The 54,340-nt window shown below is 68.5% G+C and carries 47 protein-coding genes; 24 read left to right on the top strand and 23 right to left on the bottom strand.

Annotation, left to right across the window (positions count from 1 at the left end; genetic code table 11):
• Window positions 1–132 precede the first annotated feature (132 nt).
• From ACIHAO_RS36825 to ACIHAO_RS36840, 4 genes are all read right to left on the bottom strand, one after another.
• Window positions 133–1,341, bottom strand: coding sequence for an acyl-CoA dehydrogenase family protein (locus ACIHAO_RS36825; RefSeq protein WP_396565902.1), 1,209 nt, complete (start codon window positions 1,339–1,341; stop codon window positions 133–135).
• 18 nt (window positions 1,342–1,359) lie between these two features.
• A complete protein-coding gene (locus tag ACIHAO_RS36830) occupies window positions 1,360–2,655 on the bottom strand; it encodes an acyl-CoA dehydrogenase family protein (RefSeq protein WP_396565991.1) in 1,296 nt (431 codons plus the stop codon).
• A 110-nt stretch (window positions 2,656–2,765) separates the two neighbouring features.
• Window positions 2,766–3,989: a low temperature requirement protein A gene (locus tag ACIHAO_RS36835; RefSeq protein WP_396565905.1), complete on the bottom strand. Its 1,224-nt coding sequence runs from the start codon at window positions 3,987–3,989 to the stop codon at window positions 2,766–2,768.
• A 52-nt stretch (window positions 3,990–4,041) separates the two neighbouring features.
• On the bottom strand, window positions 4,042–5,226 hold the full coding sequence (locus ACIHAO_RS36840; protein WP_396565907.1) for a TetR/AcrR family transcriptional regulator: 1,185 nt from the start codon (window positions 5,224–5,226) through the stop codon (window positions 4,042–4,044).
• Between the two features lie 145 nt (window positions 5,227–5,371).
• Between ACIHAO_RS36840 and ACIHAO_RS36845 the strand changes: the two genes are divergently transcribed.
• Entirely contained in the window at window positions 5,372–6,583 is a 1,212-nt protein-coding gene (locus ACIHAO_RS36845) for an acetyl-CoA C-acetyltransferase (RefSeq protein ID WP_125673897.1), read from the top strand.
• A gap of 10 nt (window positions 6,584–6,593) precedes the next feature.
• Entirely contained in the window at window positions 6,594–8,765 is a 2,172-nt protein-coding gene (locus tag ACIHAO_RS36850; RefSeq protein WP_396565909.1) for a 3-hydroxyacyl-CoA dehydrogenase NAD-binding domain-containing protein, read from the top strand.
• Window positions 8,766–8,832: 67 nt separating this feature from the next.
• Here ACIHAO_RS36850 and ACIHAO_RS36855 read toward each other — a convergent pair whose 3' ends face one another.
• The 3 genes from ACIHAO_RS36855 to ACIHAO_RS36865 all read right to left on the bottom strand — a co-directional run bounded on the left by ACIHAO_RS36855 (window position 8,833) and on the right by ACIHAO_RS36865 (window position 12,789).
• On the bottom strand, window positions 8,833–10,935 hold the full coding sequence (locus ACIHAO_RS36855) for an MMPL family transporter (RefSeq protein ID WP_396565911.1): 2,103 nt from the start codon (window positions 10,933–10,935) through the stop codon (window positions 8,833–8,835).
• A gap of 109 nt (window positions 10,936–11,044) precedes the next feature.
• Window positions 11,045–11,713, bottom strand: a complete 669-nt coding sequence (locus ACIHAO_RS36860) for a response regulator (RefSeq protein ID WP_396565913.1) — start codon at window positions 11,711–11,713, stop codon at window positions 11,045–11,047.
• Entirely contained in the window at window positions 11,710–12,789 is a 1,080-nt protein-coding gene (locus tag ACIHAO_RS36865; protein ID WP_396565915.1) for a sensor histidine kinase, read from the bottom strand. The genes ACIHAO_RS36860 and ACIHAO_RS36865 overlap by 4 nt, the downstream gene beginning before the upstream one ends.
• Window positions 12,790–12,873: 84 nt before the next feature.
• Between ACIHAO_RS36865 and ACIHAO_RS36870 the strand changes: the two genes are divergently transcribed.
• From ACIHAO_RS36870 to ACIHAO_RS36890, 5 genes are all read left to right on the top strand, one after another.
• Window positions 12,874–13,431: a helix-turn-helix domain-containing protein gene (locus ACIHAO_RS36870; protein WP_396565917.1), complete on the top strand. Its 558-nt coding sequence runs from the start codon at window positions 12,874–12,876 to the stop codon at window positions 13,429–13,431.
• Entirely contained in the window at window positions 13,418–14,311 is an 894-nt protein-coding gene (locus ACIHAO_RS36875; RefSeq protein WP_396565919.1) for an SRPBCC domain-containing protein, read from the top strand. The genes ACIHAO_RS36870 and ACIHAO_RS36875 overlap by 14 nt, the downstream gene beginning before the upstream one ends.
• 9 nt (window positions 14,312–14,320) lie before the next feature.
• Window positions 14,321–15,073, top strand: a complete 753-nt coding sequence (locus ACIHAO_RS36880; protein ID WP_396565921.1) for an SDR family NAD(P)-dependent oxidoreductase — start codon at window positions 14,321–14,323, stop codon at window positions 15,071–15,073.
• Between the two features lie 69 nt (window positions 15,074–15,142).
• Window positions 15,143–15,634, top strand: coding sequence for a DUF3761 domain-containing protein (locus ACIHAO_RS36885; protein WP_396565923.1), 492 nt, complete (start codon window positions 15,143–15,145; stop codon window positions 15,632–15,634).
• Between the two features lie 57 nt (window positions 15,635–15,691).
• Complete coding sequence (locus tag ACIHAO_RS36890) at window positions 15,692–17,119, top strand: MFS transporter (RefSeq protein ID WP_396565925.1); 1,428 nt, start codon at window positions 15,692–15,694, stop codon at window positions 17,117–17,119.
• A 46-nt stretch (window positions 17,120–17,165) separates the two neighbouring features.
• Here ACIHAO_RS36890 and ACIHAO_RS36895 read toward each other — a convergent pair whose 3' ends face one another.
• Entirely contained in the window at window positions 17,166–18,719 is a 1,554-nt protein-coding gene (locus ACIHAO_RS36895; protein ID WP_396565927.1) for an acetolactate synthase large subunit, read from the bottom strand.
• Between the two features lie 12 nt (window positions 18,720–18,731).
• On the bottom strand, window positions 18,732–20,114 hold the full coding sequence (locus ACIHAO_RS36900; RefSeq protein WP_396565929.1) for an FAD-binding oxidoreductase: 1,383 nt from the start codon (window positions 20,112–20,114) through the stop codon (window positions 18,732–18,734).
• A 189-nt stretch (window positions 20,115–20,303) separates the two neighbouring features.
• On the opposite strand from ACIHAO_RS36900, the gene ACIHAO_RS36905 reads away from it, so the two are divergent.
• Window positions 20,304–21,095 (top strand): Calx-beta domain-containing protein, encoded by a 792-nt coding sequence (locus tag ACIHAO_RS36905; RefSeq protein ID WP_396565931.1) that lies wholly within the window; start codon window positions 20,304–20,306, stop codon window positions 21,093–21,095.
• Here the strand turns inward: ACIHAO_RS36905 and ACIHAO_RS36910 are convergent.
• Complete coding sequence (locus ACIHAO_RS36910) at window positions 21,079–24,042, bottom strand: BTAD domain-containing putative transcriptional regulator (protein ID WP_396565993.1); 2,964 nt, start codon at window positions 24,040–24,042, stop codon at window positions 21,079–21,081. The two genes, ACIHAO_RS36905 and ACIHAO_RS36910, sit on opposite strands and share 17 nt — an antisense overlap.
• Before the next feature lie 172 nt (window positions 24,043–24,214).
• Here ACIHAO_RS36910 and ACIHAO_RS36915 point away from each other — a divergent pair, with 172 nt between their 5' ends.
• Window positions 24,215–25,198, top strand: coding sequence for a hypothetical protein (locus ACIHAO_RS36915; protein ID WP_396565933.1), 984 nt, complete (start codon window positions 24,215–24,217; stop codon window positions 25,196–25,198).
• 62 nt (window positions 25,199–25,260) lie between these two features.
• Here ACIHAO_RS36915 and ACIHAO_RS36920 read toward each other — a convergent pair whose 3' ends face one another.
• Together ACIHAO_RS36920 and ACIHAO_RS36925 are read right to left on the bottom strand one after the other, a co-directional pair.
• Window positions 25,261–25,758: a DUF3830 family protein gene (locus ACIHAO_RS36920; protein ID WP_396565935.1), complete on the bottom strand. Its 498-nt coding sequence runs from the start codon at window positions 25,756–25,758 to the stop codon at window positions 25,261–25,263.
• The gene (locus tag ACIHAO_RS36925; protein ID WP_396565937.1) at window positions 25,758–27,008 is read right to left on the bottom strand and encodes an aspartate aminotransferase family protein; all 1,251 of its coding nucleotides are present in this window, start codon (window positions 27,006–27,008) and stop codon (window positions 25,758–25,760) included. Before ACIHAO_RS36925 ends, ACIHAO_RS36920 begins: the two co-directional genes overlap by 1 nt.
• Window positions 27,009–27,096: 88 nt before the next feature.
• Here ACIHAO_RS36925 and ACIHAO_RS36930 point away from each other — a divergent pair, with 88 nt between their 5' ends.
• From ACIHAO_RS36930 to ACIHAO_RS36940, 3 genes are all read left to right on the top strand, one after another.
• Window positions 27,097–28,560, top strand: coding sequence for an NAD-dependent succinate-semialdehyde dehydrogenase (locus ACIHAO_RS36930; RefSeq protein ID WP_396565939.1), 1,464 nt, complete (start codon window positions 27,097–27,099; stop codon window positions 28,558–28,560).
• Window positions 28,557–29,618, top strand: coding sequence for a tartrate dehydrogenase (locus ACIHAO_RS36935; RefSeq protein ID WP_396565941.1), 1,062 nt, complete (start codon window positions 28,557–28,559; stop codon window positions 29,616–29,618). Before ACIHAO_RS36930 ends, ACIHAO_RS36935 begins: the two co-directional genes overlap by 4 nt.
• 646 nt (window positions 29,619–30,264) lie before the next feature.
• Window positions 30,265–30,741, top strand: a complete 477-nt coding sequence (locus ACIHAO_RS36940; protein WP_396565943.1) for a DUF4262 domain-containing protein — start codon at window positions 30,265–30,267, stop codon at window positions 30,739–30,741.
• Between the two features lie 4 nt (window positions 30,742–30,745).
• On the opposite strand, the gene ACIHAO_RS36945 is transcribed toward ACIHAO_RS36940, so the two are convergent.
• The 3 genes from ACIHAO_RS36945 to ACIHAO_RS36955 are packed head-to-tail and all read right to left on the bottom strand — an operon-like array spanning window position 30,746 to window position 32,997.
• Complete coding sequence (locus ACIHAO_RS36945) at window positions 30,746–31,438, bottom strand: GntR family transcriptional regulator (protein ID WP_396565945.1); 693 nt, start codon at window positions 31,436–31,438, stop codon at window positions 30,746–30,748.
• Window positions 31,439–31,441: 3 nt separating this feature from the next.
• Window positions 31,442–32,212 carry a maleate cis-trans isomerase gene (locus ACIHAO_RS36950; RefSeq protein ID WP_396565947.1) on the bottom strand — a complete coding sequence of 257 codons (771 nt, stop codon included), beginning with the start codon at window positions 32,210–32,212 and terminating at the stop codon, window positions 31,442–31,444.
• A 44-nt stretch (window positions 32,213–32,256) separates the two neighbouring features.
• Window positions 32,257–32,997 carry an Asp/Glu/hydantoin racemase gene (locus ACIHAO_RS36955; RefSeq protein ID WP_396565949.1) on the bottom strand — a complete coding sequence of 247 codons (741 nt, stop codon included), beginning with the start codon at window positions 32,995–32,997 and terminating at the stop codon, window positions 32,257–32,259.
• A gap of 98 nt (window positions 32,998–33,095) precedes the next feature.
• Between ACIHAO_RS36955 and ACIHAO_RS36960 the strand changes: the two genes are divergently transcribed.
• Window positions 33,096–34,085: a D-2-hydroxyacid dehydrogenase gene (locus tag ACIHAO_RS36960; RefSeq protein WP_396565951.1), complete on the top strand. Its 990-nt coding sequence runs from the start codon at window positions 33,096–33,098 to the stop codon at window positions 34,083–34,085.
• 7 nt (window positions 34,086–34,092) lie between these two features.
• Complete coding sequence (locus tag ACIHAO_RS36965) at window positions 34,093–35,469, top strand: amidase (protein WP_396565953.1); 1,377 nt, start codon at window positions 34,093–34,095, stop codon at window positions 35,467–35,469.
• A 45-nt stretch (window positions 35,470–35,514) separates the two neighbouring features.
• On the opposite strand, the gene ACIHAO_RS36970 is transcribed toward ACIHAO_RS36965, so the two are convergent.
• Both ACIHAO_RS36970 and ACIHAO_RS36975 read right to left on the bottom strand, forming a co-directional pair.
• On the bottom strand, window positions 35,515–36,735 hold the full coding sequence (locus ACIHAO_RS36970) for an MFS transporter (protein ID WP_396565955.1): 1,221 nt from the start codon (window positions 36,733–36,735) through the stop codon (window positions 35,515–35,517).
• The gene (locus ACIHAO_RS36975; RefSeq protein ID WP_396565957.1) at window positions 36,732–37,250 is read right to left on the bottom strand and encodes an ArsR/SmtB family transcription factor; all 519 of its coding nucleotides are present in this window, start codon (window positions 37,248–37,250) and stop codon (window positions 36,732–36,734) included. The genes ACIHAO_RS36970 and ACIHAO_RS36975 overlap by 4 nt, the downstream gene beginning before the upstream one ends.
• Window positions 37,251–37,357: 107 nt before the next feature.
• On the opposite strand from ACIHAO_RS36975, the gene ACIHAO_RS36980 reads away from it, so the two are divergent.
• The gene (locus ACIHAO_RS36980; RefSeq protein WP_396565959.1) at window positions 37,358–38,332 is read left to right on the top strand and encodes an aldo/keto reductase; all 975 of its coding nucleotides are present in this window, start codon (window positions 37,358–37,360) and stop codon (window positions 38,330–38,332) included.
• On the opposite strand, the gene pqqB is transcribed toward ACIHAO_RS36980, so the two are convergent.
• The 5 genes from pqqB to pqqA form a co-directional block, all read right to left on the bottom strand.
• Window positions 38,329–39,192 carry a pyrroloquinoline quinone biosynthesis protein PqqB gene (gene pqqB, locus ACIHAO_RS36985; protein ID WP_396565961.1) on the bottom strand — a complete coding sequence of 288 codons (864 nt, stop codon included), beginning with the start codon at window positions 39,190–39,192 and terminating at the stop codon, window positions 38,329–38,331. The two genes, ACIHAO_RS36980 and pqqB, sit on opposite strands and share 4 nt — an antisense overlap.
• A complete protein-coding gene (pqqE, locus tag ACIHAO_RS36990) occupies window positions 39,189–40,271 on the bottom strand; it encodes a pyrroloquinoline quinone biosynthesis protein PqqE (protein ID WP_396565963.1) in 1,083 nt (360 codons plus the stop codon). The genes pqqB and pqqE overlap by 4 nt, the downstream gene beginning before the upstream one ends.
• On the bottom strand, window positions 40,262–40,534 hold the full coding sequence (pqqD, locus tag ACIHAO_RS36995; protein ID WP_396565965.1) for a pyrroloquinoline quinone biosynthesis peptide chaperone PqqD: 273 nt from the start codon (window positions 40,532–40,534) through the stop codon (window positions 40,262–40,264). Before pqqD ends, pqqE begins: the two co-directional genes overlap by 10 nt.
• Before the next feature lie 2 nt (window positions 40,535–40,536).
• Window positions 40,537–41,217 (bottom strand): pyrroloquinoline-quinone synthase PqqC, encoded by a 681-nt coding sequence (gene pqqC / locus ACIHAO_RS37000; protein WP_396565967.1) that lies wholly within the window; start codon window positions 41,215–41,217, stop codon window positions 40,537–40,539.
• An 85-nt stretch (window positions 41,218–41,302) separates the two neighbouring features.
• Window positions 41,303–41,398 (bottom strand): pyrroloquinoline quinone precursor peptide PqqA, encoded by a 96-nt coding sequence (gene pqqA / locus ACIHAO_RS37005; RefSeq protein ID WP_396565969.1) that lies wholly within the window; start codon window positions 41,396–41,398, stop codon window positions 41,303–41,305.
• Window positions 41,399–41,713: 315 nt separating this feature from the next.
• Here pqqA and ACIHAO_RS37010 point away from each other — a divergent pair, with 315 nt between their 5' ends.
• Complete coding sequence (locus ACIHAO_RS37010; protein WP_396565971.1) at window positions 41,714–42,700, top strand: PQQ-dependent sugar dehydrogenase; 987 nt, start codon at window positions 41,714–41,716, stop codon at window positions 42,698–42,700.
• Between the two features lie 67 nt (window positions 42,701–42,767).
• On the opposite strand, the gene ACIHAO_RS37015 is transcribed toward ACIHAO_RS37010, so the two are convergent.
• The gene (locus tag ACIHAO_RS37015; RefSeq protein WP_396565973.1) at window positions 42,768–44,144 is read right to left on the bottom strand and encodes a wax ester/triacylglycerol synthase family O-acyltransferase; all 1,377 of its coding nucleotides are present in this window, start codon (window positions 44,142–44,144) and stop codon (window positions 42,768–42,770) included.
• Between the two features lie 95 nt (window positions 44,145–44,239).
• Between ACIHAO_RS37015 and ACIHAO_RS37020 the strand changes: the two genes are divergently transcribed.
• From ACIHAO_RS37020 to ACIHAO_RS37055, 8 genes are all read left to right on the top strand, one after another.
• Complete coding sequence (locus ACIHAO_RS37020) at window positions 44,240–45,253, top strand: glutathione S-transferase family protein (protein WP_396565975.1); 1,014 nt, start codon at window positions 44,240–44,242, stop codon at window positions 45,251–45,253.
• Window positions 45,237–46,394 (top strand): NAD(P)/FAD-dependent oxidoreductase, encoded by a 1,158-nt coding sequence (locus tag ACIHAO_RS37025; protein ID WP_396565977.1) that lies wholly within the window; start codon window positions 45,237–45,239, stop codon window positions 46,392–46,394. The genes ACIHAO_RS37020 and ACIHAO_RS37025 overlap by 17 nt, the downstream gene beginning before the upstream one ends.
• On the top strand, window positions 46,387–47,007 hold the full coding sequence (locus tag ACIHAO_RS37030; RefSeq protein ID WP_396565979.1) for a pyridoxamine 5'-phosphate oxidase family protein: 621 nt from the start codon (window positions 46,387–46,389) through the stop codon (window positions 47,005–47,007). Before ACIHAO_RS37025 ends, ACIHAO_RS37030 begins: the two co-directional genes overlap by 8 nt.
• Before the next feature lie 316 nt (window positions 47,008–47,323).
• The gene (locus ACIHAO_RS37035) at window positions 47,324–48,955 is read left to right on the top strand and encodes a thiamine pyrophosphate-binding protein (protein WP_396565981.1); all 1,632 of its coding nucleotides are present in this window, start codon (window positions 47,324–47,326) and stop codon (window positions 48,953–48,955) included.
• Window positions 48,952–51,012, top strand: a complete 2,061-nt coding sequence (locus ACIHAO_RS37040) for a hydantoinase/oxoprolinase family protein (protein WP_396565983.1) — start codon at window positions 48,952–48,954, stop codon at window positions 51,010–51,012. Before ACIHAO_RS37035 ends, ACIHAO_RS37040 begins: the two co-directional genes overlap by 4 nt.
• Complete coding sequence (locus tag ACIHAO_RS37045) at window positions 51,009–52,718, top strand: hydantoinase B/oxoprolinase family protein (protein ID WP_396565985.1); 1,710 nt, start codon at window positions 51,009–51,011, stop codon at window positions 52,716–52,718. The genes ACIHAO_RS37040 and ACIHAO_RS37045 overlap by 4 nt, the downstream gene beginning before the upstream one ends.
• Window positions 52,719–52,720: 2 nt before the next feature.
• Entirely contained in the window at window positions 52,721–53,506 is a 786-nt protein-coding gene (locus tag ACIHAO_RS37050; RefSeq protein WP_396565987.1) for an SDR family NAD(P)-dependent oxidoreductase, read from the top strand.
• 4 nt (window positions 53,507–53,510) lie between these two features.
• Entirely contained in the window at window positions 53,511–54,206 is a 696-nt protein-coding gene (locus ACIHAO_RS37055; RefSeq protein WP_396565989.1) for a GntR family transcriptional regulator, read from the top strand.
• Window positions 54,207–54,340 lie beyond the last annotated feature (134 nt).

Here is a 54,340-nt window from a genome sequence, read left to right on the forward strand (position 1 = left end):
GGCGCCCCGGGGGGGGGGCCGGGGCTCGGGGGGTGTGTGGGGCTGTGGGGGTGGGGGGGTGTTTTTTTTGTTTTTTTGTTAAACCAAAAAAACACACCCCCCCACCCCGCGCGACCCGGTCCAGGACGGAGGCTATTTGAGCTCGGAGCTCGTCTTGCCCAGGATCCGGCGCGCCACGATCAGCTGCTGGATCTGTTGCGTGCCTTCGAAAATGTCGAGGATCTTCGCGTCCCGGCTCCACTTCTCCAGCAGCGATTCCTCGGTGTAACCCACCGTTCCGGCGAGCTCGACGCATTTCAGCGTGATCTCGACGACCGACCGGCCCGCCTTCGCCTTGGCCATGGAGGCCTGCAGCGAGTTCGGCTTGCGGTTGTCGGCCATCCACGCCGACTCCATCGTCAGCAGGTACGCCGATTCGTAGTCCGCCTCCAGCTGAAGGAACGCCGCGGCCGCGGCGTGCTGGCTGTGGACGGGCTTGTCGTAATCGATGACCACGCCCGCGTCGGTGAGGATCTTCCGGGTCTCCTCCAGCGCCGCGCGGGCGACGCCGATGGCCATGGCCGCGACGAGCGGGCGGGTGTTGTCGAAGGTCTGCATGACCCCGGCGAAACCCTTGGCGGTGTCGATCTCCGGCGTGCCGAGGAGATTCTCCTTGGGCACGCGGACGTTCTCGAAACGCAGCACGGCGGTGTCGGAAGCGCGGATGCCGAGTTTGTGCTCGACGCGCACCACCTCGAAGCCCGGCGTGCCCTTTTCGACGACGAACGACTTGATCGCCGCGCGGCCCTTCGTCTTGTCCAGAGTGGCCCAGACGACGACGGCGTCGGCGCGTTCGCCGGCGGTCACGAAGATCTTCTCGCCGTTGATCACGTACTCGTCGCCGTCGAGCCGCGCGGTCGCGGTGATCGCGGCGGAGTCCGAGCCGCAGTCCGGTTCGGTGATCGCCATCGCGGCCCACAGCCCGGAGAACTTCTTGAGCTGTTCGTCGGTGGCGACCGAGCCGATGGCGGCGTTGCCGAGCCCCTGACGCGGCATCGACAGCAGCAGACCGACGTCACCCCAGCACATCTCGATCGTGCCGAGCACGATGTTGAGGTTGGAACCGTTGCGGTTGCCCGGTTTCTCGTTCTTCTCGGACCGGCGGACGCCCGCCGCGCCCGCGCCGCCCTCGCCGGAGGAGTTCAGCCCGTCCAGCAGCGCGGCGAACATGTCGAGTTCGGTGGGATAGGTGTGCTCGGCGCGGTCGTACTTGCGCGAGATCGGCCGGAACACCTCGGCCGCGGCCTGGTACGCCTGGTTGATCAGGGTGCCGGCCTTCTTCGGAACCTCAAGGTTGATCATGATTGCCTTTCAAGAGTCCTAGAGAAGGACGGCGCCTTCCATCACGCCGATCGCACGGAGATCGCGGTACCAGCGTTCGACCGGGTGTTCCTTGACGAAGCCGTGCCCGCCGAGCAGCTGCACCCCGGCGCTGCCGATCTGCATTCCCTTGTCGACGGCCAGCTTCCGGGCCAGCGCGACCTCGCGGGCGTACGGCTTGCCCTGTTCGGCGCGGGATGCGGCGCGGAGCGTGACCAGCCGCAGTCCTTCCAGCTCGATGGCGATGTCGGCCACCGAGAACGCGACGGCCTGCCGGTGGCTCACCGGTTCCCCGAACGCCTTGCGCTCGTTGACGTAGGGCACCACGTAGTCGAGGACGGCCTTCGCGGTACCGGCGGCCAGCGCGGCCCAGCCGAGCCGCGAGAGCCGGACGACCTCGGTGAAGACCTCGGCCTTGCCGCCGCCGAGCAGTGCTCCGGCGGGCAACGCGACCTTCTCCAGGTGCAGCTTCCCGGTCGCCGCGCCCCGCAGGCCCATCGCCGGTTCGGACTCGATGGTGACGCCCGGGTTGGACGACTCCACGAGGAACAGCGCGGGACCCCGGCCTTCGAGGTCGGCCGAGACGATGAACAGTTCGGCGTCCGCCGCCCTCGGCACCAGCGACTTCACGCCGTCGAGCTGGTAGCCCTTCGGCGTGCGGCGGGCCTTGGTGGCCGGTTTGAACGGGTCGAACAGCGCGGTGCGCTCCTGCAGCGCGAGCGCCGCGGCCGGGACGTTCTCGCCGACGAACGCGGGCACGTAGTCCGCCTGCTGCTGCTCGTCGCCGTAGGACACCAGCGCGGTGCTGACCGCGGACGGCGCGAGCACCGCGACCGCGAGGCCGAGGTCGCCGTGCGCGAGGGCCTCGGCGACCAGCGCGTTCGTGACGACCGACCGTTCGGTGCCGACGCCGCCCAGCTCCTCGGGGATGCCGACGAGCGTGATGCCGAGTTCGGCGGCACGGCTCAACAGGCCCTCGGGCGCCTGAAGCTTCGCGTCGGCGTCGGCCGCGGCGGGCCGCAGCTGCTCGGCCGCGAACTCCGTCACGGTTTCGGTGATGAGCTGCTGGTCCTCACTCGGGGTGAGGTCGAACAGCCCGGTGTCCTCGGCGGGCGCGAGCCGCGCCGGCTTGCCGAGCTTCGTGGCGGATTTGAAGGTCCGTCCCGCCGCGCCCGCGACCCGGAAGCCGTTGCGCGTCCCGGCACTGACCAGGTTCTGCACGGGCTTCCGAAGTCCGGCCCGTTCAATGACCTTGCTCCCGGCCAGCCGGGTGAGCGCGGACAGGCCAAGGCCCATCGCGTCTCGTTTCCTAGGCGCACCCACGGTGAGTCTCCCTGCCTCGCTTACCTACTCGTGAGTAGGTTAACTCCCTTCGGGCGGATGCGCTACCACGGGGGAGGCGAACGTCACGCTCGTGAGTGATTCGGGTCGCGGTCACCGTCCAAAACACTCACGACTTTGCGTCGCTCGAAGGACACGAGCCCTAACGCCGCCAGCGCCACGATGCCGACCAGCGCCACCGCCGGCACCAGTTCCAGCAACGGAGTCGCCGCCAGCAGGACCACCGCCAGCACCAGCCGCCGCATGTTCCAGGCGCCCAGGTTCCGGCGCCGCAGCCCGCTCAACGCGATCAGGTAGAGCGCGAGCCCGCCGGTGAGCGCCCAGATCGGCGTTCCGTGCAGGCCGTCGGAGAGGCTGTGGTGTTCGGTGTCGGCCACGTACAGCAGTGACTTCTTCAGCCCCAGCGCCACGAGCACGATCCCGGCGATGAGCGGGAGGTGCAGGAACGTGTACGTATCCGTCCCGATCCGCACCCGCTCCACACCCTCGGCGCGCTTCAGGTTGCGTTCGGAGACGTGGGCGACGACAGCGAAGTACATCCACCACATCGCCGAAGCCAGCGTGAGCCCGAAGACCGCGGCCAGCGTGATCGGCCAGGACATCGGATACGAGCTGATCCCGATGCCGATCGCCACGATCGACTCGCCGAGCGCGATGATCACGATCAGCCCGAACCGCTCGGCGAAATGGCCGGGCTGATGCAGCCGCCAGTCCGACGAGCGGGTCCGGAAGACGTTGACGTAGTCGGCCAGCATCGCGACCGCCCAGATCCCGAGCTGCACCCAGCCGGAGAAGAACGCCGCGACGGTCAGCAGCGCGACGCTCGGCAGCAGGCCGACGAACATCTTCAGGACGGTCTTGCGCAGCTCCGCGTCGTTCCGCCCGGCGCCGAGGAAGGCGATCAGGTGCAGCAGCCGCACGACGAAGTAGCAGCCGACGAACATCAGCGGCGCGTACAGGCCGCCTGGCAGGTCGGTGAACGCCTCCGGAATGGTCAGCGAAACCAGGAACATCGTCCCCATCGCGGCGAACATCGCCAGCTGGGCGATGCCCCGGTCGACGTGCAGGGTGTTGGCCAGCCAGGCGTAGGCGCACCAGCACCACCACAGCACGGCGATCATCGCCACCCCTTGCCCGATGCCGAGCGGGGTGAGGTGATCGGCCATCAGCTGCGTGGTCTGGGTGATGGCGTAGACGAAGACCAGATCGAAGAAGAGTTCCAGCGTGGTGACCTTGTGGTCTTCTTCCCGGGTCACCAGGTACAGGCCGCGTTTCTTGGGCACGCGCACATCGTGCCCGTCACTCCTTTGCGGCACACGCGAGTTTGCCCAAAGCTCGCTTTCAGACGCCGAGAACGGCGTGCATCAGCGTGGTCAGCTCGGCTTCGATGTTCGGGCGGCCGTTGACGCGGCGGGTGCGCGCGAGGTCGTTCGCGATGGTCAGCGCCGCGTGCACGGTGATCTTCACTTCGCGCAGGCTCAGTTCCGGGCGGACTTCCGACACCAGCGCGATCCAGCGCGCGACGTAGTCCCGCTGGACGCGTATCAGGTCCGCCTTGTCGCGTTCCGGCAGCTCCATGGGGCTGCCGGAGAACGACACCAGCAGCTCGGGCGTGTGCAGGAGGGTGTGCACATAGGACGCCGCGAGCCTGCGCAGCGCGTCGCGTTCGTCGTCGGTCCGCAACGCGCGTTCCGCGGCGAGCGCCAGCCGGTCGGCCGCGCGATGCCCGATCGCCACCATCAGCGCGGCCTTGCTGGGGAAATGCCGGTACACGCTGGGGCCGGCGATCCCGGCCGCCGCGCCGATCTCCTCCATGCTGACCGCACGGAAGCCGCGCTGCCCGAACAGCCCGGTCGCGGCCGCGAGGATCTGCTCGCGGCGGGACGGCTCGCCGAGCGCCATCGACGGCGTCTCTTCCGGCCGGTTCTCGGGCTCGGGCAGTGTGACATGCAGCACCGACTCCGCCAGCTGCACCAGGATCTGCGCGAAGCGTTTCTTCGCCACGGACGTGTGATGTACGGAGACGCTGCCGAACACGCTCAGCCCCGCCCAGCACAGCAGCTCGGCGTCGTCGGCGGTCAGTTCGGGACGCAGCGCGAGCAGCGCCTTCGACCACGCTTCGAGCACCGCGCCCGAGCGGCGGCGGATCTCCCGCCGTTCCTCCCGGGGCAGATGCCTGCCCTCCCAGCGCCACAGCGCGGCGACTTCGCGACGCTCCACGGCTTGCGCGGCGAGGGTGCCCAACAGGGCGTTGACCTGCGCGGGAACGGGAAGGTCGACGTCGGCGAGCGTCTCGGTGGTGGCCGTCTCCATGTCGTCGATGCCGGACAGCACGACGTAGGACAGCACCGCCTGCTTGTCCGCGAAATGCCGGTACAGCGCGGGCCCGGTGATGCCGGCCGCGGCGGCGATGTCGTTGATGCCGACGCCGTGGAACCCGCGGGCGCGAAACAGCTCCGCGGCGAGGCCTGCCAGCTGGGCCTTGCGGTCGCGCGGTCGGGCTGAACGCTCGGTCGGGTGATCCATAGGTGAACTCACCATAGCGTCGGTTGCGTGCATCGCAACCCATTGACACCATGGGGTTATCGCGGTTTATGTTAATCGGCATTAGCATGGCTACTGGCCGGTACGTTTCATCCTGATACAGCGCCGTACGCGGAGGAGTTTTTCTGTGAGTAGCGAGGCCTACATCTACGAGGCGATCCGTACGCCTCGCGGCAAGAACAAGGGTGGTGCCCTCCACGGCACCAAGCCGGTCGATCTCGTGGTCGGCCTCATCGAAGAACTGAAGGTCCGGCACCCGAACCTCGACCCCGCGGTGATCGACGACATCGTCCTCGGCGTCGTGTCCCCGGTCGGCGAACAGGGCGCCGTGATCGCGCGCACCGCGGCCCTGAACGCGGGCCTTCCCGAGACGGTCGCCGGCGTCCAGCTGAACCGCTTCTGCGCCTCCGGCCTCGAAGCCACCAACACCGCCGCGCAGAAGGTGCGCTCCGGCTGGGACCAGCTGATCATCGCCGGCGGTGTCGAGTCGATGTCGCGCGTGCCGATGGGCTCCGACGGCGGCGCGCTGTTCATGGACCCGGCCACCGCGTACGACAACTACATCGTCCCGCAGGGCACCGGCGCCGACCTGATCGCGACCATTGAGGGCTTCTCCCGCGAGGACGTCGACGCGTGGGCCGTCCGCTCGCAGGAAAGGGCCGAAGCGGCCTGGTCCGGCGGTTACTTCGCGAAGTCCGTCGTCCCGGTGAAGGACATCAACGGCGTCACGATCCTCGACCACGACGAGCACCGTCGCCCCGGCAGCACCGTCGAGGGCCTCGGCAAGCTCAAGCCCGCCTTCGCCGGCATCGGCGAGCTGGGCGGCTTCGACGCCGTCGCGCTCCAGAAGTACCACTCGGTCGAGAAGATCAACCACGTCCACACCGGTGGCAACTCTTCCGGCATCGTCGACGGCGCCGCGGTGGTGCTGGTCGGCAACGAGCAGATCGGCAAGGACTTCGGCCTGACCCCGCGCGCCCGCATCGTGGCCACCGCGACCGTCGGCTCCGAGCCCACGATCATGCTCACCGGCCCGACCCCGGCCACCGAGAAGGTCCTCAAGATCGCCGGCCTCACCCCGGACGACATCGACCTGTGGGAGCTGAACGAGGCCTTCGCCTCGGTCGTCCTCAAGTGGATCAAGGACCTGCACCTCGACGAGGAGAAGGTCAACGTCAACGGCGGCGCCATCGCGATGGGGCACCCGCTGGGCGCCACCGGCGCGATGCTGGTCGGCACCGTCGTCGACGAGCTGGAGCGTCGTCAGGCGCGCCGCGCCCTGGTCACCCTGTGCATCGGCGGCGGCATGGGCGTCGCGACCATCATCGAGCGGGTCTGAGGAAGAGACAATGACTGAAGCGAAGACCATCCGCTGGGAGCAGGACGCCGACGGCATCGTCGTGCTGACCCTTGACGACCCGAAGCAGTCCGCCAACACGATGAACGCCGACTTCCGCGAGTCGCTCGGCGTCGTCGTGGACCGCCTGGAGGCGGAGAAGGACAGCATCACCGGTGTCGTCCTCACCTCGGCCAAGAAGACCTTCTTCGCCGGTGGCGACCTCAACGACCTGATCCAGGCCAAGCCGGAGAACGCGGCCGAGATCACCGAGAGCAGCGGCCTGATGAAGGGCCAGATGCGACGGCTGGAGCAGCTGGGCAAGCCGGTCGTGGCCGCCATCAACGGCGCCGCGCTCGGCGGCGGTCTCGAACTCGCCCTCGCGACGCACCACCGCATCGCGGCCGACGTCAAGGGAAGCCAGATCGGTCTCCCCGAGGTCACCCTCGGCCTGCTCCCCGGCGGCGGCGGCGTGGTCCGCACCGTGCGCCTGCTCGGCATCCAGAGCGCGCTGCTGAACGTGCTGCTGCAGGGCCAGCGGCACCGTCCGGCCAAGGCGAAGGAACTCGGCCTCGTGCACGAGCTCGTCGGCACGGTCGACGAACTGGTCCCGGCCGCGAAGGCGTGGATCAAGGCGAACCCCGAAGGCGGCGTGCAGCCGTGGGACGTCAAGGGCTACAAGATCCCGGGCGGCACCCCGTCGAACCCGAGCTTCGCGGCGAACCTGCCCGCGTTCCCGGCGAACCTGCGCAAGCAGATCAAGGGCGCGAACATGCCGGCCCCGCGGGCGATCCTGGCCGCGGCCATCGAGGGTTCGCAGGTCGACTTCGACACCGCGATCACCGTCGAGACCCGCTACTTCGTCAGCCTCGCGACCGGCCAGGTCTCGAAGAACATGACGAAGGCGTTCTTCTTCGACCTGCAGAGCATCAACTCCGGCGGCTCGCGTCCGGACGGTTTCGAGAAGTACACCGCCAAGAAGGTCGGCGTCGTCGGCGCGGGCATGATGGGCGCCGCGATCGCGTATGTCTCGGCGAAGGCCGGCATCGACGTCGTGCTCAAGGACGTCACCCTCGAAGGCGCCGAAAAGGGCAAGGGCTACGCGGTCAAGCTGGAGGAGAAGGCTCTTTCCCGCGGCAAGACCACGCAGGAGAAGTCCGACGCGCTGCTCGCCAAGATCAAGCCGACCGACAAGGCGGAGGACTTCGCCGGCGTCGACTTCGTGATCGAGGCCGTCTTCGAGAGCGTCGAGCTGAAGCACAAGGTCTTCCAGGAGATCGAGGGCTTCGTCAACCCGGACGCCGTACTCGGCTCCAACACCTCGACCCTGCCGATCACCGCGCTCGCCGAGGGTGTCCAGCGGACCGAGGACTTCATCGGGATCCACTTCTTCTCGCCGGTGGACAAGATGCCGCTGGTCGAGATCATCTGCGGTGAGAAGACTTCGCCCGCCACGCTGGCGAAGGTCTTCGACTACACGCTGCAGATCAAGAAGACCCCGATCGTCGTCAACGACAGCCGCGGCTTCTTCACCTCGCGCGTCATCGGCACGTTCCTCAACGAGGCCGTCGCCGCGCTGGGCGAGGGTGTCGAGCCGGCGTCGATCGAGCAGGCCGGCGCGCAGGCCGGGTACCCGGCCCCGCCGCTGCAGCTGATGGACGAGCTGACCCTGACGCTGCCGCGCAAGATCCGCAAGGAGACCCGCGAAGCGATCGAGGCCGCCGGCGGCACCTGGAACGCGCACGCGTCCGAAGGTGTCATCGACCGGATGGTGGAGGAATTCGACCGCAAGGGCCGTTCCACCGGTTCGGGTTTCTACGACTACGACGAAGCCGGCAAGCGGACCGGTCTCTGGCCGGGCCTGCGCGACGCGTTCAAGTCGGGCAGCGCCGAGGTTCCGTTCGAGGACCTCAAGGAGCGCATGCTGTTCGCCGAGGCGCTCGAGACCGTGAAGTGCTTCGACGAGGGCGTGCTCACCACCGTCGCCGACGCCAACATCGGCTCGATCTTCGGCATCGGCTTCCCGGCGTGGACCGGTGGTGTCATCCAGTACATCAACCAGTACGAGGGTGGCCTGCAGGGCTTCGTCGACCGCGCCCGTGCGCTGGCGGAGCGCTACGGCGACCACTTCACCCCGCCGGAGTCGCTGGTCGCGAAGGCCGCGAAGGGCGAGATCTACGAATAAGTGCGTGACATGAAAGGCCCCTTCATTGCGAATTTCGCAATGAAGGGGCCTTTCATGTCGTCCGGGTTCAGCGAGCCGACGGTTCCAGCGCCACGTGCGGCAACCGCCGGTCCAGCCATCGCGGCAGCCACCAAGCGCGTTTCCCGAGCAGCCGCATCACCGCGGGCACCACGAGACAGCGGATCACGAACGCGTCCACCAGCACGGCCACCGCCAGCCCGAGACCGAACTGCGCCAGCATCCGGTCGGGGTTGAGCAGGAACGCCCCGAACACCAGGATCATGATCACCGCCGCCGCCGTGATCACCCCGCCGGTGGAGGCGAGCCCCTGACGGACGGCGTGGCGAGCGTCGCCGGTGCGCCGCCATTCCTCGTGCATCCGGGACACCAGGAACACTTCGTAGTCCATGGAAAGCCCGAACACGATCGCGAAGATCAGCACCGGCACGAACGCCTCGATCGGTCCCGGCTGCGCCCCGAACAGGCCATCGCCGAACACCGCCGTCATCACGCCGAGCGCGGCACCGATGCTCAGCAGATTCAGCAGGGCCGCCTTGAGCGGGATGAGGATCGAGCGGAACACGACCATCAGCAGCAGCGCCGACAAACCGACGACCACCAGCACGAACAGGGGTAACCGGTCGCCGACGGCGTCCGCGAAGTCCACCGCCGCCGCGACACTCCCGCCGACCAGGTACTTGCCCGGCAGTCCCGGCAACACCTCCGTCCGCAACCGTTCCACCAGGTCGGCGGTCGCCTCGTCCTGCGGCGAAGACGTCGGGAAGGCGAGGACCGTCGTGACGCCCTGGCCCGTGGGCGGCGTCACCTCGGCGATTCCCGGCGTGGCTTCGAGTTTCCGTTGCAGCGCGACGCCATCACCGTTTTCGGTGACCACGACCAGCGGCTCACTGAACCCGGGGCCGAAGCCCTCCGACATCAGGTCGTAAGCCTGCCTGGTGGTCGACGTCTCCGGCTCCGTCCCGGCGTCGGCGAAACCGAGGCGCATCCCGAGCGCGGGCAAGGAAAGCCCGACGAGAACGAGCAGGCCGATCGCGAGCGGCACCATCGGCCGTCGTTGCACCGCGTCCCCGAGCCGGCCCCAGGCTTTGCCGTGTTCCCGTTTCGCGGCGTGCTTGCGAATGCCCTTTTCCAGACGGCGGCCGAAAAGGGAGAGCAGCGCGGGCAGCAGGGTGATCGACGCGAGCATCGTCACGAGCACGGTCAGCGCCACCGCGAGGGCGACTCCGCGCAGCGAACCGAGACCCAGCGCGAGCAGGCCGAGCAGCGCGATGATCACCGTGCCGCCGGCGAACAGCACCGATCGGCCCGCGGTGTCGAGCGCCCGTCGCGCCGCCTGTTCCCGGTCGAGACCGTCCAGGATTTCGCTGCGGTACCGGGAAAAGATGAGCAGCGCGTAATCCACGCCCACGCCGAACCCGACCAGCATCATCAGCGGCGCCGTGTAGCTCGCGATGTCGACGAACCTGCTGACGAGCACGATCACGCCGAGTGTGCTGCCGACGGCGAAAACCGCCGCGATCACCGGGAGCCCGGCGGCGAGGATCGAGCGGAACAGGAAGACGAGGACCACCAGCGCGGCCAGCAACCCGACGCCCTCCGACGGACCGCCGCTTTCACTGGTCCGTTTGATCGGCTCGCCGCCGAGTTCGACCTGGAGCCCGGCCGCCTCCGCCTTCTTCGCGGTGTCGACGACGCGCACGATGTCGTCGTACGGCAGATCATTCGATTCGAGGTCGAAAGCGATCGCCGCGTAACCGATCGTGCCCTCGCGGGAGACGGCCGACGGAGTGTCGAAGGGACTCGTCGCCGACTTCACATGCGGCTGGCCACGGACCTCGGCGAGCATCCCGTCGATCGGTCCGCGTGCGGTCGCGAGTCCGTTCTCGCTCTTGAAGACGATTTCCGCCGTCGCACCGGTCTGCGCGGGAGCCTGTGCCTTGAACAGATCCATGATCTGCTGGGATTCGGTGCCCGGCAAGGAATGGTCGTCGTGGTAGGCGCTGCCCGCCAGCTGTGAGCCCAGCGTGACACCGATGAGGGTGAGCAACCAGAGCGAAACGGCCAGCCAGCGGTGGCGCTGAGACCAGCCCGCCAGCTTCGAGAGCGCGCCCCCAGGCGGCTGCCGCCGGGAAAGAGTGATGGTGTCCATGGCGGAAAGCATCGGCTTTCCCGGCCCGGATGGCGTCGGGCTCCGGCGGGCACTCGGGCCGCAACTTCTGGGTACCCCTAAGGCTCCTCCCGTACTACCGGGGTTGTGGTCACGGGGTCAACCAGCGAGGGGTGACCATGCCCGATTCGTAGGCGAGCACGACGAGTTGCGCGCGATCACGGACGTCCACCTTGGTCATGATCCGGCTGACGTGCGTCTTCGCCGTCGCCGGGCTGAGCACGAGTTCCTTCGCGATCTCGTCGTTGGACAGGCCGGCCGCGACCAGGCTCATCACTTCGCGTTCCCTCTCGGTGAGCCGGTTCAGGGTGGGCGAGGGGCCGGGCCTGGCGACCCGGCCGGCGAATTCGGAGATCAGGCGGCGGGTGATCGACGGCGCGAGCAGCGCGTCGCCCCCGGCGACCACGCGGACACCGCGGATCAGTTCCTCCGGTTCGGTGTCCTTGACCAGGAACCCGCTGGCACCGGCGCGCAGTGCGCCGTAGACGTCTTCGTCGAGGTCGAAGGTGGTGAGGATGACGACCCTGGTCCCGGTCAGCATCGGATCTTCGAGCAGATGCCGGGTCGCGGCCAGCCCGTCCATCACCGGCATCCGGATGTCCATCAGGACGACGTCGGGTTTGTGTTCGCGCGCCGCTTCGAGGGACTCACGCCCGTCGGCCGCTTCGGCGACCACGGTGATGTCGGGTTCACCGTCCAAAATGGATTTGAATCCGGCGCGGACCAGCCGCTGGTCGTCGACGAGCAGGACCCGGATCATTTCCCCACCCGCAACGGAAGCCGGGCACGCACCCGGAACCCGCCGCCGTCTTCGCGCGCGGCCGCGGTGAGCTCACCGCCGAGTGCCTCGGCCCGTTCGGTCATCCCGCGGATCCCGTTGCCGGGTTTCGCCGCGCCTCCCCGGCCGTCGTCGTCGATCTGCACGGACACATCATGGGGCGTGTAGCCGATCCGCACCACGACGGTGTTCGCGGCGGCGTGGCGCGCGACGTTGGTCAGCGCCTCCTGGACGACGCGGAAGGCGGCGTGTTCGACGTCGGGCGGCAGCTCCGTCGCCGTGCCGTCGATCTCGGTCCGGACGGTCAGCCCGTGCGCGCCCGCGGCCTCCGCCAATTCGGCGACCCTGGCCAGGCTCGGTGTATCCGCCTGCCGCAGCATGCCCAGGGTGGCGCGGAGTTCGCGCAACGCCTCCTTGCTGGTCTGTTTGATCGTGGCCAGCGCCTCCTCGGATTTAGCCGGATCCTTGCCGTGCAGTGCCGCACCCGCCTGGACGTTGATGAGCGCGAGATTGTGGCCGAGGACGTCGTGCAGTTCGCGGGCGATCCGGAGCCGCTCGTCGGCTGCCCTTCGCCGTGCCTCGGCTTCCTTGGTGCGCTCGGCTTCGCGGCGGTAGTACGTCACCGCTCCGACCGCGACCAGCGCGATGAACCAGCCCGCCATCAGCAGGAACGCGAAGTCGTCCACCTGTCGTGCGGCGCCCGCCTGTGCCTCGCCGATCGCGACGCCGCCCATCGAGGCCGCCGCGACGACCGCCGCGCTGCGGATCCGTCCCGTCGACGCGTTGTTGTACAGCGCGAAGGCGAAGGCGAGCAGTACGAACCCGTCGGGATCGGTGCTCGGGTAGTAGATCGCGCAGCAGACCGCGGTGAAGATCGCGACGGGGAGCGGATACCGGCGGCGCAGGAACAACGCGGCACAGGCGAGCACCGCGCAGACCCAGCCGGCGACGGCGTTGCGCGGCGGCTCGTCGCTGCCGCCGAGTGACACCACGGCGGAACTCGCGAGCACCGCCAGGGTGACCGCGAGTTCCGCCGCGTACCGCCGCAGGATCGCCACACGACGAGAGTAGCGCGATCCGGCGCGTTTGACAAAAATGATTTTTACGTTCAAACTCGTTTTTGTGATCAAGGATGTGCGGCCGTGAAGGATGTGGAGTACCTCGAGCGGCTCGAGCAGGCGGAGGCGTTGCTGAAGCCGCAGCGGGTGGACGTCCTGCGGCAGCTGGCGGAGCCGCGGTCCTGCACCGAGGTGGCGGCGGTGCTGGACCAGACCCCGCAGCGCGTCTACTACCACGTGAAACGACTGGTGGAAGCCGGTCTGGTGAAGCAGGTGTCGGAGCGGAAGGTGCGCGCCGTCAGTGAAGGCGTGTACCAGGCGAGCGCGCGTTCGTACTGGCTGTCGCCCGGGCTGGTCGGCCGGATCGGCCCGCGGGCGGTGCGGGACGAGCTGAGTCTCGGCTACCTGGTGGACCTCATGGAGGAGGTCCAGTCGGACGTCGCCGCGCTCGACAGGACGGTGCGGGAACTGCCGTCGATCGGCGTCTCCGGCGAGATCCGGGTGGAGCCGGAGCGCCGCCAGGAGTTCCTCGACGAACTGAAGACGACTTTGCAGGAGCTGTTCACCCGCTACGGCGGAGCGGAAGGTGACGCCTTCAAGCTCGCCGTGGCCTGTTACCCGAAGGGAAATGTCCGTGACTGAGCCGACGAGGTTCCAGGTGCGTGTGCGCGCGCCGATCGACGAGGTCTGGCACGCGCTGGTCGACCCTGGGGCGCTGCGCACCTGGCTTTCCGAGTACGCGGAAGTCGATTTGCCGTCCAGATACGAATTCTGGGGTCGCTACACGCCGGAAGGCGATCGTCCGCGTCAGCGGCTCCTGCTGGCCGACGGCAAGGTCCTGCGGTTCGCCTGGATCCTCGGTGAAACGGAGACGGTCGTCGAGATCGCGCTGACCGAAGACGGGGGCGAGACCTCCCTGTCGTTCAGTCAGACCGGTTTGCCGGACTATGCCGCGATGCTGGCCGACCCCGGATCGTCGCTCGGCATGATGTACACGTTCTGGGCGTTGTCCGTCGCGAACCTCGTCGACCACGTCGAAGGGCGGCCGCTCACCGCCCGCTGTGACCTCACGTCCCCGCTGATGAACGAAGAAGTGCGGATCGACGCGCCGCGAGGCGAGGTCTATTCCTCGATCGCCGACCCCGCCGTGTTCACGCGCTGGTTCGGTGCCCACATCGAGGCGGAGACCCACGTCGGCGGCCGATGGGCGATGGGTTCGCTGGAGAACGACCCGGAGCCGGCGAAGATCGTCGATCTGGTGCCCGATTCCAAGATGTCGCTCGCGTACGAGGACGGCATCGTCGCCTCCTGGGAACTCGAAGAATCCGGCGGCGGCACGAAGCTGACCTTCGTCCAAAGTGGATTCTCCGAGGGGAAACCGCCGTACGGCATGTGGATGGGCTGGCTCAGCGGTTTGGCGGAACTGCGCAGGTTCCACGAGGTCGACCCGTGGCTCCCGATTTGGGTCGACGTCCACCTGGAGGGAACACCCGAAGGACTCATCGCACTGGACGGTAAGTAGGAGGATCCGATGTTGCTCGAAGGCAGGAACGCGATCGTCTACGGGGCGGCCGGCGGAATCGGGAGCGCGGTGGCCCGCGGCTTCGCCAGGGAGGGCGCGACCGTCCATCTCACCGGCCGCACACTGAAGAAACTCGACGCACTGGCCGACGAAATCCGCGCGGTGGGTGGGAAAGCTGAGACGGCGGAGTTCGACGCACTCGATGAAACGGCCATCGACGAGCACGCCGCATCGGTGGCTTCGTCGGCGGGCAGTGTCGACATCTCGATGAATGTGATCACACACAACGACGTCCAGGGCACTCCACTGGTCGAGATGTCGTTGGCGGACCTCGAAAGCCCGGTCCGGACGGCGGTACGGACGAACTTCCTGACCGCGCGGGCGGCCGCCCGGCACATGATCGGGCAGGGGTCCGGGGTGATCCTGATGTTCGGCGGCGACGGTGATCCGTTGCCGGGGTACCACCTCGGCGGGCTGCAGATCGCGTTCAGCGCGATGGAGGCGTTGCGGCGAGGGCTGGCGTGCGAACTCGGACCGAGCGGCATCCGTGTCGTCACCCTGCGCACCGGCGGGATCCCGGAGACCATACCGGCGGGCGCCGGACTCGACGACGCCATCCGCGACATGGAAGAAGCCACGATGCTCAGGCGGACGGCATCACTCGAAGACGTCGCCCGGGTGGCGGCCTTCGCCGCGTCGGATCACGCGCGCAGCATGACGGCGACGGCGCTGAACATCAGTTGCGGCGCCATGGTCGACTGACGTTCTCTCTGTAACAACGGCGAACGATCTCCCGACTACGCGGCACTACCAAGTGCCGGGGAGGCCGTTATGCCGAAGAACGCGACGAAGCTGGGCATGGCGCTGGCGATCGGGCTTCTGGTCGCCGGGGGCTGCGGTGTGGAGACCGTGCCCACCGGGCGGGTCACGCCGCAGAGCGGCCCGGTTTCGACAGCTTTCACATCGTCCACAACGCCGACGCCGAGCAGTAGCTGGGCACCGCCTACGAGTACGGCCACACCGACTCCGACACCTCAGCAGTTCGTGCCACCGACCACGGCCTCGGTCGACGTGCCGAAGCAGGTCGAGCCTGCACCGACGAAAACCCGTCCGAAAACGACACCGACGGCAAAAGCGCCGAATCTGGCGGAATGCGGAAGCGACTACTACCGCAACACCGACGGTGTCTGTGTCCACCGGCCGGCGACCGGACCGGGCGCGGCCGACGGCGCGACGGCCCTCTGCAAGGACGGTTCCTATAGCTACAGCCAGAATCGCCGCGGTACCTGTTCCGGGCACGGCGGGGTCCGCACCTGGTTGTGATCCCGTCGGTCAACCGTTCACTGAGAAGGGTGGTGCTGTGTAAGGTCGGATCATGGGATGCGCATGGTGAAACCGGTCGGACGGGCACCTTCGCCCCGGGTCTTCGTCGTCGTGCTCGCCACCTGCGGTCTGGTGGCTTCGTTCATGCAGACGCTCGTCGTTCCGCTCATCCCGGCGTTTCCCCGGCTGCTCGACACGACCCCGTCCGACGCGTCGTGGGTGGTGACGGCGACCCTGATCGCCGGAGCCGTGGTGATGCCGGTGAGCGGCAGGCTCGGCGACCTCTACGGCAAGCGCAAGTTGCTGCTGATCAGCCTGGGTTTCCTGGTCGCCGGTTCGGTGGTGTCCGCGCTGACCAGCTCCCTCGCGTTGATGGTCGTCGGCCGCGGGCTGCAGGGCTGCGCGATGGGCGCGATCCCGCTGGGGATCAGCATCATGCGCGACGAACTCGCGCCGGAACGGGTCGGCGCCGCGATCTCGGTGATGAGCTCGACGCTCGGGGTCGGCGGCGCCATCGGTCTCCCGGTTTCGGCGCTGGTCGCGCAGAACGCCGACTGGCACGTCCTCTTCTGGGCGTCGGCCGGGCTCGGGCTCGTCTGCGGCCTGCTGATCCTGTTCGTGGTGCCGGAGTCGCCGGTGAAGACGCCGGCGCCGTTCGACTACCTCGGAGCCCTGGGGCTGACGGTCGGGCTGGTCTGCCTGCTGCTGCCGATCGTCAAGGGCGGTGAATGGGGCTGGGGCAGCGGTCGCACCCTCGGCTTCGCCGGGACGGCGGTGGCGATCCTGCTGGTCTGGGGTGCCTACCAGTTGCGGCGCCGCGATCCGCTCGTGGACCTGCGGGTCTCCGCGCGGCGGCCGGTGCTGTTCACCAACCTCGCGTCGATCATGATCGGGTTCGCGCTGTACTCGATGGCGTTGTCGTTCCCGCAGCTGCTGCAGGCACCCGCGTCGACCGGCTACGGGCTCGGCTTGACGATGGTGCAGGCCGGACTCTGCCTGGCGCCGAACGGGCTGGTCATGTTCATGCTGTCGCCGGTTTCGGCCCGGCTCATCGAGCGCTACGGCCCGCGTACGACGCTGATGGTCGGTGCCACCACGATCGCGGCCGGATACGTCTTCGCGACCGTGTTGATGGACAACGCTTTCGAGCTGATCACGGCGTCGATCATCATCGGTGGCGGCGTCGGCATCGCGTACGCGGCCATGCCCGCGCTGATCATGGGTTCGGTCCCCGTCACCGAAACCGCGTCCGCGAACGGGCTGAACTCGCTGATGCGGTCCGTCGGCACGTCGACGTCCAGCGCGGTGATGGCGACCATGCTCGCGTCGCTGGCGATCACCGTCGGCGGGATTTCCGTTCCGTCCGCGACGGGTTTCCGGCTGAGCTTCGTGGTCGCCGCCGGGGCGGCGCTCCTGGGGCTCGTCTTGACCGCTTTCGTCCCGAAGCAACGCCGGCCAGAACCTCTGGTCGCCTCGGTCCGCTAGCTCCCTCCGTGCGACGCGGAGACACGTCGCACGGAGAGAGCCGCGCTCAGAACAGCGTCGGGACGATCGCGTCGATCAGATGCGGTCCCGGCTCGGCGAGCGCGCGCTGGAACTGCTCGGCCAGCTCTTCCGCGGTCGTCGCGCGTGTCGCCGGGACGCCCATGCCTTCGGCGATCTTGACGAAGTCCATGTCGGGCCGGGAAAGGTCGAGCAGTTCGTTCGCCTTGGGCCCGTTGGCGTCCGCGCCGACCCGCTGCAACTCCAGCCGGAGGATCGCGTACGCGCGGTTGTTCAGCAGGACCGTGGTGACGTTGAGGTTCTCCCGAGCCTGCGTCCACAACGCCGAAATCGTGTACAGCGCGCTGCCGTCGGACTGCAGGTTGATCACCGGCCGGTCCGGCGCGGCGACGGCCGCCCCGGTCGCCACCGGCATGCCGTAGCCGATCGCGCCGCCGGTCAGGGTCAGTACGTCGTGCCGCGGTGCGCCCGCGGTCGCGGCAGGCAGCAGCAGACCGGAGGTGTTCGCCTCGTCCGCGATGATCGCGCGCTCCGGCAGCAGCGCGCCGATCACGTCGACCCAGTTCTGCGGGGTCAACGGCCCGGACGGCAGCGCGGGCCGGGCGGCCTCCTGAAGCACGGGCTCCGTCTCGGCGGCGACCAGGGCCGCGACGTCGTTCAGGGCACGCGGCACGTCCTGCCCGACCTCGGCCAGCACATGGACCTGCGCGCCTTCGGGAACCAGATCGCTCGCCTTGCCGGGGTAGGCGAAGAACGACACGGGCGCCTTCGTCCCGGCGACGATCACGTGCTTGATCCCGTCGAGCTGGTACGCGACCTGCTCGGCGAGGTAGCCCAGCCGCTCGATCGTCGGCAGGCCTTCACCGCGTTCGAGCCGGGCGGGGAAAGTCTCGACGAACGCCTTCACCCCGGTCGCGGCGGCGATCCGGCTGGTCGCGAGCAAGCCGGCCTCACGGCAGCCGCTGCCGCCGACGAGCAGCGCGACCGGTTCACCACCGGCCAGCACTTCGGCGATGTTCTTCACCGTCGTCGCGTCGACGGCCTGCGGGATCCGCGGCGGGATGGGCGCGCAGGTCTCGCCGCCCTCACCCCAGGACGCGTCGGCGGGGAGGATCAGCGTCGCGATCTGCCCGGGGGCGTCCTGGGACGCCGCGACCGCCGCGGCGGCGTCGGCACCGACGTCCTTCGTGTGCTCGGAACGGCGGACCCAGCCTTCGAGCGAACCGGCGACGCCTTCGATATCCGATTCGAGCGGGGCGTCGTACTGCTTGTGGTAGGTCGCGTGATCGCCGATCACGTTGACGATCGGGGTGTGCGCGCGGCGCGCGTTGTGCAGGTTCGCCAGCCCGTTGCCGAGGCCGGGGCCGAGGTGCAGCAGCGTGGCCGCCGGCTTGTCGGCGATCCGCGCGTACCCGTCCGCGGCACCGGTGACGACGCCTTCGAACAGGCCGAGCACGCCGCGCATCTCGGGCACGGTGTCGAGCGCGGCCACGAAGTGCATCTCCGAGGTGCCCGGATTCGAGAAGCACACGTCGACGCCGCTGTCGACGAGCGTGCGGATCAGGGACTGGGCACCGTTCATCTCACTCACTTTTCAAGCCCTCTCAGCGAAAAGAACGCCGGGGTTGAGGATCCCGGCCGGGTCGAAGCTCTCCTTGATCCGGCGCATCAGCGCGATCTTCGCCGGGTCCTCCAGTTCGAGGAAGTACCCCGACTTGGCCCTCCCGAGGCCGTGCTCGCCGGAGATCGCGCCGCCGAGTTCCATCCCGAGCGCGAAAATGTCGGTCAGCAGCTGCTTCCGCTTGCCCGGGTCCTTGCAGAAGATCGCGAGGTGGACGTTGCCGTCGCCGGCGTGCCCGCAACCGAGCGCGCCCGCCTCGCGCGACAGCGCCATTTCCCTGGCCTTGCGCAGGAACTCGGGCATGGCGGACCGCGGGACCACCACGTCGATGACGTCGTCAGCGCCGGCCGCCTTGGCCGTCCAGAACGCCTTCTCACGCGCCTCGATGAGCTTGCGCGCCGAAGCGCCTTCGAGCACGTACACGTCCATCGCGCCGACATCACCCAGCAGTCCGCCGAGTTCCTCGATGTCGGCGTGCAGCCGGTCGTTGTCGCGGTTTTCCAGCGCCACCACCAGATACGCCTGCGCCTTGTCACGGATGGCGTCCGGGACACCGAGGCTGAGCTTCTCGTTGTAGCTGATCGCCGCGAGCGTGAGGTTGTCGATGTACTCGAGGATGTGCGGCGCGAGCCCGCTGGCGATGATCTTCGGGACGACGGTCATCACCTCGTCGAAGGTCTCGAACGGGGCGAACACCGTGGCGCCGTGCGGCAGGCGCGGGTACAGCTTCACGATGACCTCGGTCGCGATCGCGAGGGTGCCTTCGGAGCCGATGATCAGCTGCGTCAGGTCGTACCCCGTCGACACCTTCGAGGTCTTGCCGCCGGTCCGGATGATCTCGCCGGTGGGCAGCACGGCCTGCAGGCCCACGACGTTGTGCCGTGTGACGCCGTACTTGACCGCGCGCATGCCGCCCGCGTTCGTCCCGACGTTGCCGCCGACGCTCGCGCTCAGTTCCCCGGGATAGACGGTGTAGCCGAGTCCGGCTTCCGTGGTCTTTTCGTCCAATTCGGACAAGGTGACGCCCGGCTGGACGACGGCGACGTGGTTTTCGGTGTCGATCTCCAGTACCGCGTTCATGCGCTCGAAGGAGATCACCAGGCTGTCTTCGCGTGGCCGCGCCCCACCCGAAAGTCCGGTGCCCGACCCTCGCGCGGTGACGGGCACGCCGTGTTCGCTCGCCGCCTTGAGCAGTTCCGCGACCTCTTCGGCGCTTCCCGGTTTCGCCAGGTAGGCGGGTATCTGAGCGGAGGTGGTCAAAGCCTCGTCGTGTGCGTAGTCCTCGGGGATCGCCTCGCCTGACAGCAAGTTCGCGTCCCCGACGATTTCGGCGAACCGTGCCGCAACATCGCCCATCGACTGCCCTTCCTCACGCTTCTTTGCCTGGTTACCGAAGCGTAGTACGTCGTGGGCGGCGATGGCCATGAATAATTTTCATGTTTGCTTTCCGGTGGTCACAACCTCACGACAACCTCACTCGGCTACCCATGTCGCAGTGGGCCGCGGCGGCCCGCCGGAAGGGGTGGACGCTCGATGGGAACGAAGATGAGACGGATCGCGGCGCTGGGGGCGGCACTAGCGGTCACGTTCGGGCTCGCGGTTCCGGCGGCCGAAGGCGGGGAAACGGGCTGCACGGCTCCCGTGGTCAACGTCAGCGGGGTCAGCCAGGCCGAGGGAACCAGCGCCGGATACACCACCTTTCTTTTCACCGTTTCGCTCGCCGATGGCGGCTGCGCGCCGCAGGGCTCGGTCGAATACCGGACGATCGAGGGCAACGGCTCGCCGGTCGACCCGGCTTTCATCGCGAAGGAGAGCGTCGATTACCTGCCGAGCACGGGCACGCTGACCTGGTCCGGGACGGCGGACACGCGCACCGTCGCGGTCAGGGTCCGCGCCGACTCCCTCGTGGAGAACGACGAAATGTTCTCCCTGCGCCTGTCCGGCGAGAAGGGGCTGCGGATCGGGCACAGCGTCGGCGTCGCCTGGATCGCCGACGACGACGCCACCAAGGCTCCACCGCTCGTCACCACTCAGGAAGGCGAGATCTGCTGGACGATCCCGCCCAACTTCGCGCGGGGCACCAGCTGCAAGGTGCCGCTCGTGCTGTCCCGCCCGTGGCTCGCGGGGCCGCTCACGATCCGCTACCGCACCGAAGGGTCCGCTCACGTGCCGGTGAAGGACGGTGTCGTCACTTTCCGGCCCGGTGAAACCAGGGGATACGCCGAGTTCACGGTCTTGTCCGGTCAAACGGGGAAGGCGCGGGTCGAATTCTTCGAGCCGTCGCAGGGCAAGCTCGTGTACGGGACCTCGACCGTGGTGATCAGCTCCGCCCGGTGACGAGGTCCGCGTCGGCCGTCGCGTTCGCCCGCCGGTACAGCTCGATCGCTCGAGCCCAGTGGGCGGCCGCGGCGGCCGTGTCACCACACCGTGCCTCAAGGTCGCCGAGGTCGCGGTGCAGGTGCGCCTCCTCGTACGGATCCGGGACGCTCGCCCGGACGGCGACGCCACGCTCGAGGTGTTCCCGCGCCGCCGCCAGATCACCGAGCCCCAGATGGGCGCGGCCGAGCCGGTCGAGCGCGGCCGCCTCACTGTGCCGGTTCCCGACGTCCTGGCTGATCAGCAGCGCCTGGTCGAAATCGTCCCGCGCGGCCCGGAAATCCCGGCGGGCGAGGTGGACCTGGCCGGCGTGCAGCAGTGATTCCCACTCCTGCCACCGGTCGCCGATCGCCCGGGACGCGGCCAGCGCCTTGCCGAGATGGTCCAGCGCGACGTCGTGATCGCCGAGTTCCTCGTAGGCTTCGCCGAGCGTGTCGAGGGTGGCGGCCTCCAGCCGCGCGTTGCCGAGTGCGCGGAACGTCTCCAGCGCGTCCGTCAGCGGGCTGAGGCCCTCCATCGGCTGGCCGCGGCGGATGTAGGCGTGGCCGAGGTTGCGCTGGGACAGCGCGCGGCCGAGCCGGTTGCCCGCCGAGGTGCACCGCTGGACCGCGAGCCGATACGCGGTGATCGCCTCGTCGAACCGGCGCAGCGCGGCGTAGGCGTTCGCGGTGTTGTTGTAGATATGCCCTTCGCCTTCGAGATCACCGGCCGCGCGGGCCGCCTTCAACGCGCGGGCATTGGTTTCGAGCGCGTCCGTCAGCCTGCGGGTCATGAAGTAGGCCGCACCCAGCGCGCGCAGCATTTCCGCCTCCGCCAAGGGGTCTTCGAGTTCGGCCGCCGCCGCGGCCCCCTCGCGGCAGAGCCCGATCCGCTCGTTCCAGCCACCCGTGGTGTCGTAGAAGCTGGTGAGCAGATAGGTGAGCTGCCAGGCGGCGGTGTTGCGGCCGTGTTCGCGCGCGAACCGCACCACGGACAGCAGATTCGCGCGTTCGGCACTCAGGAACGCCAGCGCCGAACGCCTTTCCGCCGGGAACGGCCGCTCGGGCGGCGGGTGGCGCAGCGCCGGGACGACCAGATCGCGGTTCGGGTCGATGACCCGGTTCGCCTCGGCGGCCACGTGCAGGTACCAATCGATCAGCCGGTCCGCGGCCTCGGCGCGGCTCGACATCGTTTCGTCGGCGCGGGCGCACCCGACGGCGAACTCACGGATCAGGTCGTGGAGGCGAAAGCGATCCGGGCCCGCAGGGGTGATGAGATGCGCCGCGGACAGTTCGGCGGCCGCGGCCCGGCCCGCCTCGACGGGCACCCCGCACAACGCGCTGCCGAGAGCCGAGCTGAACGACGCCCCCGGGATCAGCCCGGACAGCCGGAACAGCCGGGCGGGCGCCCGGTCCAACGGCAGGTAGGCGCTCGCGAGAACGGTTTTGACCGTCCGTGAATCTCCTTGTACCGCAAGGGTTTCCAGTCGGCCGGCGCCGGTCAGTTCGGCGGTGAGCTCCGCGATCGGACGGCCCGGTTCACCGGTCAGGCGCGCGGCGGCGATCCGCAGCGCCAGCGGCATCCCGTCGCACAGTCTGGCCAGCCGCGCGGCCTGCGCGGGTTCGCGAGCGACCCGTTCGGCACCCAGCACCCGGGTGAGCAGGGTCATCGACTCCGGGTCGGCCAGCGCGTCGAGGGCGAACACCCGGACGGCGTGCCTGCTGCCGAGCGCGGCCAGGGTCTGCCTGCTCGTGACGATCAGCATCGCCTTCGCCGTGCCGGGGACGAGCGGGAGGATCTGGTCGACGCCACCCGCGTTGTCGGCGACGATCACGCAACGCCTGCCATGCAGCAAGGAGCGGTAGAGCGCCGCGCGTTCGGCCGTCGCGTCGGGCAGCCGATCGTCGGGGAGACCGAGTCCACGCGACAGATGGGCGAGCGCGTCGCCGGGCGAAAGCGCCTCGTTCGGGTCGTGCCCGGCGAGGTCGAGGAAGAGCTGACCGTCCGGGAAGCGGTCCGCGATGAGATGCGCCCACTGCACGGCCAGCGCGGATTTACCCATCCCGGCCGCACCGGAGATGACCACGACCGGTGGCTCGGCTTCGTCGAGGAGCCTGTCGAGCGAAGCGAGTTCTCGCTGCCGTCCGGTGAAATGCCCGACACGGGCGGGGAGTTGCGCCGGCGCGGTGCCCCGTGCCGGCGCGTCGAGTTCGGGCGCGCGCCGCAGGATCGACGTATGCAGCTCGACCAGTTCCGGGCCTGGATCGACGCCGAACTCGTCGGCCAGTCCGCGACGCACGGCCCGGAATGTCTCCAACGCCTCGGCATGCCTTCCGCAGCGATGCAGGGCGAGCATGTGCAGCGCGGCGAGCCGTTCGCGGTACGGCTGCTCGGCCCTAAGCCGCGGAAGCTCCCGGAGGACTTCTTCGTGTTCGCCGAGCCTGAGTTCGGCGTCCCAGAGTTCTTCCCAGGCGGACAGCCGCAGTTCCTGAAGCCGTTCGACTTCGCGTTGGCCCCAGCCGTCGAGTTCGGCATCTGCGAAGGCTTCGCCGCGCCAGAGCCGTAACGCTTCACGCAACGCCGCCACCGCCTGGCCGGGATTGCTCCGCTTGGCGGCACGAAGTTCCTCTTCGAAGCGAAGAGCGTCAACAGAGGACGGTGCGACCGTCAGGACGTACCCCGGCTTGCGCGTCAGCAGGACCGGCGGGAACCCGCAGTCCTCCAGCGCCTGCCGGATCCGGGCCACATGGCTGTGCAGGGTCTTCACCGCGGTGCGAGGCGGGTCCTCACCCCAAAGCACGTCGACCAGCCGGGGGATCGGGACGACCGAACCCGCGTGCAGGGCGAGAACGCCGAGCACGGCTCGCTGGCGGGCGCCGTGCAACTCCGCCCGCCCGGTGGGGCCGATCGCTTCGACCGGGCCCAGCACCCGCAGTTCCCCTGGCCCGGGCACTCTGCTCCCTCCGGCAAGTGACCTCGGTGAGCGTATCCGGGCGAAGACCCACCGAAATCGGCCAATTAGGGCACAAGATCCCGACAACCGCGCCACAACCGGTCTGGCCGACGGTCAACGGGTCGACCTTTCGCCCAAGGAGGGGTACATGATCAGCAGGAACCCGCGGCGCCGGCGAACCTTGATCGCCTCAACCGCATTGGCCTTCGCGACGTTGTTCGCGGGAGTCACACCGGCGGTACAGGCCGCACCGGAGGCACGCAGCGACGTCTTCATCCGGGACAACGCGACCGATGTGGGCTTCGAGCCCTCGAGCGGCTCGCTCTACTCCAGTCCCGACGTCCGGGTGTGCTTCTCGGCGACGGTCTTGTGCGCCACCGACGACCCGATCGTCCAGGGAAGCACCGCCTACATCCACGTCACCGCGAACCGCCCCGGCCCGTACGGGGACGACCTCGAAAACGGGAACCTGCAGGTCTGGTACACCAAGCAGGGCACCGTGGCGCAGTGGCCGAACCAGTGGACCTACATCGGGTCGAAGACCAACGTGGCCGTGCCGTTCGGCACCAAGACGGTCGTCATCCCGTGGCAGGTCCCGATCGGCTCGCACTTCTGCCTGCTGGCCCGGTGGCTTTCGCCGACCGACCTGCCGACGGAAGGCCTGAGCACGTCCGCGAACACGCGGAACAACAACAACATCGCCTGGCACAACGTGAACGCGGTGCCCGCGAAGATCAAGGTGCCGCAGATCCGGCCGATCGTGTTCGGCTGGGACGGTCGTGAACCGACGGCGGTCGGTGACATCGTCTTCACGCAGCCGGGCAAGCCGTTCACCGGTCCGGGACGGATCACCATCGACCTCGGTCCCGACCTCGCCGCACGCTGGCGGGCAGGCGGCGCGAAGGGGGAGGGCATCGAACGGGTCGGCGAGACCGAACTGGCCATCGTGAACCCGCAGAAAGCCCGGATCGGCGGGCTGACGTTCAAGTCGGGTGAGCAGGTGCCCGCCCAGCTGAGCTTCACCGCGGGCGCCGAGGCTCTCGGCGGGAAGTACACCGTCCACGTGACCCAGGTCGACCAGCGCGGCAACGAAGTCGGCGGCGTCGAATACCGGATCACCGGCGTCCAGTAAGCCAGGGAGGGGTGCCGGCCTGTGGGCGGTGAGGGTGGGGAACCCGCACCGCCCACAGGCTTTCACGCGCGTGCGAACGAAAGCGTCTCGCCCTCGACACCTCGCAGCCAGAGGTCCTGGGCGGCTTCCGCCATTTCGGCCAGTCCCTCTTCGATCGTCGCGAACACGTTCCCGGGCACCCAGCCCGCGTCGCCGTTGATCAGCAGGTTGTTGCGGCCGTAGAAGATCGCGAGATCCGTCGCGCCCTGGTCACTGTGTGCCTCGCTGTCCTCGTCGTAGCCGTACGCCGGGTTGCCGATTTCCCACGCCTCGAACCCGAAGTACACGACATCACCCGGAATCGGGGTCACCGTGGGGTTTTCGCGGCCGGGTTTCGGTTCGGCGAAAGGCGGGACGAGGGCGTAGACCTCGTTGCGCGCGTACTTCGCGTGGTAGGCCGAACCGCTCTGCGGCAACGCTTCCCACACCGCCCGGCAGGTCCGCGGGGCTTCGGCGTCGAGCAGGCGAGCCCGGCAGGACACTCCGCGCTTGTCGAGCGTGATCGTGATGTAGCGGGCCATCACGCGACCCCCGCCACCACGTCGCCCCAGATCCGCAGCGCGTCGTCGACCTGCTCCGAGTCGACGATCAGCGGTGGCACCATCCGCACGACGTTCATGTACGCCCCGCACGTCAGCAGCAGCAACCCGTTGGCGGACGCGGCCTTCTGGGCCGCCTGCGCCTTCGCGGTGTCCGGCTCGCCGTCCGGCGTGGTGAACTCGGAACCGACCAGCAGTCCCAGTCCGCGGACGTCGCCGATCGACGGCGACTTGTCCGCGATCACCCGGACGCCTTCCAGGAGCTGGCGCCCTCGTTCGGCGGCGTTCTCCACGAGCCCCTCCTGCTGGATCACCTCCAGCGTGGCGATCGCCGCCGCGCAAGCCACCGCGTTACCGCCGTAGGTGCCTCCCTGCGACCCGGGAAGCGCCTTCGCCATCAGCTCCTCCGACGCGGCCATGCCCGAGATCGGGAAGCCGCTCGCGAGACCCTTCGCGATGAGCACGATGTCCGGGCTCACCCCGAAGTGCTCGTGCCCCCAGAACCTGCCCGTCCGGCCGAAGCCGGTCTGGATCTCGTCCATCACCAGCAGGATCCCGTGCTTGTCGGCGCGTTCGCGCAGCCCGGCGAGGAACTCGCGGTTCGCCGGCACGTACCCGCCCTCGCCGAGCACCGGCTCGATGAAGAACGCGGCCGTCTCGTTCGGCGAGCAGACCGTCGCGAACAGGTAGTCGAGCTCGCGCAGGGCGAACTTCGTCGCCGTCTCCTCGTCCCAGCCGTAGTGGAAGGCGTACGGGAACGGCGCGACGTGCACCCCGGACATGAGCGGCGAGATACCGGCGCTGAACCGGGTGCCCGACGTCGTCATCGTCGCCGCCGCGACGGTCCGGCCGTGGAACCCGCCCTGGAAGACGATGACGTTGGGCCGTTTGGTCGCCTGCCGCGACAGCCGGAGCGCCGCCTCGACCGCCTCGCTGCCGGAGTTCGCGTAGAAGAGCGAGTTCAGGCCCTCCGGAAGGACACCGCCCAGCTTCTCGGTCAGCTCGAGCATCGGCTTGTGCATGACCGTCGTGTACTGCCCGTGGACGAGTTTGCCGATCTGCTCCCGGGCCGCGCTCACCACGTGCGGGTGACAGTGGCCGGTGCTGGTCACGCCGATGCCGGCGGTGAAATCCAGGTGACGTTTCCCATCGGTGTCGTAGAGGTACACCCCTTCACCGTGGTCGACCACGACCGGCGTTGCCTGCTTGAGCAGCGGTGATAGCTGGGCCATGGGCTGCGCTCCTAGGTCGGCTGAGCTGTTGTCGATTGTTGACAATATCCATAGCATGGCTTTCGGGACAACATGGAGGAGCGTTGGGATGAGCTCGATCAGTGAGGCCGGCGTTGTCAAGGCGGTCGACAAGGAACTGTTCATCGGCGGCAAGTGGGTGCCCGCCACGGGCGGGAAGACCTTCCCCGTTCTCGACCCTTCGACAGGCGAAGCCCTGTGCGAGGTGGCCGACGCGTCACCGGCGGACGGTGTCAGCGCACTCGACGCGGCCGTCGCGGCACAGGCCGACTGGGCGAACGTCGCCCCGCGTGAACGCGGCGAGATCCTGCGCCGCGCCTACGAACTGCTGATCAAGCGCGCCGACGAACTCGCGCTGCTGATGACGCTCGAGATGGGCAAGCCGCTCGGGGAATCGAAGGGCGAGATCACCTACGCGGCCGAGTTCTTCCGCTGGTTCGCGGAAGAGGCCGTCCGGATCGACGGCGGCTACGCAGTTGCGCCCAACGGGTCGGGCCGCTTCCTGGTGACGAAGCAGCCCGTCGGACCGTGTCTCCTGATCACGCCGTGGAACTTCCCCATGGCGATGGGCACCCGCAAGATCGGCCCCGCCGTCGCGGCCGGCTGCACGATGATCATCAAACCCGCTGCCCAAACCCCCCTTTCGATGCTGGCTCTCGCGGCGATCCTCGCCGAAGCGGGATTGCCCGAAGGCGTGCTGAACGTGCTCACGACGTCGGACTCCGGTGGCGTGATGGAGCCGCTGATCCGGGACGGCCGTGCCCGGAAGCTGTCCTTCACCGGCTCGACCGGCGTCGGGCGGAAGCTGCTGGAACAGTGCGCGGACAAGGTGCTCCGCACCTCGATGGAACTCGGCGGCAACGCCCCCTTCCTCGTCTTCGAAGACGCCGACCTCGACGCGGCGATCGAAGGCGCGATGACCGCCAAGATGCGCAACATCGGTGAGGCCTGCACGGCCGCGAACCGCTTCTATGTCCAGCGGGGCATCGTCGGCGAGTTCTCCCGGCGTCTCACCGAGCGCATGGAGGCCCTGCCGATGGGGCGTGGCACCGAGGAAGGTGTCGTCGTCGGCCCCCTCATCGACGAAGCCGCCGTCGAGAAGGTCAGCAGCCTGGTCTCCGACGCCACCGATCGCGGGGCGCGAGTCCTGACCGGTGGGTCTACTGTGGACGGTCCGGGCAACTTCTATCAGGCCACGGTGCTCACGGACGTGCCCAAGGACGCCAGGCTCGCTTCGGAGGAGATCTTCGGGCCGGTCGCCCCGATCACCCCGTTCGACAGCGAGGACGAGGCCATCGCGGCGGCGAACGACACCGAGTTCGGTCTCGTGTCCTATGTGTACACCTCCGATCTCAAGCGGGCGATTCGGGTTTCGGAACGGTTGGAAGCCGGCATGATCGGCCTCAACCAAGGGCTGGTCTCGAACCCGGCGGCGCCCTTCGGCGGGATCAAGCAGTCCGGGCTCGGTCGTGAAGGTGGCACCGTCGGCATCGACGAGTTCCTCGAGACCAAGTACATCGCGGTGGCCCTGTGACTTCTTCTTATCGGATCGCGAGCATTCCCGGCGACGGGATCGGTGTCGATGTGACGGTCGAGGCCCGCAAGGTCCTCGACCGCGCGGCGGCATCGCATGGGTTCTCCTTGTCCTGGAAAGAGTTCGACTGGAGTTGTGAGCGGTACACCAAGACGGGCTCGATGATGCCCGGCGACGGTATCGAGCAGCTTTCCGCTTTCGATGGCATCTTTCTCGGCGCCGTCGGCTTTCCCGGCGTTCCGGACCATGTGTCGTTGTGGGGTCTCCTCATCCCGGTGCGGCGGGCGTTCAGTCAGTACGTCAATCTCCGGCCGGTCCGCCTGCTGCCGGGGACGACGTCGGCACTGGCGGGCCGCGGCGCCGACGAGCTGGAGATGGTGATCGTCCGGGAGAACTCCGAGGGCGAGTACTCGGAGATCGGCGGCAGGCACAACCGGGGCTTGGGGAACGAGTTCGTCTTACAGGAATCCGTGTTCACGCGGGTCGGGGTGGAGCGGATCATCCGCTACGCCTTCGAACTGGCGAAGACGCGGACGGGCCGGGTCTGCTCGGCGACCAAGTCCAACGGGCTCATCCACTCGATGCCGTTCTGGGACGAGATCTTCGCCGAGATCTCTTCGGAGTATCCGGACGTGCACGCCGAACAGTGCCATGTCGACGCGCTCGCCGCGCGGATGGTGCAGGCGCCGGACCGGCTCGACGTCGTGGTCGCTTCCAATCTCTTCGGCGACATCCTGAGCGACCTGGCGGCGGCCGTGACGGGCGGGCTCGGAATGGCGCCTTCGGGCAACATCAATCCAACCGGTGAGTTCCCTTCCATGTTCGAGGCGGTCCACGGCAGCGCTCCCGACATCGCCGGGCAGGGCATCGCGAATCCGGTGGCGCAGATCCTGGCGGGGGCGATGCTGCTCGACCATCTCGGGGAAACCCTTGCGGCACAAGATGTTCGCGCCGCGGTGGAAAAGGTTCTCGAGGAGGGGACCGTGCAGACACCTGACCTCGGCGGGAAGTCCACCACCGCCGAACTCGGGTCCGCGGTGGTCGCCGCTCTATCTTGAACCATCCGCATAGGGGTGTGTCAAGTCCCGGCAAGTCATGAATGGTCCATTCATGACTTCGGGCGGGGTTTAAGTACGTGAAGGCCCCTTCCTTGCTTTAAGTGCAAGGAAGGGGCCTTCACGTACTTAAGGGAGAGATGGCTGTCGTGACGTTCTGAGTGGCGCGGGATCGATGCCGCCACAGTCAGGTGTCCCCATTTCGCTTTGGAGCCTGGCTTCCGTGTCGCGAAAGCCACTTTCGAGACCTCAGGCGTCCCCAAAGTGGCTTTCGCGACACTGAACCGCCCAGTTTCACCTTGCGGCGTAAGGAAGCGAGATTCGGGTGGTCCGTTCAATGCGCCCAATGTGGCATTGGGGACGCTCAGTGTCCCCAATGCCACATTGGGGGCGCCGGGCCCGTGAATCCGGCCCTGTGGGCAGCGTAGGTCGCTGGGGATCCTGAGGTAAGGACCCGGCGACCCATCGTGTGGCCTGTTCCGGCCGATTTTCTTGGAAAGGTGAAAGTGGTGTGCTGAAAGGGAACCTCGGCGCGAAAGCCGTCACGAAAGGACGGTTCATCGCATGGGCGCCACCCCGGGTCGCGAGTTTTTGTCGGTGCCCCGGTGCACAGTGTCGATCATCGGATTCGACGACTGGAGGAGTGCCGATGTGCTGGCATTGCGACAACCCCGGGAAGACCCGCCGTGACTACCTCATCGAGGAGGTCCGCCCGCTGATCCGGGAGTACGGCTGGATGGTGCAGACGGTCGAGCGCGGAAGCGTCCAACCCGGTTTCGCGTACACGGTCGGGCTCACCGACGCCGGGCTGCCGGAACTCGTCGTCACCGGGCTGAGAGAGCGAAGATCGGGGCAGCTGCTGAACTATTTCGCCAAGCAGGTGGTCCGGTCGGGGCCGCCGGAAGCGGGTGAGGTGCTGCCCGCCGCGGTGGGATGGCCGGCGTTCGAGGTCGTTCCGCTCAGTTCGCCGTCGGCGCACCTGATCACGGCCGTGCTCATGTATGGCGAGGAGTTCCGTGCGCTGCAACTGGTCTACGAGGACGAGCACGGCAATTGGCCGTGGGACAGGGAGTTCCGCGGCGGGACGGGCGGGCAGCCGGTGCTGGGGGTGCGGGGCCGTGGCTGAATCCTCAAGGCACCGCGGGAGCTTCGCCCACTCGCAGGCTGGTTCCCGGGGCCAATCGCTGGACGGCGTCCTCCATATGGGCTTCCAGCAGCGACAGTGCGGTTTCTTCGTCGCCTGCCCGGAGAGCCTCGATGATCTTGGTGTGCTCGGTGACCCGTTCTTCGACCTGCTGATAGGTCGCCTGCAGCGCGGTGAGGCACATCCGGGTCTCGATCAGCAGGGTCCGGGCCATCCGAACGAGCCGCTTGCTGCCGGAGGCGGCGATCAGCGCTTCGTGGAACCGGAGGTCGGCCCAGGAGAGCGCGGTCGGATCGTCGTCGTCCGCGGCGGCGGCCATGGCGCTCACGGCCTGTTCGAGTTCGGTGGCGACCCGTTCCCGGTCACCGCGCAGCGCCCGCAGCATCGCGGCACGCTCGATGGCCGAGCGCGCCGAGTAGATGTCGTAGACGTCGCCGGGTTCGAGGTCGATCACGAACAGGCCGCGGTGCCGCTCGCTGCGCAGGAGCCCTTCGGAAACGAGGTGCTGCATCGCCTCTCGCAGCGGTCCCCGCGAAACCTGGAACCGGGCGGCCAGATCCGTTTCGCCGAGCTGGGTGCCGGGAGGGAGAGCGCCGGTCATGATCGCGTCCCGCAACTGGCGCGCGATGATCCCGGCGGTCGACTCCCGGCTGACCGGCTCGATTTCCGGCAAGGACATGGTTCAGTTGCCCCTTCTCCCGAACAGCGCGCCCAGTGTGCGGACGAGCGGCGACTTCCCGGTGAGCCGCAGGCCCTCCCAGACGGTGACCTGGTTGGCGGTCAGCACCGGCTTGCGGAGCCGGGTCTCGAGCGTGTTGATCTCGCCGAGCGTGCGCATGGCGGTGTCGGGGACGAGCAGCGCGTCGGCGGCCGGGTGGTCGCGGCTCACGACGAGCTCGACGACGGCTTCCGGGCTGAGTTCGCCGACCTCGGCGGCGGTGTCGATGTCCGCGCTGCCCATCGACACCACTTCGACCCCGCCCGCGCCGAGGAACTCGACGAACAGCCGGGCGACGTCGTCCGGGTAGCTGGCGGCGACCGCGACCCGCCGGACGCCGAGGGCCTGAGCGGCGTTGACGAAGGCGAAGGAGGTGCTCGACGCCGGGACACCGGCGACGGCGGCCAGCCGGTCGGCCTGGTCGCGGGCGCCTTCCCAGCCGTAGACGAAGCTGCCGCTGGTGCACGCCCAGACCACCGCGTCCGGTTCGTGTTTGGCCAGCAGCGCGGCGCCGTCGGCGAGGCGGCTTTCGCTGCCGAGGTCCAGCAGTTCCGGCACGGCGTGCAGATCGGTGCCGTAGATGTGCTCGACCGGCAGCTTGATCCCGGCCATGTCCCCGCCGAGGAGCTGCTCCGCGAGCGGGTAGTCGTCTTCGGCCGCGTGATCGGGGTAGATGAACCCGATCGTGGTCGTCTCGGACGGCGGCTCGGGTGGGGTGAGCGGCGAGATGGGCACGGGACCTCCGGAAGTCAGATTGTCGACAATCGTAGGGGAAGAGGTCAGTCGACCTCCCGCAGCCACTTGCCGGGCCCGACGATCGGCAGGTTCATCCGCCGGAGGCAGGCCCACATCGTGAGCTGGTTCGCGGTGAGGACGGGTTTGCCGAGCGCGCTTTCGAGCGGCTCGATCAGATCGTAGGTGGGGAGGTTGGTGCAGCTGACGAAGATGGCTTCCGCGTCGGCGTGGTCGGCGGCGAGGATGCGTTCGGCGATGGTCCGGTAGCTGACCTTCCAGATGCCGCCGCCCAGGCCGAGATGGTCGCTGGAGACGGTGTGGACGCCGAGTTCGGCCAGGAAGTCGTGCAGCTTCCCGGTCAGGTCGCCGTCGTAGGGCGTCAGCACCGAGACCCGGTGCAGGTCGAGCTGGTGCAGAACCTCGGCCAGCGCGCCGGACGTGGTGACGGCGTCCGGGGCGCCGGCGTCGCAGATCGCCTTGGTCAGAGAACGTTCGTAGTCCACACCGTTGACGAAACTTCCGGAGGTGCACAGATAGGCGACGACTTCGGGCTCCACGTGGAGCACGTCTCGCGTGGCGGCGGCGAGATGTCTGCTGTCACTGACGAGCTGGGCCATCTCCATGCTGACGGGGACGGGCTCGTACGGCGTCCGCGCCAGATGGAGGGAGACCTCCATGGGCACCCAGCGCCACAGCTCGCGTTCCAGGGCAAGGTCGAAGGGGGCGATCACGCCGATCCCGCGTTGTGCCAACGGGCCTTCGAACTCCAGTAAGTCGAAATCCAAGTCTCAGCCTCCGGAAACTTCTGCAGTCACAGTCCGGTGCTCCGGGGGTCGTTCCTCGGATTGTTGACAATCATACGAGCCACTTTTACGGTGTCAACGTGATCGCCTCGGAGACCCCAGTGCTGGCGGTGCTCTGCGGAGACACGCGCCCACCGGACATGCGCGCTATCGAAGCCGAAGCGGTGGTTCGTTACACCGACGAGGCGGGGTTGGCCGATGCGTTATCCGGTGCGGACGCGTTCTTCGTCTACGACTTCCTCTCGACCGCCGTCCCGGGTGCCTGGCACGCGGCCGACAGGCTGCGCTGGCTGCACATCGCCAGCGCGGGCGTCGACCCCGTGCTCTTCCCAGGGCTGCAGGAAAGCGACGTCGTGCTCACCAACTCGCGGGGGGTGTTCGACGGGGCGATAGCCGAGTACGTCCTCGGGGTCGTCCTCGCGTTCGCGAAGGATTTCGTCCGTTCGTGGGATCTGCAGCGGCGGAAGCAGTGGAAGCACCGGGAGAGTGAGCGGATCTCCGGTCGCCGGGTGCTCGTGGTCGGCACCGGGCCGATCGGCCGGTCGATCGCGCGGATGCTGCGGGCGGCCGGGATGTCGGTGGCGGGCGTCGGACGGCGTCCTCGTGAGGGCGATCCCGACTTCGGAGACGTGTACGCCTCTTCGGACCTGGCTCGTCATCTTCCTGAGGCGGACTACGTCGTCGCGGTCGCGCCGCTGACCGAGCAGACGAAGGGCATGTTCGACGCGGAGGCCTTTGCCGCGATGAAGCCCGGGGCGCGGTTCGTCAACGTCGGCCGCGGTGAACTGGTCGTCACTTCGGACCTGGTCGGCGCCTTGCGGGACGGCTCGCTCGGAGGTGCGGCGCTCGATGTCTTCGACACCGAGCCGCTGCCGTCTGAAAGTCCTTTGTGGACTATGGAGAACGTGCTGATCTCGCCGCATATGTCGGGCGACTTCATCGGCTGGCGTAATACTCTGGTAGAGGTGTTCGCGGACAACTTCCGTCGCTGGCGCGCGGGGGAGCCGCTGCGCAACGTCGTGGACAAGCAGCTCGGATACGTGCCGTCGGAGACGCTTCGCCAAGGTTAGGGGCCGGATGAACGACACCAAGTTGACCGCGAGTGAGCTCGTGGCCGCGTATGCCACCGGAGAGCTGTCGCCGGTCGAGGCCACCCAGAACGCGTTGCGTCTCATCGAAGAACGCGACGGCGAGACGAACGCCTTCTGCCTTGTCGACGCCGATGGTGCGCTCGAACAGGCGAAAGCGTCCGAAATCCGCTGGCGGGACGGGAATCCGATCGGCTGGCTCGACGGTGTCCCGGCCTCGATCAAGGACATGTTCCTGACCCAGGGCTGGCCGACGCTGCGCGGTTCGCGGTGCATCGACCCGAACCAGCCGTGGGACGTCGACAGCCCGGTCACCGCGCGGCTGCGCGAGAACGGCTTGGTACTGCTGGGAAAGACCACGACGCCGGAATTGGCGTGGAAGGGTGTCACCGACAACACGCTGACCGGGATCACCCGCAACCCGATCGACCCGTCGAAGACGGCGGGCGGATCCAGCGGGGGAAGCGCCGCGGCCGTCGCGGCGGGGATGGGCGAACTCTCCGTCGGCACCGACGGCGGTGGCTCGATCCGAATCCCGGCCTCGTTCTGCGGAATCGTCGGCCTCAAGCCGACGCACGGCCGGATCCCGCTGTTCCCGGCGAGCCCGTTCGGGCCGCTCTCGCACGCCGGCCCGATGGCGCGTTCGGTCGATGACACGGCACTGCTCCTCGATGTCCTCTCGCTGCCCGACCACCGCGACCCGGCCGCGCTCGCCCCGCCCGTCTCGACCTACCGCGAAGCCGTCCGCCGGGACGTGCGCGGGCTGATCGCCGCCTACTCGCCGACGCTCGGTTTCGTCGACGTCGACCCGGAGGTCGCGGCGATCGTCCAGTCGGCGGTCCGGTCGCTGGGCGACGCGGGCCTGCACATCGAGGAAACCGATCCAGGCTTCACCGACCCCAAACCCGCTTTCGACATCCTGTGGTCGACGGGGGCGGCCAAGTGGCTGGACGCCTTCCCCGCCGGTTCGGAGGCGAAGGTCGATCCCGGGCTGCTGAAGGTGTGGGAACTCGGCAAGACCTTCTCGGCGAGCGACTATCTCGGCGCCAACGCCGAGCGGGCCGCGCTGGGCATCCTGATGGGCGAGTTCCACACGCGCTACGACGTGCTGATCACGCCGACCCTCCCGATTCCCGCTTTCGAGGCCGGGCACGAGGTGCCGCCTGGCAGCGGACTCAGCGGCTGGCCGGACTGGACGCCGTTCACCTACCCGTTCAACATGACCCAGCAGCCCGCCATCAGCGTTCCGGCGGGCCGCACCTCCCGCGGTCTCCCGGTCGGTCTGCAGATCGTGGGCCCGCGGCACTCCGACGACCTGGTCCTCGCGGTCGCGAAGCTCCTCGAGGAGGTCCGTCCCTGGCCGTGACCTGCGGAAAGGGAGCAAGGGACCTTTGCTGTCGCTTCCAGCGGGTCAGGGCTGGGCCGCGTGGGTCTTTCGGACGAGCCCGCGCACCTGGCCGCTGCACAGTGCGAGACAGGTGGCCGCCACGACCAGGGCGGCGCAAGCGAGCAGTGTCGTGCTGACCCCGAAGTGCTGGGCGGCCGGGCCGGCCGCCATCTGGCCGAGGGGGAGGGCGATGAAGGAACCGAGCATGTCGTAGGAGTAGACGCGCGCGAGCTTTTCCTCGGGCACGTTCTCCTGCAGCGAGACGTCCCACGCGACCACGAACTGCTCGATCGCCAGGCCGGACACGAACATGGCGGCCAGCAGCAGCGGCAGCCACGGCGCCTGGCCGAGGAGGATCAACGGCGGCGCTTCGAAAAGGATCACCGCGACGCCGACGAACAGCGCGCGCCGCGGCTGCCATCGAGCCACGAGGATCCCGCCGACGAGTGAGCCGATCGTCTGTGCGGCGAGGGCGAACCCCCAGCCGGAGCGGCCGAAACTGCTGTCGGCGACGACGGGACCGAGTACCGCGATCCCGCCGGCGATGACCGCGTTGACCACCATGAACTGCACGACCACGACCCACACCCAGGTCCGTGACCGGAACTCGCGCCAGCCTTCGACGAGTTCCGCCAGCGGGCGGCTGCCGGGGATCCGTTCCCGGCGGCTGAGGCGGATACGCCGGTAGGACAGGGCGGAGCCCAGGAACAGCAGCGCGTTCCCGCCGAGTGCCCAGCCGGGGCCGACCGCGGTGACCAGGATGCCGCCGAGGCCGGCGCCGGCGATCCGGCCGGAGTTCGAGAGCAGCCTGCCGAGGGCGTTGGCCGGTGCCAGCAGGGCCGCGGGCACCGTCAACGGGGTGAGCGACGCCGACGCGGGGGCGGAGATCGCGGACACCGCGCCGTTGACCACGCTGAGGCCGACCAGCAGCGGGATCGACGCGAATCCACAAAGGACACTCGCCGCGATGACGGCCTGGGTCACGGTGGCGGCGAGTTCGGTGCCCTGCAGGATCACCGAACGCGGCAGGCGGTCCGCCAGCACCCCGCCGAACAGCAGCAGGACCACACTCGCCACCGAACGCGCGCCCACGACGATGCCGATGTCGACGGCCGAACCGGTCAGGTCGATCACGGCGAACGCCAGCGCGAGCGGGGCGACGGCGTTGCCGAACTCCCCGAACGTGCGGCCGCCGATCAGCCAGCGGAAGTTGCGGTGGCGCAGGGGTTCGCGCAGTGACGTCACGATCGTGTCATTTCGAACAGCGACACCGTCGCGCTGACCGGGATCGTGCCCCGGGTGCGGGGCGGCCGGGCGGCCGAGTGCAGCAGCCTGCTCAGTTCGCGAGCGTGTTCGAGCGCCTTCTCCCAGGTCCCGCGGTCGACCCACATCTCGGCGTCGGTCATCGACGCGCGTTCGCCCGGGGCGCGGAATTCGCCGCGGCGCTTGAGTTCTTCGGCCATTGTCGCGAGGAGAAGCTGCTCCTCCCGCGGATTCGCCGACGTGAAATGCGTCCCGGACTCCGGGTCGTGCCGGTAGCGCTTCGCCAGCCCGCCTCGGATCCGGACCTCCTCGGCGATGTCGAGCAGTCCGGCCTCGTGGAGCCGTCGCAGGTGATAGCTGACATTCGCTTGTGTCTCACCGAGTTCGCGCGCGGCCTCGGCCGCACTCATCGCGACACCGGTCAAAAGCGACAGAATGCGCAGCCGTACGGGATGGGCGAGGACGCGCAGCCCGTCGAGGCCGGGAGAATCGGACATGAAGCGAGTATCGACTGCCGGGACGCCGACCGTCAAACAGTTATTTGGGGGTGTCATTGGCCGGGAGATCCGGTGCGGTGATCCGGCGTCTGTGCTCTGCTGAAGGTATGCGTACGACGACATTGGGCAGGAGCGGTCTCGAAGTTTCGAGGGTCGCTTTCGGCACTTGGCAGCTCGGCGGGGACTGGGGCTCCTTCGACGAGGGCGCGGCCATCGCCGCGATCCATCACGCCCGCGAGCTCGGGGTCGATTTCTTCGACACCGCCCAGGCCTACGGTTTCGGGAAATCCGAAGCGATGCTCGGGAAGGCGTTGCGCGAAGAACTCAAGCGCGACCGCGACAACCTCGTCATCGCCACGAAAGGCGGAATCAAGCCGCGTTCCGACCGGCCGCGCGACTCCCGGCGCGAGTGGCTGACCCAGGGAATCGAGGACAGCCTTCGTTTCCTCGACGTCGACCACATCGACCTCTACCAGATCCACTGGCCCGATCCCGATGCGCCGGCCGAGGAGACCGCGGGGATCCTGCAGGAATTCGTCGACGCCGGGAAGATCCGGCACGTCGGTGTCTCGAACTACGACGCCGCGGGGCTGGCCGACTTCGACCGGACCCGTCCGGTGGAGACCTTGCAGCCGCCGTATCACCTGTTCCGCCGGGACATCGAAACCGATCCGCTGCCGTACGCGCGGGAGAACGACATCGGCGTGCTCGTGTACAGCCCGCTGGGCAGTGGCCTGCTGACCGGTTCCTTCACGCCGGAAACGACGTTCGAGAAGACCGACTGGCGTTCCCGGTCTTCGGCGTTCACCGGTGAGACCTTCCGGCGCAATCTCGCCGTCGTCGACCGGCTCAAGGAATTCGCCGCGGGCAAGGGGATCTCGGTCGGTCAGCTCGCGATCGCGTGGACGCTCGCCCAGCCGGGCGTGCAGGTCGCGATCGTGGGCGCGCGCAAGGTGGCCAACATCGAGGCCAGTCTCGCCGCGGCCGACGTCGACCTGACAGCGGACGATCTCGCGGAGATCGATCGGCTCACCGCCGACGCCGTCCCGGTGTCGGGCGCGAGTCCGGAAGGTGTCACCTAGAGCTTGAATTCGGTACCGTCCAAGGGAAGCGAGGCGCCGGCGTCCAGGACGGCGGCGTGCTCCGGCGAGGCGGGGTCGATCACCGGGTTCGTGTTGTTCAGATGTGTGTACGCCCAGCGCGGGCCGGGCCGGAGCCTCGCGAGACTTCCGGTGATCGGCAGATGTCCCATCGCCAGCTGGGCGCCGTCGCCGACCTCGGCCGCGGTGGCGCCCGACATTTCGTCCGGCGCGAAGAAAGTTCCGTCCAGAAACACCAGGCCGGCGTCGCGAGTGAACTCGTCGAAGCCGTCCGGCCAGCTCTTCAGGCAAGGCGCGTAGACGAAGACGCCGCCGGTCTGGACGTCTTCGACCCGGTACGCCACCACCCATGGGCCGTCCTCAGTGGACGAACGTGCGTACTTCGGCCGCTTGTCGCTCACGGGAAGCGCGCTCACCCGGAGTCCGTCGATGGCGATTTCCGACGACGGAAGCCAGTCCCAGCCGCCGTAGCCGTCGATGATCGACCGCGCGGGGAACTGTGCGGAGAGCGCGTGCAGGACAGCGTCCGGTGCCCACACCGGGAGTCCGCCCGCTTCGCGCAACAGAAGCAAGCCGAGTGAATGATCGAGCTCGGCGTCGGTGAGCAGCACCCCGCGCAGCGGGATCTCCCTCGGCCCTGGCCCGGCACGCAGCGGTGGGGTGGCGAGGATCTGCGCGCGGATGTCCGGCGACGCGTTGAGCAGGTACCAGCCCTCGCCGTCGGCGCTCACCGCGACACAGTCCTGCGTCCGCGGCGGCGCGCCGGAAACGCACCGCGCGCAGGCACAGTTCCATTGCGGGAAGCCGCCGCCCGCCGCGGTACCGAGCAGGATCACCCTCATCGTGGCCCGCGCATCACGAGTTCGTCCGTTTTCGGGGGTGTGGCGAGGATGAGGTCGACGACGTCGCGCCGCGGTGAACGCGAGCAGACGGGGTCCGTGGCCGCGGCGTCGCCGGTGAGCTGGAACGCCTGGCACCGGCAGCCGCCGAAGTCGATCGCGCGCCGCTCGCAGGTGCCGCAGGTGTCCGGCATCCAGTCCTCACCGCGATAGGCGTTGAAGGAGCTGGATTCGTACCAGATCCACGCCAGCGGCCTGTCCCGCACGTTGTCGAACTCCAGCGTCTCGATCGCCGTCGAAGCGGGACACGGCAACACGTTCCCGTCGGGTGCCACGGTCAGCTGCCGCGCGCCCCAGCCGTACATGCAGGGCTTCGGGTATCGCTCGTAGTAGTCGGCGACGACGTAGATGATCTCCATGCGCCCGCGCAGCCGTTCGGTGGCCGCGCGCACGATCGGCTCGGCCTCGTCGAGTTGCCGCCGGGTCGGCATGAGGGCGTCGCGGTTGCGCAGGGCCCAGCCGTAGTACTGCGTGTTGGCCAGTTCGAGCCGGTCCGCGCCCATTTCCTCGGCGAGGGCGATGATCCCGGCGAGCTGATCGTGGTTCCGCCGGTGCAGGACGACGTTCACCGAAAGCGGCAGCCCGGCCTTCTTGATCAGCTCGGCGACGATCAGCTTCCGGTCGTGGGCCCGTGCGCCGGCGAGCCGGTCCGCGCGTTCGGCTGTCGCACCCTGGACGGACAGCTGGATGTGCGCGATGCCGCGTTCGACGAGATCGTCCAATCTGGACTCGGTCAGTCCGAGCCCGGACGTCACCAGGTTCACGTAGCAACCCAGTTTCGTGGCGTGTTCGACCAGGACGGGCAGGTCCGGCCGGGCGAGTGGCTCACCGCCGGACATGTGTACCTGGAGCACGCCGAGCTCCCGCGCCTGCGAGAGCACGGAAATCCATTCCTCTGTGGACAGTTCGCCGTCGCGGGCGATCAGTTCGACCGGATTCGAACAGTACGGACAGTGCAGTGGGCAGCGGTGGGTCAGCTCGGCGAGCATGCCCAGCGGCGGTGCCGCGGTTTTCAGGTCCATTCGACGATCCGCCGTTCTCCCAGCCGGGACAGGACGTCGAGGATCTCTTCCTCGCGCACACCGGAATAGCGCTCGCGCAGTGCCGACGCGATCGCCGTGACGTCCTCGACGCCGTCGCAGAGCTGGAGTACGGCGGCGGCGGTCGGATTCGGGACGAGTACGCCTTCGGGGAACAGGAGGACGTGTGTTTCCCTGGTCTGGTCATAGCTCAGCCGGACCCCGCGCCGCAGCCGCGGCACCGAGCCCATTTCGAGGGTGCTCATCGCTACTCCTTGGCCGCGGCGCGCTCGATGGCGTCGAGCATGGACCAGAGCACGTCGGTCTTGAACGACAGCGCGGCGATCGCCTTCTCCTGTTGCTCGCGGGTGACCGCGTGTTGCACGACGATGTCGAGCGTTCCCTTGCCCTCGCCGGAGACCTTGTCGATGCGATTGGTGAAGTAGGCGAGGTCTTCCCGCGCGATCCACGAATAGTTCGCCAGCATGTCGGCGACCCGCCGCTGCATGAGATGGCCGGCGAACATTTCGGTCAGCCCCGAAGCGACCGCTTCGAGCCACGGTTTCGTGCGGGCGAAAGTCACGTAGGCGTCGACGGCGAACCGTACGCCGGGGGCGACGTGCCGCTGATCGAGAACCTCTTCGCGATCGAGCCCGACCGCGGTGCACAAGCGGAGCCATCGCTCGATTCCGCCGTCGCCTGCCTTCATCCCGTCGTGATAGACGATGCGGTCGAGCCACTCCCGGCGTATTTCCGGCAACGGGCAGTTGCTGATGATCGCCGCGTCCTTCTGCGGGAGCACGCATTGGTAATACCAGCGGTTCGCGGCCCAGATCTTCAGCTCGTACTCGGACAGGTCGCCGCGGTGCATCCGCTCGTGGAACGGGTGGGTGCCCCAATAGCGGTGCGAAAGCCCGCGCAAGGCCGCGATGAAGTCCGACGACGACATGAGGGACACCGGGCTGCCTCCAACGGCTCGCTGATCGGGACGGCGGCGCGGTGGTGGGGGACGGCCCCCACCACCGGATGCGAAGTCAGTCCTCCATGCGGGCCGCGTAGGCGGTGACCTCCATGGGGGTTTCATACTCGACGAAGTCGGGGGTGGTCCATACCTCGATGGTGTCGATCATTTCCGCTCCTAACGTCCACATGGGATCGAACAGGGCCGAGCCACCGCCACCCTAGAAGCGGTCCGCCGATTCTGACCAGACGTAAGGACCGACTTCCGGAGGGGTTTTGTAAAGTTTCCTACCTATGGCCGATCGAGCCGCCCCGATCGTCACGCTCGGCGCATATAACGGTTAACGGCGGGCACTGTCGATAGCCCGTCCAGTGGTGTCCGTTTCGTCCTGCGGTGTGTTTGTATCCAACTCGACGGGTGCACCCCGACCACCCGCCCACCGCCGCCATCCGAGCTCCAGGGGTGTAGCTGAAGGAGGCGTCCCATGTCCTTACGTCGTACTCTCGCCGCCACGTTCGCAGCCGCGACGGCCGTGTCGATCGCGGCCGTTCCGGCGGCGGCCGCCGAAGCGCCGTCCGTTCAGGCGATCAGACAACTCGCGAGCGGCCTCAACCAGGCGTGGTCGATCGACTTCCTGCCCGACGGAACCGGTCTCTTCACGCAGAAGGACGCCAAGACGATCAGCAAGATCGACAAGGCGGGCAAGGTCACCACGGTCCAGACCATCCCCGGGGTGAGTGTCACCGCGGAGGCCGGCCTGCTCGGCATCGCCGTTTCGCCGAACTACGCCGCCGACCAGACGGTCTTCATCTACTACACGACCAGTTCCGACAACCGGATCGCCAAGCTGAAGCTGGGCCAGACGCCGACGCCGATCGTCACCGGCATCCCGCGTGGTTCGCAGTACCACCACGGCGGGCGGATCAGGTTCGGCCCGGACGGCTACCTCTACGCGGGCACCGGCGACGGCCAGAACGGCGCCAACGCGCAGAACAAGAACTCCCTCGGCGGCAAGGTCCTGCGCGTCACCACCGACGGCGCGGCCGCGCCCGGCAATCCGTTCAACAGCCGCGTCTACTCCTACGGCCACCGCAACGTCCAGGGCCTGACCTGGGCGAACGGTCAGCTGTACGTCTCCGACATCGGCGCCAACCGGCTCGACGAGCTGAACAAGATCGAGGCGGGCAAGAACTACGGCTGGCCGACCTGCGAGGGCCCGTGCAACACGGCGGGGATGACCAACCCGGTCAAGGCATGGCCGACGTCTTCGGCGACGCCGAGCGGGCTCGCGGCCTACAAGGGCTCGCTGTACATGGCTTCGCTCAAGGGCGGCACGTACAAGCTCGACCTGAACGGCAACGGCGGCAAGCTCTGGACCAATCTCGGCCGCACGCGTGACGCGGTCGCCGGCCCGGACGGCCAGCTGTACACGATCACCCCGGGCGCCCTCTACGTCTCCGACGGCAGCTGACCCCCCGACGCAATTCGTCACCTGGTTGCGATGCTCCGGCATCGCATTTAGGTGACGAATTGCGGGGTCAGGCGCGCCCGACGGAGACCGCGTGTTCGAGTTCGACCAGCGCGGTGTCCAGGTGGGTCAGGATGCGCTGGAGATGCGGGACGCTGCGGCGGCAGCCGGTGACGCCGAAGTCCAGGTTGTCCCCGTTGCTGGTCAGCGTGATGTTCAGCGCCTGCCCGTCGAGCAGCACCGACGCCGGGTAGATGCCGTCGAGCGACGCGCCGTTCCAGTACATCTGCTTACGCGGCCCTGGCACATTGGAGATCACCAGGTTGAACGGCGGTTTCGTGTTGTTCACGAAACCGGGGATCGGCGACACGCCGAGCTGGGCGACGTTGATCCCCGACAGCAGCAGCGTCTGCAACGGGGTCAGCTCCGAGAACAGCTTCTTCCCGTTCCGCATCGACGCGTTGATCGTCGCGAGCCGCGCGGCCGGATCGCTCAGGTGCGTGGCCAGATTGCACAGCAGCGCGCCGATGTTGTTCCCCGCCGCGTCCCCGCTGTCCTTACGCCGCAGGGAAACCGGGACCATCGCGGTCAGCGGCGCGTCGGGGAGCGCGTTCTGTTCGATCAGGTAGTCCCGCAGCGCTCCCGAGCACATCGCGAGGACGACGTCGTTGCGCGACACCCCGGCCGCCGTGGCGATCTTGCGTACCCTGTCCAGCGACCAGGACTGCGCCGCGAACCGCCGGGCACCGCCGATCGGGACGTTGAACATCGTCTTCGGCGCCTGCGAAGGCAGCGTCAGGGTGTGCTCCTGGAACGCCTCGCGCGCCACCTTCATCGCGGCGGGCGCGATACCGGCGAGCTGGTTGACCGTCTTGCCCATGGTCTGGAACAGCGAGGGCGACGCCTTGCCGTTGCGGCCGCCGTCGGGTTTGGGCCGGGAGCCCCACGGCGGCGGGCAGTCGAGGTCGAACGGGTCGTCCGACAGCGTGCCCTGCAGATGCCGCAGCGCCGAGACCCCGTCCATCAGCGCGTGGTGGATCTTGCTGTAGATCGCGAACCGGCCGTCCTGCAGACCCTCGACCAGGTGGATCTCCCACAGGGGGCGATGCCGGTCGAGAAGGGTGCTGTGCCAGCGTCCGGTCAGTTCCAGCAGTTCGCGGATCCGGCCGGGCTGGGGCAGCGCCGAATGCCGGAAGTGGTAGTCGAGTTCGAGTTCGGTGTCGGTCGACCAGGCGAGGTGGCCCGCGGTGTTGACCGGCCGGGCGGGACGGCGCCGGAACACCGGGCGCATGTTGTCGGAATCGAGCAGTTTCCGGCGGATGTCACGCAGGTAGTCGGGCCCGGCGTCCTCGGGTTTCTTGAACAGTTGCAGCCCGCCGACGTGCATCGGATGTTCGCGCGTCTCGACGAGAAGGAACATCGAGTCGGTCACGGGCATGAACGGCATCGTCGGACCACCTTCCGCGCGGCGGCGTGCGAGCACGCCGGGTGCCAGAGTCTACGCACACCGAAACCACCATCTCACGCTTTAGGGTGGCTCACATGACGATCCCGACCGATCCGCAGACTGGTGAGTTCCGTCGGTCCGCCAACCATTTCGACGCGCGTGTCACCGCCGACGGCCGTGACGGCTGGCCGGTGGAGGCGGGGAGATACCGGCTGGTGGTGAGCCGGGCCTGTCCCTGGGCGAGCCGCGGGCTGGTCGTCCGGCGGCTGCTCGGCCTCGAGTCCGCGCTGAGCGTGGCCGTCGCCGACCCGATCCAGGACGAGAAGAGCTGGCGGTTCACCCTCGATCCCGATGACCGGGATCCGGTACTCGGCATCAAGTACCTGGCGGAGGCCTATCACGCGGCCGACCCGCATTACATGGGCGGCATCAGCGTTCCGGCCATTGTGGACATTCCGAGCAAACGGCTCGTGAGCAACGACTATCCCCAGATCACCTTGGATCTGTCCACCGAATGGACCAGTCTCCACCGGCCCGGCGCGCCCGACCTCTACCCGGAGCGGCTGCGTGACGAGATCGACGACGTCAACGTGGGCGTCTACGCGGATGTCAACGCCGCTGTGTACCAAGCCGGTTTCGCGACCAAACAGGCCGCGTACGAGGACGCGTACACCCGGCTCTTCGCCATGCTGGACGTGCTTTCCGAGCGGCTGGAAAAGCAGCGCTACCTCGTCGGTGACACGATCACCGAAGCGGACATCCGGCTGTTCACCACGCTCGTCCGCTTCGATCCGGTGTATCACGGGCATTTCAAATGCAACCGGAACAAACTGACCGAAATGCCGGTGCTGTGGGCCTACGCCCGTGACCTCTTCCAAACGCCGGGTTTCGGTGACACCGTCGATTTCGACCACATCAAGCGGCACTACCACGCGGTGCACGAGCAGGTGAACCCGACGCGGATCGTCCCTTTGGGACCGGACCTGTCCGGCTGGACGGCGCCGCACCACCGGGAGCAGCTGGGCGGGCGCCCGTTCGGCGACGGCACGCCGCCGGGACCGCCGCCCGAGGACGAACGGATCGGGGACACGGATGGAGCCACTTCCTGAACGCACCGACGTCGTCGTGATCGGCGGCGGCATCGTCGGGGTCAGCTGCGCGTACCGGCTCGCCGCGGCCGGGGTCTCGGTGCTGCTGCTCGAACGCGGGACCCTCGGCGGAGGCTCGACGGCGAAGGCCGCGGGCGGGATCCGGTCGTCGTTCACCACCCGGGTCAACATCGAGATCGGGTTGCGCGGGCTGGCCGAGTACGCCTCCTTCGCCGAGACGTACGGGACCGAGATCGACTTCCGCCGCGACGGCTACCTGTACCTGGTCACCGACCCGGCCGACCTGCCCGAATTCGAGCGCTGCGCCGAACTGCAGAACTCCTACGGCGTCCGCAGCCGGCTCGTCGAGCCCGCCGAGGCGCGGCGGTTCTCCCCACTGATCGACACCGACGGCGTGATCGCGGCCCTGTGGTCGCCGGACGACGCCAAGGCGACTCCCGACTCCGCGGTCCAGGGCTACGCGCGGGCGGCCCGCGGGCACGGCGCGGCGCTGAGGACCGGTGTCGAAGTCGTCGGGATCGAGCGCGACGGCGACGAGATCACCGGTGTCCTGACCGGTGAAGGCTTCGTGCGGGCGAACGCGGTGGTCTGCGCGGCGGGCGCGTGGTCGGGGCGGATCGGCGAACTCGCCGGCGTCGACCTCCCGGTGCGGCCGTTCCGGCGGCAGGTCGTGTTCACCGGCCCGGTCGCGGACCTGCCCGGATCCGTGCCGCTGACCATCGAGATGCCGTCCGCGTTCTACTTCCACCGCGAGGGCCTCGGCCTGGCGATGTCCTTCTGCGACGGTGACGGCGATCCCGGCTTCGACACCCGCTACCAGCCTGGCGACTGGCTGCCGAAACTCGCCGAAATCGCCGCGCGCCGGGTGCCCGCGGTGCTCGGCGCCGGGATCCGCGGCGGCTGGGCCGGGCTGTACGAGGTCACCCCCGACCGCAACCAGATCGTGGGGGAAAGCGTGCAGGTGTCGCGGTTCTTCTACGCGACCGGCTTTTCGGGACACGGGTTCCAGATGGGCCCGGCGGTGGGGGAGCTCGTGCGGGACCTCTACCTGGGGCGGGTCCCGGCCATCGACATCACCGGGCTCGACGTCCGCCGTTTCGACGGCGACCGGGCCGTGACGAGGGAGCACAACATTGTCTGAGTTCGTCGAAGTCACCACCGAGGCCGAGCTGCGCGAGATCCTGCCGCCGCCGCTGGAGCGGACCGCGAACAAGGCGCGTCCGAAGCTGCACGAGATGGATCGCCAGTGGCTCGCGGAGTCACCGTTCGTACTGATCGCGACGTCGGCGGCCGACGGCACCTGCGACGTCTCACCGAAGGGCGACCCGGCCGGGTTCACACTGGTGCTGGACGACACGCGGGTCGCCATCCCGGAGCGCCCCGGCAACCGGCGCGCCGACGGGTTCCGCAACGTGCTGTCGAACCCGCACGTCGGGCTGATCTACCTGATCCCCGGCCGCGGCGACACCCTGCGGATCAACGGCCGCGCGCGGCTCGTGCGGGAAGCGCCGTTCTTCGACGACATGATCGTGAAGAGCAGCCGTCCGAAGCTGGCGCTGGTGGTCGACATCGACGAGATCTTCCACCACTGCCAGAAGGCGTTCATGCGGTCGAAGCTCTGGTCGCCGGAGAGCTGGGCGCCCGGCGCGCTGCCGTCCCGCGCGGCGATCGCCAAGACCTTCGAACGGCCGGAGGAGAGCTTGGCCGACCTCGAGGCGTATTACGGTCCCGCCTACGCGGCCGGGTTGTACTGACCTCGTGAGTGGTCTTGAGGGGTAAGCAAGGTTGGCTGGTTGCGAAAGTGGCTTTCGCAACGAAGGGGGAGGGTGCGCTAGCGAAAGGGGCGCTTCCCCGCACCCGGGACGTGGCCCTTGCCGAACCCACGGTCGAGATGCGTCGCGAAAGCCACTTTCGCGACGCCTGAGGTCCCGAAAGTGGCTTTCGCGACATGGTCGCCTCACGGCCGCGAGCGAACCACCTTTGCGCCACCCGTGGACAACCGTCCTCACCCCTCACGAGACCGGTTGCGATGGTTGCTGGATCGTTGAACGATCTGGCACTATCGGCGGGGTGCCTGCACCCACCGGAGCCCAGCATCTCGCCGACGCGCTGACCGCTCTGGGGGCCGAAGTCGTCTTCGGTCTCCCTGGGGTGCACAACCTGCCGTTATGGGAGGCGCTGGCCGATACGGACATCCGGCTCGTCGGGGTCCGGCACGAGCAGACGGCCGGGTACGCGGCGGACGGTTATGCCCGCGCGACCGGCAAGCTCGGCGTCGCGTTGGTGACCACGGGCCCGGGCGCGGCGAACACGCTCGCCGCCGTCGGCGAGGCCATGGCGTCGGCGGCGCCGGTGCTGGTCATCGCGACCGACATCCCCTCCACGCTGCGACGGCCCGGCGTGGTCCGCGGCGTGCTGCACGAGACGTCGGATCAGCAGGCGATGTTCGCGCCGGTCACCAAGGCCGGGTTCACCGTCTCGAGCGCCGACCAGGTCGCCGCGACGCTCCACCGCGCGGCCCGGCTCGCGCTCCAGCCGCAGAGCGGGCCGGTCTATCTCGGCATCCCGGCCGACTTCCTGTCGGAGCGGACGCCGGCGCGTCGTCCGCCGAGGTCGCACGCCAGGCCCGCCGAGATCCCGGATCTCACCGAGGCCGAGGCGCTCCTCGCCACCGCCGACCGGCCGCTGATCTGGGCGGGAGGGGGCGCGCTGCGCGCCGGGGCGGGTGAGGCGATCGGGAAACTCGCCGAACGGCTGGCCGCGCCGGTGCTCACCACGTTCGGTGCTCGCGGGCTCCTGCCGGTCGATCATCCTTGTCTCGCCCCGAATCCGGTGCATGCGCCCGAAGTCGGGGCGCTGTGGGACGAAGCCGACGTCGTCCTCGCCATCGGCACCGACTTCGACGGGCTGATGACGCAGAACTGGCTGATGCCACAGCCGAAGAAGCTCATCGCGATCAACGTCGACCCGGACGACGCCGCCAAGAACTACCAGCCGGACATCACACTGGTCGGGGACGCCCGGGTGCTCACCGAGGCGCTCAAGGTCGAGGAACGGCCCGGTATCGCGGCGCTCGTCGGCAGGCTCGCCAAGGTCTCCGCCCGGGTCCGGCAGCGGATCAAGGAAGAGGAGCCGCAGGCCGCGGACCTTCTGTCCACTTTGGATGAGGTGCTGCCGCCCGACGCCGTCGTGGTCGCGGACATGTGCGTGGCCGGATACTGGATCGGCGGCTTCCACCGGGTCCGCGCGCCGCGTAAACTCGCGTATCCGATGGGCTGGGGCACCCTCGGTTACGGCTTCCCGGCCGCGCTCGGCGCCGGCGCGGCGGGCACCGGCCGCGCGATCTGCGTCAGTGGTGACGGCGGTTTCCTGTTCGCCTGCGGTGATCTCGCCACGATGGCGCAGGAGCAGTTGCCGGTCACGGTGATCATCGTCGACGACGGTGGCTACGGGATGCTTCGGTACGACCAGGACCGGGCCGGGCTCCCGCGCCGGGGTGTCGACTGGGACAGTCCCGATTTCGTCGGACTGGCGAGGTCCTTCGGCGTGCACGCGGACCGGGTGTCCGGGTTCGGGCGCGCGTTCCGGCGGCTGCTCGGCGAGTTCATCGAGTCCGACGAACCGAACGTGCTGGTCGTCCGCGCGAAGATGGCGCCGCCGCTCAACACGTCGCCGCGCTGGTACCGCAAGGAAACCCCTTGACCGGGCTCCGCGTCGGCGTGGACATCGGCGGTACGTTCACCGATCTCTGCGTGCTCGACGAGACCGGTGTCGTCGCCGTCGGCAAGGTGCTGACGACGCACGACGAGCCCGCTCGCGCGGTGGAGGAAGGTCTCAAGAGGACACTCGCCGACGCCGGGCTGCACGCGGGCGACGTCGAGCAGTTCGTGCACGGGACCACGCTGGTCACGAACGCGCTGATCGAGCGCAAGGGGGCGCGCACCGCCCTGCTGGCGACGGCCGGTTTCCGTGACGTGCTGGAGATGCGGCGCGAGCACCGGTACGAACTGTACGACCTGCTCATCGAGCTTCCCGACCCGCTGGTCCCGCGTCACCTGCGGTTCGACGTCCCCGAGCGGATCCTCGCCGACGGGACGGTCCACAAAGGACTGGATGAAGAGTACGTCGCGCGGCTCGGCCGCGAACTCGACGCCCGCGGGATCGACGCGGTGGCGATCTGTTTCCTGCACGCCTTCACGAATCCCGCGCACGAACGGCGGGCAGCCGAAGTGCTCAAGGACGTCGCGCCCCGGTTGCGGGTCGCGCTGTCCAGTGAGGTCGTCCCCGAGATCCGCGAGTTCGAACGCGCGTCGACCACGGTGGCGAACGTGTACGTCCAGGATCTGACCGAACGTTATCTCCTTGATCTCGAACGGCGCCTGCACGAGGCCGGGGTGCGGCCGTCGCCGCACATCATGCTTTCCAACGGCGGGATCGCGACCGTCGGCACCGCCGCGCGCTACCCGATCCGCATCCTCGAATCCGGGCCGGCCGGCGGGGCGCTGGCCGCGTCCGCGATCGGTTCCGCGGCGGGGATCGGGGATCTGCTGGCCTTCGACATGGGCGGCACGACGGCGAAACTGTGCATGATCTCCGACGGCGCGCCGCTGGTGACGCACGAATTCGAAGTGGACCGGAAATACCGGCTGCTGCCTGGATCCGGTCTGCCGGTCAAGGTGCCGGTCATCGACATGATCGAGATCGGCGTCGGCGGCGGCTCGATCGCCCGCATCGACGCGCTCGGCCTGCTCACCGTCGGGCCGGATTCGGCGGGGTCCGAGCCCGGCCCGGTCTGTTACGGACGAGGCGGCACCGAGCCGACCGTGACCGACGCCGACCTCGTGCTCGGCTACCTGGATCCGGGGTATTTCCTCGGCGGCGGAATGACTTTGGACGCCGAAGGCGCGCGTGGGGCGATCCGCTCGAAGATCGCGGACCCGCTCGGCGTCAGCGTCGAAGAGGCCGCTTGGGGCATCCACACCAGCGTCAACGAGGACATGGCCAACGCCGCCCGCGTCCACGCCGTCGAGCGCGGCAAGGACCCGGCGAAGCTGCCGATGTTCACCTTCGGCGGCGCCGGGCCGGTGCACGGGGTCGGTGTGGCGCGAGCGCTCGGTGCGCCCGAGGTGGTCGCGCCGAGCGCGGCCGGGGTGCTGAGCGCGGCGGGATTCCTCACCGCGCCGCCGGCCTTCGACTTCGTGCGTTCGGCGCGTGCGGCGGTACTCGATCTTTCCTGGGAACAGGTCGACGCGTTGTTCGCCGAGATGGAGACCGAAGGAAGGGAACTGCTGGAAAAGTCCGGTGTGGACGGTGCGGAGGTGACGCACCGCCGGATCGCCGAGATGCGGTACTCCGGGCAGGGCTACGAGATCCGCGTGCCGGTCGAGCGGGGAAACTGGCCGGATTCGCTGGTCGACGCGTTCACCGAGACCTATCGGACGTTGTACCGGCGGACCGGGCCGGACGTCGCGATCGAGGTGCTCAACTGGCGTGTCGTTTCCCGCGGCCCGGCCCCCGAGGCCACGCTGAAACTCGCGGGCACCGAGGCAGAAGGCGACGCACGCAAGGGGAGCCGTCCGGCGTACTTTCCCGCCGCGGGTGGTTTTGTCGACACGGCGGTGTTCGACAGGTACCGTCTCAAACCGGGCGATCGCGTCGAGGGTCCGGCCATTGTGGAGGAACGCGAGTCCACTGTGGTCGTTCCGCCGGACGCGAACTGTGTCGTCGGCGCGGACGCCGGCCTGGTGGTGACGGTATGAGCGTCGACCCGATCCTGGTGGGCGTGCTGGGAAACCGGCTGCACTCGATCCTGGCCGAACAGCAGAACGCGCTCGTCAACACGGCGTTCTCCTCCGTGGTGCGGGAATCCCTCGATCTCGCCTGCGCGGTGTTCGACTCGCGCGGCGAGATGATCGGCCAGTCCGTCGGCGGGACCCCTGGCCACATCAACGCGATGGCGACCGGGATGCACCACTTCGTCGCCGCGTACCCGCCGAAGACCTTGCAGCCGGGCGATGTCCTGCTCACCAACGACCCGTGGCAGACGGCGGGGCAGATCAACGACATCACCGTCGCCACGCCGGTCTTCCTGCGGGGACGGCTGGTCGCGTGGTTCGCTTCCTGTTGCCACGCGCCGGACATCGGCGGGCGGCTGGTCTCGGCCGAGGCCAACGAGGTCTTCGAAGAGGGCTTGCGCCTGCCGATCATGAAATTCCTCCGCGCGGGCGAGGTCAACGCGGATCTCGAACTGCTGATCCGCGCGAACGTCCGCACGCCGGAGGAGACCATCGGCGACTTGTACGCGCAGGTCACCGGGAACGAGGTCGGTGCCGCCAGCCTGGTGCGGCTGCTGGAGGAATTCGCTCTCGATTCGCTGGACGACGTCGCCGCCGAGATCATGAACCGCTCCGAGCGGGCACTGCGGGACGCGCTGGCGAACCTGCCGGACGGTACGTACACCAGCGAACTGGTGACCGACGGATTCGACGACGAAGAGGTCGTCCTCAAGGTCGCGGTGACCATCGACGGCGAGGAGATCCACCTCGACTTCGCCGGATCGTCGCCGCAGAGCCGCCGCGGAATCAACGTCGTTCTGAACTACACCCGGGCGTATGCCTCGTTCGCGGTCAAGGCCGCCATTTCGCCGGAGGTGCCGCACAACGCGGGCTCCTTCCGGCCGGTGCACGTCACCGCGCCGGAGGGCTCGGTGCTCAACTGCGCGCCGCCCGCGCCGGTCGCGTCCCGGCATCTGATCGGGCACTTCCTGCCGTCACTGCTGATCACCGCACTGCACGAAGCCTTGCCCGGCAACGCTTTGGCGCACAGCGCGGACGCGCTGTGGATGACGATCTGGCGCGGCGCCGACGCCGGTGGACGCGAGTTCATGCTCAACGTCTTCCAGACCGGCGGGATCGGCGCACGGGCCACAAAGGACGGTCTCAGCACCACCGGATTCCCGAGCGGGCTGCGGTCCACCCCGACGGAGGTCATCGAGACGATGGCACCGCTGATCCAGCGCGAACGCGTGCTGCGCAGGGACTCCGGAGGTGCCGGGCGATGGCGCGGCGGTCTCGGCCAGTGCACCACGATGGCCGCTCGCGGTGAGATCTCCTGGAGTGTCAACGGGAACGTCGACCGGGTGCTCCGGCCCGCGTCCGGTGTGGACTCGGGACACGACGGCGCGGTGGGCCGGTTCGAACTCGCCCGTGGTCCTTTGCCGTCGAAGAGCCGGGTGAACCTGCGCCCGGACGATGTCGTGGACGTGATCCTGCCCGGCGGCGGCGGTTACGGCGACCCGTTCGAACGGGAGCCGGAGGCCGTGCTCGCCGACGTCGTCGACGGATACGTGTCGGTGGAAGCCGCGCGCGAACTGTACGGCGTCGAAGTCACCTATCACGGAGAACCCGGGGCGCTGGTGCGGCTTCCGGAGGACTACACAGCGGTTTCGTCGAGAGGGAAGAGATGAGCATGGGTCGGCTGGCCGGCAAGGTCGCGGTGGTCTTCGGGGGCGCGAGGGGCATCGGCCTCGCCACCGTGAAGGAGTTCGTCGCCGAGGGCGCGACCGTGTTCTCCAGCGACATCCGCGAACTCGCCGAACCCGTCGAAGGCGTCCGGCACTCCCTTGTGGACGCCACGGACGAAGGACAGGTCGACGGATTCGTGCGCGGCGTGCTCGCCGAGACGGACCGGGTCGACGTACTGTTCAACAACGTCGGCATCCACCTCGGGAAACCCCTGGCGGACACCACCTTGGCGGAATTCGACAACATCTTCGCGCTGAACGTGCGGGCCGCCTTCCTCGGCACGCGGGCGGTGCTGCCGCGGATGATCGCGAACAAGGCGGGCAGCATCATCACGACGTCGTCCAACGGCGGGGTGATGGGCCGCCCCGGCGACCCGGTGTACAACGCCACCAAACACGCGCTCGTCGGCATGATAAAATCGATCGCCGTCGCGCACGCGCACCAGGGGATCCGGGCGAACACGGTCAACCCGGGCGCGATCGACACGGACATGCTGCGCGGCACACTCGCGTCGCCGGAGGAGTTCGAAGCCAAGCAACACCAGCTGACCGCGAGCACGCCCGCGGCGCGCGTCGGCGAGGCGTGGGAAGTCGCGAAGGCGGTCGTCTTCCTGGCCAGCGACGAATCGCGGTTCATCAACGGGGTCGCGCTGCCCGTCGACGGCGCCAAGGCCGCCGGTGCCATGCCGGGCAACCGGTACAGTCTCGACTTCGAACTCGGCGTCAGGTAGCGCCATGTCCACTCCTGCCGCCGAGGAGACACTGGCCAGAGACAGACCCTTGCTCGAACGGAGCGGGACAGCGGAACGGGTCGCCGAGATCCTGCGCCAGCGCATCACCGAAGGCGTCTTCCCGCCGGGGTCGAGGCTTTCCGAACCGTCGATCAGCGCCGCGTTGGGTGTTTCACGCAACACGCTGCGCGAGTCCTTCCAGCTCCTGGCGCACGAGCGGCTCGCGGTACACGAACTCAACCGCGGCGTGTTCGTGCGCGAGTTGACCGCGCAGGACATCTCGGATCTCTACGTGATGCGGCGGGTCACCGAATGCGGTGCGCTGCGGCGGGCGGCCGAACTGTCCACTGTGGACCTATCGGCCATCGAGGTCGCGGTGCGGGAGGGGCATGCCGCGGCGGGCGAAGGCGACTGGCAGGCCGTCGGGACCGCGAGTATCGCCTTCCATCAAGCGGTGGGCGACCTGGCGGGCAGCGAACGGGTCAGCACGACGATGCGTCAGGTGCTGGCGGAGACGCGGCTCTTCTTCGTGCTGGCGGAGAACACGCGCACGTTCTTCGAGCCGTTCCTGCGGCGGCACGAGAGGATCCTGCGGGACCTGGAACGAGGGCGCTTCGGGCCCGCGGAGACGGCGCTGGAGAAGTACCTGCGGGACGCGGAGAAGCAGCTGTTGGCCGCTTACGACCGGAGGGGTTCGTGAGCTGTGGCGGGCGGCCCCTGCCGGGGTGGGGGGGGGGGCGACAAAGAGAAAAAAAAAACCCCCCCCGAAGGGGGGATGGGGACACCACCGGGGGGTGGTGAGGGGGAGGGGCCGGGGGGGGCGGGCGCGCCCAG

The sequence above is a fragment of the Amycolatopsis sp. NPDC052450 genome (genome assembly GCF_044547565.1).
Classification (GTDB): Bacteria; Actinomycetota; Actinomycetes; order Mycobacteriales; family Pseudonocardiaceae; genus Amycolatopsis.

Coding starts and splice junctions, on each gene's coding strand:
- ACIHAO_RS37055 (WP_396565989.1), top strand. CDS start 53,511: ATGTCCACTCCTGCCGCCGAGGAGACACTGGCCAGAGACAGACCCTTG.
- pqqD (WP_396565965.1), bottom strand. CDS start 40,534: ATGAGCACCCTCGAAATGGGCTCGGTGCCGCGGCTGCGGCGCGGGGTC.
- ACIHAO_RS36830 (WP_396565991.1), bottom strand. CDS start 2,655: ATGGGCCTTGGCCTGTCCGCGCTCACCCGGCTGGCCGGGAGCAAGGTC.
- ACIHAO_RS36890 (WP_396565925.1), top strand. CDS start 15,692: ATGCGCATGGTGAAACCGGTCGGACGGGCACCTTCGCCCCGGGTCTTC.
- ACIHAO_RS36880 (WP_396565921.1), top strand. CDS start 14,321: ATGTTGCTCGAAGGCAGGAACGCGATCGTCTACGGGGCGGCCGGCGGA.
- ACIHAO_RS37025 (WP_396565977.1), top strand. CDS start 45,237: ATGGAGCCACTTCCTGAACGCACCGACGTCGTCGTGATCGGCGGCGGC.
- ACIHAO_RS36930 (WP_396565939.1), top strand. CDS start 27,097: ATGAGCTCGATCAGTGAGGCCGGCGTTGTCAAGGCGGTCGACAAGGAA.
- ACIHAO_RS36980 (WP_396565959.1), top strand. CDS start 37,358: ATGCGTACGACGACATTGGGCAGGAGCGGTCTCGAAGTTTCGAGGGTC.
- pqqE (WP_396565963.1), bottom strand. CDS start 40,271: ATGGACCTGAAAACCGCGGCACCGCCGCTGGGCATGCTCGCCGAGCTG.
- ACIHAO_RS36825 (WP_396565902.1), bottom strand. CDS start 1,341: ATGATCAACCTTGAGGTTCCGAAGAAGGCCGGCACCCTGATCAACCAG.
- ACIHAO_RS36925 (WP_396565937.1), bottom strand. CDS start 27,008: ATGGCCCAGCTATCACCGCTGCTCAAGCAGGCAACGCCGGTCGTGGTC.
- ACIHAO_RS36965 (WP_396565953.1), top strand. CDS start 34,093: ATGAACGACACCAAGTTGACCGCGAGTGAGCTCGTGGCCGCGTATGCC.
- ACIHAO_RS36920 (WP_396565935.1), bottom strand. CDS start 25,758: ATGGCCCGCTACATCACGATCACGCTCGACAAGCGCGGAGTGTCCTGC.
- ACIHAO_RS37045 (WP_396565985.1), top strand. CDS start 51,009: ATGAGCGTCGACCCGATCCTGGTGGGCGTGCTGGGAAACCGGCTGCAC.
- ACIHAO_RS37015 (WP_396565973.1), bottom strand. CDS start 44,144: ATGCCGTTCATGCCCGTGACCGACTCGATGTTCCTTCTCGTCGAGACG.
- ACIHAO_RS36915 (WP_396565933.1), top strand. CDS start 24,215: ATGATCAGCAGGAACCCGCGGCGCCGGCGAACCTTGATCGCCTCAACC.
- ACIHAO_RS36895 (WP_396565927.1), bottom strand. CDS start 18,719: ATGAACGGTGCCCAGTCCCTGATCCGCACGCTCGTCGACAGCGGCGTC.
- ACIHAO_RS36840 (WP_396565907.1), bottom strand. CDS start 5,226: ATGGATCACCCGACCGAGCGTTCAGCCCGACCGCGCGACCGCAAGGCC.
- ACIHAO_RS36850 (WP_396565909.1), top strand. CDS start 6,594: ATGACTGAAGCGAAGACCATCCGCTGGGAGCAGGACGCCGACGGCATC.
- ACIHAO_RS36860 (WP_396565913.1), bottom strand. CDS start 11,713: ATGATCCGGGTCCTGCTCGTCGACGACCAGCGGCTGGTCCGCGCCGGA.
- ACIHAO_RS37020 (WP_396565975.1), top strand. CDS start 44,240: ATGACGATCCCGACCGATCCGCAGACTGGTGAGTTCCGTCGGTCCGCC.
- ACIHAO_RS36875 (WP_396565919.1), top strand. CDS start 13,418: ATGTCCGTGACTGAGCCGACGAGGTTCCAGGTGCGTGTGCGCGCGCCG.
- ACIHAO_RS36940 (WP_396565943.1), top strand. CDS start 30,265: ATGTGCTGGCATTGCGACAACCCCGGGAAGACCCGCCGTGACTACCTC.
- ACIHAO_RS36905 (WP_396565931.1), top strand. CDS start 20,304: ATGAGACGGATCGCGGCGCTGGGGGCGGCACTAGCGGTCACGTTCGGG.
- ACIHAO_RS37010 (WP_396565971.1), top strand. CDS start 41,714: ATGTCCTTACGTCGTACTCTCGCCGCCACGTTCGCAGCCGCGACGGCC.
- ACIHAO_RS36975 (WP_396565957.1), bottom strand. CDS start 37,250: ATGTCCGATTCTCCCGGCCTCGACGGGCTGCGCGTCCTCGCCCATCCC.
- ACIHAO_RS36900 (WP_396565929.1), bottom strand. CDS start 20,114: ATGGGCGATGTTGCGGCACGGTTCGCCGAAATCGTCGGGGACGCGAAC.
- ACIHAO_RS36885 (WP_396565923.1), top strand. CDS start 15,143: ATGCCGAAGAACGCGACGAAGCTGGGCATGGCGCTGGCGATCGGGCTT.
- pqqA (WP_396565969.1), bottom strand. CDS start 41,398: ATGATCGACACCATCGAGGTATGGACCACCCCCGACTTCGTCGAGTAT.
- ACIHAO_RS36855 (WP_396565911.1), bottom strand. CDS start 10,935: ATGGACACCATCACTCTTTCCCGGCGGCAGCCGCCTGGGGGCGCGCTC.
- pqqB (WP_396565961.1), bottom strand. CDS start 39,192: ATGAGGGTGATCCTGCTCGGTACCGCGGCGGGCGGCGGCTTCCCGCAA.
- pqqC (WP_396565967.1), bottom strand. CDS start 41,217: ATGTCGTCGTCGGACTTCATCGCGGCCTTGCGCGGGCTTTCGCACCGC.
- ACIHAO_RS36945 (WP_396565945.1), bottom strand. CDS start 31,438: ATGTCCTTGCCGGAAATCGAGCCGGTCAGCCGGGAGTCGACCGCCGGG.
- ACIHAO_RS37050 (WP_396565987.1), top strand. CDS start 52,721: ATGGGTCGGCTGGCCGGCAAGGTCGCGGTGGTCTTCGGGGGCGCGAGG.